Below are 54,463 nucleotides of genomic sequence, written 5' to 3' on the forward strand. Positions count from 1 at the left end.
AGGCGCAGGGCGCCCGCGTGGATGCGGGACAGCTCGAACAGGTCGTCCACCATCTCGGTGAGCCGTTCCACCTCGACGCGGATGCGGCCGTGGTAGCGGCGGGTCGTCTCCTCGTCGGCGACGACCTCGTCCTCCAGGGCCTCGGCCATCGCACGGAGCCCGGCCAGCGGGGTGCGCAGGTCGTGGCTCACCCAGGCGACCAGCTCGCGGCGGCTCGCCTCCAGGGCCTTCTCGCGCTCGTGCGCGGCGGCCAGCCGGTCGTAGGCGGCCTCCAGCTCGCGGGACAGCTCCGCCAGTTCGGCCGGAAGGTGCGCCGAGGGGGGACGGAAGCGGTCCGCGCGGACGGCCTCGACCAGGGTCCGGTTCGCGGCCACCAGACGGCGGCCGAGCAGGACCGACACCGCCATCGCGACCAGTCCGGCGGAGGTCACGACGGCGAGCACCACCGAGCGGTCGTGGTCGTTCAGCAGCATCATGAACGAGATCACGAGGATGCCGGAGATGGTCGCCAGCACCGTGGCGGCGCCGACGACGACCAGCTGCGTGGCGACCGAGCGGGCGCGCAGCGCGTGCAGCGCGGCGAGGGCGACCGCCGCGACGGCGAACGCGGCCAGCGCCGCGTAGAAGACCACCCAGAGCAGGTCCTCGAACGGGATCATCGGCCGGTCTCCGCGGGCTCGTAGCGGTAGCCGACGCCCCACACGGTGACGATGCGGCGCGGCGCGGTCGGGTCGTCCTCGATCTTCTCGCGCAGCCGCCGGACGTGGACGGTCACCGTGGAGGAGTCGCCGAACGTCCAGTCCCAGACGCGTTCGAGCAGCTCGTCGCGGGTGAAGGCCTGCCGCGGATGGCGCAGCAGGAACGCCAGCAGGTCGAACTCGCGGGAGGTGAGCGCGAGCCGCTCGCCGCGCAGTTCCGCCTCGTGCGCGCCGACGTCCACGACGAGGCCGCCGTCGCGGAGCGGGCCGGACGGGCCGGTCGGGACGAGCGCGCCCCGCGCCCGCCGCAGCACCGAGCGGACGCGCAGCGCCAGCTCGCGGGGGCTGAACGGCTTCGTGACGTAGTCGTCGGCGCCGATCTCCAGCCCGACGAGCCGGTCGGTCTCCGTGCCGAGCGCCGTCAGCATCACGATCGGGACGGTCGAGGTCTCGCGGAGCCGCCGGCACACCTCCAGGCCGTCCATCCCGGGCAGCATGAGGTCGAGGACGACGAGGTCCGGGGGCTCGTCGAGGGCCCTGCGCAGGGCGGTCCGGCCGTCGGCGACGCACACGACCTCGTGTCCGTCGCGGGCCAGGTAGCGGGCGACGACCTCGGCGACCGTCGGGTCGTCGTCGACCACCAGGACGCGTCCGGCATGGGGGGCGCTGTTCACCCCTCAAAGTTAGGGCCCCCGCCGCGGGACCCGTCCGGCACGTCACCACCCCGTAAGGAGTCGATCATGCTTTCACCTGGGCGGCCTGCGAAATCGGACGAACATCGCTTTAATGGCGCGATGCCGCAGAATCGCTCCGCGACCTCCAACGGCGGGGTCATCGCCCTGATCCTGGTCGGGGGCGCGGTCGCCACCGGCGTCGCCGCGCTGTTCATGACCGTGCGGTCGTACGCGTCGCCGGCCATGCTGGGGTTCCGCACGTCCCCGGCCTACTTCCTGATCGCGTGCCTGTTCGCCGGGGTGGTGGTCGGCGCGGCCGTCCTGCTGACGCGGCCCCGCGGGCCGCTGGCGCCGATCGCGGCAGGGCTGTCGGCGTACGTGGCGATGGAGGTCGGCGGACGGATGGGCGTGTTCCTCGGCGTCGTGCTGTCCGATCAGGGGCTGCCGAGCGGCCACTTCGTCACGGCGCTGCTGAAGCCCGCCTTCGGGCGGTACCAGGCGTACGAGCTCCTGGCGCTGGTGGTGGCGGCGGGGCTCGCGGGGCTGCGCGTGCTGACGGCCAAGACCGGCGGCGCGTCCCAGCCCTGGAACGCGGGCGCCCCCGGCGGGCCGCCGATGCCGGGCGGGGCGCCGTTCCCCGGCCAACCCATGCAGCCGCCGTCCTACCAGCAGCCTTTCCCCGGCCCGGGTCAGGGTCCGGTCCCCGGGGGTCCTCAGGGTCCTCCTCCGCCGCACGGCGGTGCCTAGGTCGTTCCCGAGGCTGATGACCCCCGGGGAGCGAGCGCATACGGTGGAGCCATGGGTAAGACGATCCTGACCGTCCTCGGTGTGGTCCTCGCGGTGTGGCTGGTGGTCACCGTCATCGGCGCGATCTTCTCGATGCTGAAGTTCTTCTTCTTCATCGGACTCGTCGCCGTCGCGGTGGTACTCGCCGTGACCGCGGTCTCCAAGTTGTCGAAAAGCCGCTAGGCGAGCGGCCCGATCCCCTTGCCGCGATGTCGCCGGTGACCGCATGATGCCGGAATAACCAGGCGGTCATCGGCGAAGGAGACCCTCGTGCCAGGTCTTGACGGAGTGCTGCGCGAACGAGCGCTCGCCTATCCCGACCGTGTCGCGTACATCGCGGGCGACACCGAGATCTCCTACGGCGACTTCGACCGGCGCGTCGACCGGGTGGCCGCGGCGCTCGCCGCCGCCGGGCTCGGCCCCGGCGACCGGGTCGCGGTCCTCGACAAGAACTCCCTCGAATACGCCGAGCTGCTCTTCGGCGCGACCCGGATCGGCGCCGCGCAGGTCCCGGTGAACTACCGGCTGGCGCCCGACGAGGTCGCCTACATCGTCAACAACGCCCAGGCGAAGGTCTTCGTCGTCGGCCCCGAGTTCCTCCCCGTCCTGGACGCGATCGCCGGCAAGCTCGAGCACACCGACCTGACGGTCGTCGTCTCCGGCGCCGGCCACGCCCACCAGGACTACGCCGCCTGGATCGACGCGGCCCCCGCCGAGCCCCCGGCGTACGAGCCCGACAGCGGGGACGTGTTCGTCCAGCTCTACTCGTCCGGCACGACGGGCCTGCCCAAGGGCGTCATGCTGACGCACGACAACTTCCTGTCGGCGCTCGCGGTGACCAACGACGTGTGGGACATCGACGCGTCGTCCGTGCTGATGATCGCGATGCCGATGTACCACGTGGCCGGCAACGTGCTCACCGTCTCCGCCGTCTACAACGGCCTCACCGGGGTCGTCACGCGCGAGCCCGACCCGACGGCGATCGCGCGGGGCATCGAGCGGCACCGCGTCACGCACATCTTCCTCGTCCCGGTGCTGCTCCAGTTCATGCCGCTGATCCCCGAGGTCACGGCCGCCGACATGTCCAGCCTGCGGCTCATGCTGTACGGCGCGTCCCCGATCAGCGAGGACGTCCTGCGCACCGCCATGGCGATGCTGCCGACCACCGACTTCCGGCAGGTGTACGGCCTGACGGAGGTCACCGGCGCGATCACCTCCCTGCCGCCCGAGGACCACGACCCGGACGGCCCGAACGCGCACCGGCTGCGCAGCGCCGGCCTCCCGAACGACAACACCGAGCTCCGGATCGTGGACCCGGCCACCGGGGACGAGCTGCCGACCGGGCAGGTGGGCGAGATCATCTGCCGGACGCCGCAGAACATGAAGGGCTACTGGGGCATGCCGGACGCGACGGCGAGCGCGCTGTCGGAGGACAACTGGTTCCGGACGGGCGACGCCGGCTACCTCGACGAGGACGGCTACCTCTACATCCACGACCGCGTCAAGGACATGATCATTTCCGGCGGGGAGAACATCTACCCCGCCGAGGTGGAGAACGTCCTGATGGGCCACCCCGCCGTCAGCGACTGCGCGGTCATCGGCGTCCCCGACGAGCGCTGGGGCGAGACGCCGAAGGCGATCGTGGTGGCGGCCGAGGACGTCTCCGGCCAGGAGATCATCGACTACTGCCGCGAGCGCCTGGCCCACTTCAAGTGCCCCACCTCGGTCGAGCGCCGCGAGGCGATCCCCCGCAACCCCACCGGCAAGATCCTCAAGCGCGACCTCCGCGCCCCCTACTGGCAGAACGCCGACCGCGGAGTGCACTGAATTTATTGCTTCTATCTCCTCCTTCGGGCCTGGCGGCCCTCCATCGTCGATAAAAGCGGGCGATCGCTGGCATCGCTCCGTCTCGCCTTGGCGGCTCGCTGCGCGATCAGGTTCTCGCTTCGCTCGAACCTGCCTTCGGACGCGATCGCGGTTCCTCAGCTTGTTACGTGGTTGCTGCGCAAGCTGAGGTTGTCGCTGTGATCGTGCGGGGCTACTGGTATCGCACGACTGCGGAGAGAGGGCGGTGGTCCGAGGCCTTGACGGGGGCCGCCGGGACGCTGCAGGAGACGGCGGCCGACTTGCCGATGAACAGGTAGTCGGTCTTGTCCAGCGCGGTGCCCTGCCAGTTCTGCCGCGTGTTCGCCCCCGCCCTGGATGCCCCGGTCTGGTCGCACTCGTCGTAGGCGGCGTAGAGGGGGTCGAGGGCCGTGCTCTCCGGGACGTCGGCGAGGTCGCCGCCGACGAGAACGCGGTCCGTGCCCGCGAGGGTGGCGAGGGCGCCGGCCTCCTTGCGGCGCCACTGGCCGCTCTCAGCGGCGCTGAACTGGGTGACGCAGACGCGGGTCGTCCAGGACGGGACCTCGCCGCACAGGGCGATGCGGCTGACTCCGTCGGACGCGGGCAGCTTGACCTGCCGCTGCGCGGTGAGCGGGGCGTCGGTGCCGATGGCGACGCCGGCGCGGCCCTGCCCGGCCGCGCACGTCCCGTCGCCGGGCGCGAACGCCCAGCTCCACCTGGGCAGGGACGTCTTGAACGAGCGGACCTGACCCTCGCAGACCTCCTGGAGCAGGGCGGCGTTGGGGCGCACCGTGCGCCCGCCGACCTCGGTCTCCCGCATCCGCTGGACGATCTCCTTGGTGAGCTTGGCGGGCGCGGTGCCGGTGGGGCAGTCGGAGCCGCCGCAGACGTTCCAGCTCACCGCGTTGATCGTCACGGCGGCGGGGCGGGGTGCGGCCCCGTCGGCGTGGGCGGGACCACCCCCGCCCGGCAGGCCCTCGATGCTGGCTCCGGTGGCGGCGGCGGTCACGACCGCGGCGGCCGCACAGACCGAGAGCAGGGGAATCAGGGCGCGGGGGGATCGCACACGTGCTCCAGACGGGGGGATCTGCGGGGGTGATGTCGGAATCTCACCACATCAAGATCGCATCCGCCAGCCGTTCGCGACCACTCGGTGGCGGGAGGCCGGGGGCTGCCCGATCAAGGTTAGGGGCCCCGGCGAGTGCCGGGGCCCCTCTGCCGCTAGTCGAGCAGCGCGGTGACGGTGCCCGCGCCGACCGTCCGGCCGCCCTCGCGGACGGCGAAGCCGAGCCCCTCGGTCATCGCGACCGGCTTGCCCAGCTCGACGGCCATCTCGACCGAGTCGCCGGGCAGCGCCATGCCGCCCTCGCCGAGGTCCACGGCGCCGACCACGTCCGTGGTGCGGAAGTGGAAGTGCGGCCGGTAGCCGTGGAGGAACGGCCTGCTCCGCCCGCCCTCGTCGGCGGCGAGCACCCGGACCAGGGCCCGGAACCGCAGGTGCGGGCGGATCGCGCCCGGCGCGCTGACCACCTGGCCGCGCCGCACCTGGTCCCGCTTGACGCCGCGCAGCAGCATGGCGGTGTTGTCGCCCGCCTCGGCGTACTCCATCGTCCGCCCGAACGTCTCCAGCCCCGTCGCGACGGAGCCGAACGTGTCGCCGAGCCCGACGACCTCGACCGCGTCCCCGCTCCGTATCGCGCCCTGCGCCACGACGCCGGTCACGACGGTGCCGCGGCCGGTGATCGTGAACACGCTCTCGACCGGCATCAGGAACGGCTCGTCGAGCGCCCTGCGCGGCACGGGCACGTACGCATCGATCGCGTCGAGCAGGTCGACGATCCGGGCCGTCCAGTACGGGTCGCCCTCCAGCGCCCGGAGCCCGGACACGCGCACGATCGGGACCTCCTCGCCCGGGAAGCCGTACTCGGTGAGCAACTCCCTGACCTCCAGCTCGACGAGGTCGAGGAGTTCGGTGTCCTCGACCATGTCGGCCTTGTTCAGCGCCACCACGATGTGCCCGACGCCGACCTGCCGCGCCAGCACGACGTGCTCGCGCGTCTGCGGCATGGCGCCGTCCTGGACGGACACGACCAGCACGGCCCCGTCCACCTGGGCGGCACCGGAGATCATGTTCTTCACGTAGTCGGCGTGGCCGGGCATGTCGACGTGGGCGTAGTGCCGGGTCGCGGTCGCGTACTCGACGTGCGCGACGTTGATGGTGATGCCCCGGTCGCGCTCCTCGGGCGCGCGGTCGATGCGGTCGAACGGCACCGGGGACGCCAGCCCGCGGTCGGCGAGCACCTTGGTGATCGCCGCGGTCAGCGTGGTCTTGCCGTGGTCGACGTGCCCCATCGTGCCGATGTTCAGGTGCGGCTTGTCGCGCTCGTAGAGCTGCTTGGCCATCGTCTCGTCCTCACTGGTGGATCCGGTGAGAACCGACCGCGCGCACTCGGGCGCCGGTCCGGTGACGACCCCCCTCCGCTGGTTCTCCGGAGGGTGGGACGGAGAGGGGTCAGCTTCGCAGGCCGTCGAAGACGACCGCGTCGGCTGCCGCCGAGAAGGCAGCCGGCACCGCGCTCAGCAGGGCGATGCCTGCGAGCGTCCGGGTGCCGGCTGCGAGGAACATGCCCCGGACATTACGGCCGCCTCCGGCGGAAGTCGACAGGTTTTCCGATGCTTCACGGCAGCCGGCCCCGCCGTCGGGGCAGGGCCGGTCACCGGGTGCCGGGGTTCAGCAGCCGGACGGGGTCGCGTCAGGGCCGGGGAGCGGGGCACGGTCGACGATCGCGGTGTCCAGAAGGGCGCTGGACTGGGTCGTGGTGCCCGGCACACCGAACGGGCCGCCCTTGCCCGCGACGACGTCGCGGGTGCCCAGGAAGCGGTGGCTCGCCCGGTCGAAGACGAGCTCGTCGCGGACGCCGTCCCGGGTGCGGGTGACCGCGACCCCGTGGCGTCCCGCGGCGTCGACACCGTCGTCCCTCAGCCGGACCCCGGGGATCTCGGCGATCGCGCGGTACAGCGCCGCGCGCACCCGGGGCGGCGCGGGCCGGTCGATCAGGTCGGACGCGGCCGCCCACTGCCGGTCGCCCCGGTCGCCCTCGCCCTGGTCCGCCAGGAGGTCGAGCAGGGCGCCGGTGTCGGTGGGCAGGGCTCCGAGGTAGGGGCGCTCGATCGGCGGCGACGCCGGGCAGGGGCCGACCACGCTCTCGCCGTCCGGCGGGAGCTCCTCGCCCGGACGCGGCCGGACCGAGTTCTTCTCGATGACGAGGCCGCTCCCCGCGCCGCCGGCGGGCAGCCAGGTCCGGGTGCGGACCTCGTACCAGCGGCCCGTGCCGCCGACCCGCCGCCGCGTCACGGTCTCCTGGTAGACGATCTGGTCGGCGCGGGGCGCCGGGGCGGCCGCCGCCCGGTCGGCGGCCCGGTCGAGGACGGCGGCGACCTCGGCCGTCCGCCCGGGTTCCCGGTGACCGGCGAGGAACGTGGCCACCACACCCGCACAGGCCGCGGCGGCGACGCCGGACAGCAGCAGCGGGCGCCGCCGCCGGACGGGCCCGCCGTACGCCCGCCGCCGCCAGCGGTTCTCGGCCCCGGTCACGTCGATGTCCGCGGGGACCTCGGAGCGCAGCCGCTCCACCAGCTTGAGCTCATCCATCGTGGTCCTCCTCGGCGAGGGCTTCGCGCAGCTTGCGGCGGATCCTGTTCATGCGGGACCGGACCGTCCCGGCGGGCACGGCGAGGGCTTCGGCGACCTCGTCGTAGGTCAGCCCCGCCCACGTCACCAGCAGCAGCACTTCGCGCTGCGCCGCGGGCAGACCGGCGATGGCCGCGGCGACCGCCCGCGACCGGGCGCCCGCCTGGACGCGGTCCTCGACCGCGTCCGTGAAGGGCTCGGTGACCGGGTCGAGTCCGTTGCGCGCGAGGGCGCGCAGGGCCCGCACCTCGGCGCGGCGGTGGCGGCGGATCAGGTTGGTCGCGATCCCGTAGAGCCACGGCCGCGCGTCGGGACGCGCCGCGTCGTAGCGGCGGCGGCGGTCGAAGGCGACGAGGAAGGTCTCGGCGACGACGTCCTCGGCGGCGTCCCGGCCCAGGCGCCGCGCCGCGTACCGCATGATCTCCGGGGCGTGCCGGCGGAACAGGCCCGCGAACCTCTCGGGCTCGGTCCGGGACGCGGCGATCAGGGACGCGTCGGTGGGGTCGTCATCGGCGGCGGGCTCGGGCCGCGGGGGCGAGGAGCGGCTCGTGGTCGGCATGCGCGGGCCTCTCGGTCGTGGACGTTTCACCCCCTCTTGCCCGTGCGGCCGCGTACGGGTCCCTCCGGTTCAGGAGCCGTCCTCGACGACGCCGGCGCGGGTCTCGCGTTCCGGCGCGCGGAGCAGGAGGTAGCCGAGCAGGGCGCCGGCGATCTGGAACCCGGCGATCGCGAGGACCAGGCCGACCGGGCCGATCGCGTCGGCGGACGCGGCGGTCAGCGCGGCGCCGACCGCGGACGCGCCGATCTTGAGGCTGCCGGCCGTGGTGTTGACCTGCCCGAGCCGGTCGGGGGGCGACTCGCGCTGGCGCAGCATGAGCGTGGCCGCGAACACCGGCCCCTCCGCGACGCCCGCGGCGACGAACGCCGCCGTCGCCCACGGCAGGGAGGGCGTGACGGCGAGCGCGGCGAGCGACGCGCCGAACGCGACGAGTCCGGCGATCATGACGGGTTCGGCGTGCCGGGGCGTCAGCCACCGGCTGGACGCCAGGGAGCCGATCAGCGAGCCGACCGCCATCGCCACGAGGAGCCGCCCGCCCGCGCTGGGCGGCGCGCCGATGTGCTCGGCGAGCAGGACCGCCGTGACGGCGACGCCGCCGAAGCCCATCCACGCGAGGGTCGTCGCGACGGTCAGGCCCCGCAGCACCCGGCCCTGAGCCAGCACCACCAGCCCGCCTGTGATCACTGAGCCGACCCCGGCCGGCGGCGGCCGGGTCCGCGCGCCCGTCTCGGTCTCGACGGCCGCGGCCCGCCCGCCGACCGCGCCGGTGTCGGCCGCGGCCTCCACCGCCGCGCTGCCCGGCGTGGCCGCGTCGGCGCTCGCGGACGGGCCGGGGAAGGGCAGGAACGGGAGGGTCAGGAGGCCGAGGACGCCGACCGCAACGACGGCGGTTCCGGCGTACTGGCCGCCGGCCAGGGCGGCCAGGCCGGCGGCGAGGCCGGGGCCGGCGATCCCGGCGAGGTTGTAGCTGGAGGCCTCCAGCCCGTAGGCGCGCGAGAGCCGGCCGGCCGGGACGAACCGGGGCAGCAGGCTGGTCAGCGCGACGACGATGGGCTCGGTGCAGCCGATCACGGCGGCGACGACCAGCGCCAGGGCGAGCGGCGAGCGTCCCGCGAGGACCAGCAGCAGCCCGGTCGCGGCGACGTAGCAGGCGGCGAGGGCGACGGCGCCGCGGCGGGGGCGCGCCACCCGGTCCAGCGCGTTCCCGATCACGGGGCCGCTCAGCACGTACGGCAGCGTCATCGCGGTCTGCAGGTACCCGGCGGTGGCGGCGTGGCCGGTCCGCGCCTGGACGGTCAGGACCAGCGCGGTCGCGACGCCCTCGGCGGAGACGCGCAGCATCGTCGCCGAGGTGAGGTGGAGGGGCAGCCCCGCGTTCCTGCCGATCACCCTCGAATGGTGGCATATCGTCCGCCGCCTAGACTGCGGAGGGTGACGGCAGCGAAGACAGCGCACGAGCACCGGGTCACCAGCGAGGTCGGACGGCTGAGGACGGTGCTGCTGCACCGCCCCGGCGCGGAGCTCAAGCGGCTGACCCCGCGCAACAGCGACAAGCTCCTGTTCGACGCGATCCCGTGGGCGGGCCGGGCGCAGGAGGAGCACGACGCGTTCGCCGAGGCGCTGCGGTCGCGCGGCGTCGAGGTCCTGTACGTGACCGAGCTGCTGCAGGACGCCCTGGAGTACGAGGCCGCGCGCGAGCAGGCGATCGCCGACGCCATCGTCGACCTGCGCCTCGGAGACCAGCTTCGCCGCGTCGTCGAGGACCACCTGCGCGGGCTCGACCCCGAGAACCTCGCGCACACGCTGATCGCCGGGCTCGCGCACGAGGAGCTGAAGGCCGGGCACGGCCTGGTCTACCGGCTGATGGACGAGCGGGACTTCATCGTCGACCCGCTGCCGGGCCTGCTGTTCACGCGCGACAACAGCACGTGGATCGGCGACCGCGTGGCGGTGACGAGCCTCGCGATGGAGGCGCGGCGGCGCGAGTCGGCCCTCACCGGCCTGATCTACGCGCACCATCCGCGGTTCGCCGGGGTGGAGCCGGTCTACAGCCCGTCCCTGGAGCACCTGGAGGGCGGCGACGTCCTGCTGCTGCGCCCGGGTGTGATCGCCGTGGGCACCGGCGAGCGGACGACGCCGGCGGGCGTCGAGCGCCTGGCCCGCCAGGTGATCGGGGCCGGGCTGGCCCGCACGGTGCTGGCCGTGCCGATCGCGCAGGAGCGCGCCACCATGCACCTCGACACCGTCTGCACGATGGTCGACGTCGACACCGTCGTGATGTACCCGCCGGTGGCGCACTCGCTCACCGCCTACACGGTGACGCTGGACGACGGCCACCTGCGCGTCGCCGAGCCGCGCCCGTTCCTCCAGGCCGCCGCCGACGCGATGGGCCTGGACCGCCTCAAGGTGATCGACACCGGTCTCGACCCGGTCACCGCCGAGCGCGAGCAGTGGGACGACGGGAACAACACCCTCGCCGTGGCGCCGCGCCTGTGCGTCGCCTACGAGCGCAACATCGAGACCAACGCGCAGCTGGAGGCGTCCGGGATCGAGGTCATCCGGATCAGCGGGAGCGAGCTCGGGACGGGGCGGGGCGGTCCCCGCTGCATGTCGTGCCCGATCCTGCGCGAGGAGATCTGAGCCGCGCCCGGGGCGGCCGGGGAGAAGAGGGTTCTGCGTTCTTCCCGGCGCCGGGGGCTCAGAGGCGCGCGGCGCCGGGAAGAACCATCAACGCTCGCGATGTCGACGGGGGCACGACATCGCCCGAGCGTTGGAGAGGACCATACAAGGTCGGGCGGGGTTCCTTCCAGGCAGGGTCGCTCTATGCCGGATATGCCCGACTTGGAGCTACTTCACTCCTGGTTCCGTTGCAGAGGTCTTCATCCGGCTCGTCGAGCAGGTCCGGAAAGGCGGAGAGATCCGGAACGACGGCGTGCGCGCCGGCGGGAGCGGCCATCCGCTCGTCGCCGGACGACCTGGGCGTCCGCAGGATGGCCCAGACGGTCGTGGTGCCGTCCTCGTGGCGCACCCCCCAGCCCTCGGACAGCGCCTCGACGATGCCGAGCCCGCGCCCGCCGAGCGAGGAGAGCGTGCCCGGTCCCCGGCGCGGCTCGGTCATGGCGCCGCCGTCGCTGACCTCCAGTTCGAGGAGGTCGCCGCGGCAGAGCCAGCAGACCTTCACCTGGCCGGACGGCAGCGGCCGCGCGTGCCGCAGTGCGTTGCTGAGCAGCTCGCTGACGATGACACTGGCGTCGTCCACGACGGAGTCGTAGACGCCCGAATCGGCCAGCTCCGAGCTGAGGCGCCTGCGGGCGACCGCGACGCTGGACGGTGCGTGTGGTAGCAGTACGACGCTCGACGCCCTCACCTCCCCGATGCTCCGCTCACTCGGACGAGTCCCGTCATCACCCTTCCGGTACGTCCGAAATGCCCTGATGGCCATGACGGGAAACCAGGACGAACCAGTTCACCACCTGCACAACGAGTCATCAGCCGTCCGGTCACGGTGATCACCCCCGGGATCGGAATCTCGTCACCAACGGCGACCAACCAAGGATCTATCCAGCCAACGGCGGATTTACTCCTCGCGCACGCGTTTCGTCCGTCACACGCCGCCGTCACCGCACTTCTCCGCACCGTTCCCAGCCTGCCACCCCGCGAGACCGCCGAAAGCGCTGGTCACGCCCGTCTCACCGGACCGCCCGGGACGGACTGTCCGCACGGTAAGTAACCGTCCGCTCAGCGCGCCGAACGCAACACCAGGCGCATGCACGTCCCCTCGCCCGCCCGCGCGCCACCTGCGGGTCCCCGCCCGTTCGTGACGGAGAGTAGTCGACCCGCCTGTTCTTCGTGGGTGTTTTCAGAGGGATTTGACTGGTTATTCAGAGTTTGGGGGGTTTCGATGTGAGATGTCTCACGCTCGGCCGGGTGCGCGGAGATCGTGCCGCCCTGCGCCTCCGTCAGCCGTCTGACGATGTAGAGGCCGAGCCCGATGCCGCCGAACCGGCGGCGATCGCCCGCGTCGCCCTGGACGAACCGCTCGAAGATCCGCTCATGGTCGCCGACCGGGATGCCGATGCCCTCGTCGGAGACCGTGACGACGATGCCGGAACCCTCGCGGCGGGCCCGCACCCGCACGGTCCCGCCGTCCGGGGAGTACTTGAACGCGTTCTCCAGCAGCTGCCCGAGGACGATGTCGGTGGCCATCGCGTCCCCGCTGCACGGCGGCAGGTCGGGGGCGATCTCCAGCTCCACCCGGTGCAGCGGCGACAGCGAGCGGAACCCGGCGACCACGCCCTCCAGGACGCGGCCGAGATCGAACGGCTCGATCGTCACGGCCAGCTCGTCGGCCCCGGCGCGCGACCCGAGCAGCAGGTGCTCCACGAGCCGCCCGAGCGACTGGGCCCGCTCGGCGATGGTGGCGACCGCGGCGCGGCGGTCGGCGTCGGTCAGCTCGTCCCACCGGTTGACCAGCGTGGACGCGAACCCCTGCACGACCGTGATCGGGGTGCGCAGCTCGTGGCTGGTCGTGGCGAGGAACAGGTCCTTGGCCTCCTCCAGCGCCTTGGCCTCGGAGACGTCGCGGAAGTCGACGACCAGCTCGCCGGTCTCCTCGATCTCGGCGGCCAGCACGTTCAGCCACGTGCCCGACTCCAGGCGGAACGTGAGCATCTCGCCGAGATCGGGCATGTCGAAGGGCAGCGGGCGACCGATCGCGTCCTCCGGCGGGATGCCGGTCAGGGTGTGCGCGGAGTTGTTCCAGTGCCGGACGACGAGGTCGTGGTCCAGCACCGCGATGCCGTCGGCGCTGGAGTCGATGACGGCGCGCTCGTGGGCCCGCTGCCGGACGACCTCCGCGTAGGCGACGGCGTTGCCGACCGCGACCCCGGCGTGCCCGGCGAGCAGCTCCAGCAGTTCGAGCTCGGTGTGCCCGACCTTGCGTCCGGAGAACAGCGCGTACAGCGCGCCGTACGGCCGGTTCTGCAGGTACGACAGGCCGAGCGCGATCGTGTGCAGGCCGGGCAGCTCCGACCAGATCAGGTCGCCGAGGCGCCGCTCGCCCGTCGCGAGCTTGACGGTCTTGCCCGACCGCAGCAGCTCCCCGACCAGGCTCGGCCGCAGCTCGGCGCACCGGCCGCGCATCCGCTCCGGCAGCCCCGACATGCTGACCAGCCGCAGCCGCTCGCCCTCGATCTTGACGAACCCGCCCGCGTCGGCCCCGGTCAGCTCGATGAGCGCGGCGGTGATCCGGTCGAGCACGACGGCCAGGTCGAGCTCGGCTCCGAGATCGGCGACGATGTCGTTCAGCCGCCGGACCAGCCGGGCCCGCTCGGTCATCCGGTTCTGGACGATCTCGTCGTCCTCGACCGGGTGGTACACCCCGACCCAGCCGAGCAGCGTGCCCCTCGGATCCTTCAGCAGGCTCGTGTCGATGCGCACGTCGATGAGCCGGCCCTCGCGGTGGAAGCGGCGGGTGGCGATCGAGATCTGCCCGCCGTCGGTCTCGCCCTCGCCGCCGCGCCGGGTGAGGAGCCGCTCCTGGACGGCGTTGTGCTCGGCCTTCAGCTCGTCGGGGACGATCGGCGGGACCCGGCCGAGCATCTCCTCGGCGCTCCAGCCGAACATGCGCTCGGCCGCCGGGTTCCACACGGTGACCCGGTGCCGCTGGTCCACGGCTACGATCGCGTCGGCGGCGCTCTCGATGACGGCCCGCGCGATCGGATCGTGCACGTGCTGATACACGTCTGTCATCGTGCCACCGCACTCCGGCATGGCGCCGGGCAACTTGCGCCGAAACTTGCTTTCGACCCAAACCTTACCGTCTGGTAAGCCTACCGATGAGCAGGGCCGCGACCCCCGCCACCAGGAACGACAGCAGCGAGGCGCTCATCCACGCCTGCGGCGTGAAGTGCAGCGCGTCCCGCACGTCCGACCAGAAAGCGGTCCACCGCGCGACCGTGCCCGGGTTGACGAGCTGGTAGACGACGAACCCGATCGCCCATGCCGCGATCATGCCCCAGCGGGATGGCGCGGTCCGCGAGACGTCCCAGCCGCCGGCCCGGCGGCGGCCGAGGAAGAAGTCGGCGGCGAGGACGCCCAGCATCGGCACGAACACCGATCCGATCAGCGACAGGAAGCCCGCGTAGTCGCCGATGTCGAGGACCAGCGCGAGCACGGTGATGCCGACGCCGAGCGCGACGCTCAGCACCCGGCGGTCGGCCCGGGGGAACAGGTTCTGGATCGACACCGCCGTGGAGTAGGTGTCGGCGAACGACTGGTCGGCCTCCCGCAGCACGAACACGGCGAAGAACACCACGCCCAGCGAGACGCCCAGGAACGGGTCGAAGATCCTGCTCGAGTCGCCCGCCACCAGCGCCAGCGCGAGCAGCCCGAGGACGTAGGCGACGATCTGCGTGACGGAGTAGCCGACGGCCGCGGCGCCGAAGGCCCCGCGCTCGGTGCGCGCGTGCCGGGTGTAGTCGGCGGCGACCGGGACCCAGGAGATCGACACGGCCAGCGCGGCGTCCGCGCCGAGCCAGAACCCGCCCCAGGAGCCCTGCGTCAGGTCGGGCAGCGGCTCCCGGACGAGCTGGACGTAGAAGTACACGAGCGCGATCGCCACGGCGACGGTCACGTAGCGGCGCAGCAGCCGCACCGAGCCGAGCGGCCAGACCGTCAGCACGGTGGTGATCGCGCCCGCGGCGACCACGTAGCCCCAGCGCGGGACGCCGTCCCACAGCTCGCGGGCGGCGTCGGCGATGACGATCAGCTCGAACGTCCCCCACCCGACGAGCTGGGCGATGTTGAGGACGGTCGGCGCGTACGACAGCTTCGCGCCGAACAGGCCGCGCAGCAGCACCATCGCGGGCTGCCCGGTCCGCGCGCCGGGCACGGCGGCCAGGCCGAGCATCAGCCCGCCGAGGGCCGTCCCGACGGCCATCGCGACGATGCCCGCCATGATCGAGATCGTGGGGCGGCCGCCGGCGTCCGGCGCGAGGACGGTGTAGGCGCCGGAGAAGGCCAGGAGGCTGACCCCGAGGTTCCCCCAGAAGGCGCTCTGGTCCCAGAAGCCGAGGACCTTGGGGGCCGGCTCGTCGAGGGTGAAGGGGACCTCGTCGGGGGCGCGCTCGCCCTGAGGGCGCTTTTCGACGTCGGACGTCACGGGACACACACTCCCTACGCCGGCATTACCCGGACAGGTTCATGCGGTCGGCGACGCCTTGGAGGCCGCCCTCTCAGCCCGGCTGTGGCCCGAGCTCCCGCGGTCATCGGTCAGGCCCGATCGTACAACCGCCCGTCACGCCCCAGAAGAGGGCAACCGGGTCAGATCACGCGAAAGTTTTCAGATCCCCCAGAGTCATCGAGCTCACGCAGCGACATCGACGCTCACGCGACGTCATCGACGCTCACGCGACGTACGGCGGACCGTCCCCCGCGCCCTCCATCGGCCGGCCCGCCTCGGCCCACCCGTGCATGCCGTCGCCGACGTTCCTCGCCAGCCACCCCGCCTGGTTCAGCGCGGACGTGACCTGGGCGGACCGCGCCCCGGACCGGCAGATCACGTAGATCTCCCGGTCGCGGGGGATCTCGCCGGCGCGGTCGCCGAGATGGCGCATGGGGATGTGGACCGCCGCGGGCGCGTGGCCCGCGTCCCACTCGTCCTGCTCCCGGACGTCCAGCAGGTAGCCGTCCTGCGGAACATCCGCGGCGACCACGGCCGGCACGTCTTCCCCGAAATTCATCACACCCCCCATGGAACCGTGCGAAGCCCCCCTGCGTCGAATCACGCATGCGGTATCGGACGCTCGTTTTCGCAGCGCCCGGGCTGGCCTTGCTCCTGTCCACGGCCGCCTGCGGCGACGAACAGGCAAACGGAAACTCCGCCGGAGCGCCTTCGGGCACGACGTCCGTGCAGCCGTCCGGCTCACCGGCGGACACGCTCACCGTGCGGGTGAAGGCCTCCAAGGAGGCGCCCGCCAAGACCTGGAGGCTGACCTGCGCCCCGCCGGGCGGGGACCATCCCGAGGCGGCCGGCGCCTGCGCGGCGCTCACCAAGGTCAAGGATCCCTTCGCGCCCGTCCCCAAGGACCAGATGTGCACCAAGATCTACGGCGGTCCGGAGATCGCCACGGTCGAGGGCACCTGGCAGGGCAAGCGGATCGACACCACGTTCACCCGCGACGACGGCTGCCAGCTGCACCGCTGGAGCCAGATCGGCCCGGTCTTCGGGAACGTCCCGAAGGTCCGCTGATCCCGTCCCCGATCCTTCGTCCCGTCCGGACGAGCCATCCCCGTTCCGGCTCCGTCCCCGACTCCCGTCGCCAGGCCCCGGCACCCGCCGGGGCCTGGCCCGTCTCACGGCGCCCGGGGCCCGCTACTTGAGGAGGCGGGACATGCGGCGGTCGGCGAGCGGCTTGCCGCCCGTCTGGCAGGTGGGGCAGTACTGGAGCGCCGAGTCGGCGAACGACACCTCGCGCACCGTGTCCCCGCACACCGGGCATTTCTCGCCCGCGCGCCCGTGCACCCGCAGGCCGGTCTTCTTCTCGCCCTTGAGGTCCTGGGCTTCGAGGCCGCGCGAGCGCTCCACCGCGTCCCGCAGCGTGGTGACGATCGCCTCGTGCAGGACGGCGACGTCCTCCTCGGTCAGCGAGGACGCGATCTTGAAGGGGGACATCCTGGCGACGTGCAGCACCTCGTCGGAGTAGGCGTTGCCGATACCGGCGATCACCTTCTGGTCGCGCAGCAGCCCCTTGATCTGGCTGCGCTTGCCGTTGACGATCCCCGCCAGGGCGGCGGTGGTGAACGACTCGTCCAGGGGGTCGGGGCCGAGTGAAGCCACGCCGGGCACGTCGTCGGGGTCGCGGACGACGTAGACGGCGAGGCCCTTCTTGGTGCCCGCCTCGGTGAGGTCGAAGCCCGAGCCGTCGTCCAGGTGCACGCGCAGGGCGAGCGGGTTCTTGCCTCCGGGCCGGACGGGCCTGGCCGGGATCTCGTCGCGCCAGCGCAGCCAGCCGGCGCGAGCGAGGTGGACGACGAGGTGCAGCCCGTCGACGTCGAGGTCGAGGAACTTGCCGTGCCGGGTCGCGCCGGTGACGGTCAGCCCGCCGAGCGCGGTCACCGGCGGGTCGTAGGTCTTCAGCGCGGAGATGGCGAGAACATCGACGCGGGCGACGGCATGGCCGACCGCGCGCTCCCGCAGGAACCCCGCCAGCGCCTCCACCTCAGGTAGCTCAGGCATGGGTTCAGTATCCGCGACGAGGCACGCTGCCGGAACGTCCGTCCACAGCCCTGTGGACGCCTGTGGAAAACCCTGGGGGCGGTGTGACCCGGATCTCGGAATCACCCATACCCCCCAGGGGTTGTCACGGGTGTCCGGTTATGGCAGCATGAGGCCCACGAGATACCCCCCAGGGGTAAAACACCGAGGGAGAAGACGATGAGCACCGCCACCTACACCGTCAGCGGAATGACCTGCGGCCACTGCGTGAGCTCGGTGACCGAGGAGGTCGAGCAGATCGCCGGTGTGACCGGCGTGGACGTCGACCTCCAGACCGGCAGGGTCACCGTCACGAGCGAGACCCCCCTCGACGACGCCCGGGTCAAGGACGCCGTCGAGGAGGCCGGATACCAGCTGACCTCCTGAGCGGACCGCGCCTCGCCCCCGCGGCGGGGTGCGTCCCTCGCAACACCGAGCGGAGTGAAACGGCAATGAACAGCGCGACCAGGCTGGGGGCCTACGCGGTGGGCCTGGCGGTCGTCTTCGGCGGCGCCGCGAGCGTCGGCAAGATCGTCGGCCCCGTCGGAGGAACGGCGAAGATGGCGTCCCACGAGAACGGCGAAGGCGGGCACGGCAGCGGAGGGCACGGCGGCGGAGGGCACGAGACCGCGGCGTCTCACGCGCCGGGCGGCCTCCAGGTGTCGGAGGACGGCTTCACGCTGGCCCCGCAGCGGACCGTCCTCACCGCCGGGGAGAAGACGGACTTCCGGTTCACGATCAACGGGCCGGACGGCAGGCCCGTCACCGGGTTCAAGCCGCTGCACGGCAAGCGCCTGCACCTGATCGTGGCGCGGCGCGACCTGTCCGGCTTCCAGCACGTGCACCCGACCGAGGCCGGGGGCGGCGTCTGGACCGTCCCGATCACGCTGGTCAAGCCCGGCGTGTACCGGTTCTTCACCGACATCCAGCCGGACGGCGCGAAGCGGCAGCTCACGCTCGGCACGGACGTGTTCGTCCCCGGCGACCTGAAGCCCGCGCCGCTGCCCGGGCCCGAGCAGGTCGCGAAGGTGGACGGCTACGAGGTGCGGCTCACCGGGGGCCTCACTCCCGGGAAGTCGACCGAGCTGACCCTGAGCGTGAGCAAGGACGGCAGGCCGGTCACCGACCTGGAGCCGTACCTTGAGGCGTACGGGCACCTCGTCGCGCTGCGGCAGGGCGACCTGGCCTACCTCCATGTCCACCCGGACGGGGAGCCCGGCGACGGCGAGACCGAGCCCGGCCCCGGGATCACGTTCTTCGCCGAGGCGCCCAGCTCCGGCGCGTACCGCCTGTACCTGGACTTCAAGCACGACGGCAAGGTCCGCACGGCCGAGTTCACGGTGCACGCCGGGAACGTCCCCGCCCAGGAACAGGGCGAGGAGCCCGAACCGGGCCACGACGACCGGCCCCACACCCACTGACGTTCCGATCGAGGCAGAGGAGGACGCGATGAGCACGGACGCTGTGTCCGGGCGTGTCGAGCTGGCGATCGGCGGTATGACGTGCGCGTCGTGCGCCAACCGCATCGAGCGGAAGCTCAACAAGATGGACGGCGTGACCGCCACGGTCAACTACGCCACCGAGAAGGCCAGGGTCGAGTTCGCGCCGGAGGTCTCGCCCGACGAGCTGATCGCCACGGTGGAGAAGGCGGGCTACTCCGCCGCCCTCCCCGCCCCGCCGAAGGCCGCCGGCGAGGCGGCCCCGGAGCCGGCCGACGAGCTGCGCCCGCTGCGGCAGCGGCTGGTCACCGCGGTGGTGCTGTCGATCCCGGTGATCGCGATGGCGATGGTCCCGGCGCTCCAGTTCGAGGCGTGGCAGTGGCTGTCGCTGACGCTCGCCGCCCCCGTCGTGGTGTACGCGGGCTGGCCGTTCCACCGGGCCGCGGCGGTCAACCTGCGGCACGGCACGGCGACCATGGACACGCTGATCTCGCTCGGCACGCTGGCCGCGTTCGCGTGGTCGCTGTGGGCGCTGTTCTTCGGCACCGCGGGAGAGCTGGGCATCAAGCACGGGTTCGAGTTCTCGATGACCCGCTCGGACGGGTCGATGAACATCTACCTGGAGGCCGCCTCCGGCGTGATCATGTTCATCCTCGCCGGGCGGTACTTCGAGACGCGCTCCAAGCGCCGTGCGGGCGCCGCGCTGCGCGCCCTGCTGGAACTCGGCGCCAAGGAGGTCTCGGTCGTCCGGGACGGCCGCGAGGAGCGGATCCCGGTCGACCGGCTGGCCGAGGGGGACCTGTTCGTCGTCCGCCCCGGCGAGAAGATCGCCACGGACGGCGCGGTCGAGGAGGGCTCGTCCGCCGTGGACGCGTCCATGCTGACCGGCGAGTCGGTCCCGGTGGAGGTCGGACCCGGCGACACCGTGGTCGGCGCGACCGTGAACGCGGGCGGCCGGCTGCTGGTGCGCGCCACCCGGGTCGGTTCCGGCACCCAGCTCGCGCAGATGGCGCGGCTGGTGGAGGACGCGCAGACCGGCAAGGCGCAGGTGCAGCGGCTCGCCGACCGGATCTCGGGCGTCTTCGTCCCGGTCGTGATCGCGCTGGCGCTCGGCACGCTCGGCTTCTGGATCGGCACCGGCGAACCCCTCGCCGGCGCCTTCACCGCCGCGGTCGCCGTGCTGATCATCGCCTGCCCGTGCGCCCTCGGCCTGGCCACCCCGACCGCGCTGATGGTCGGGACCGGGCGCGGCGCGCAGCTCGGCATCCTGATCAAGGGCCCGGAGGTGCTGGAGTCCACCCGCGCGATCGACACCGTCGTGCTGGACAAGACCGGCACCGTCACCACCGGCAAGATGGCCCTGGTCGACGTCATCACCGCCGACGGCGTCGCGGAGGAGGACGTGCTGCGGCTGGCGGGCGCGCTGGAGAACGCGTCCGAGCACCCCATCGCCCAGGCCATCGCCAGGGGCGCCGCCGAGCGGGTCGGAGACCTCGGCACGGTCGAGGACTTCGCGAACGTCGAGGGCCTCGGCGTCCAGGGGATGGTGGACGGCCACGGCGTCCTGGCGGGCCGCCCGCGGCTGCTCGCCGAGTGGTCGCAGCACCTCACGCCCGACCTCGAACGCGCCATGGAGAAGGCCCAGGCCCTCGGCCACACCGCCGTCGCGGTCGGCTGGGACGGCGAGGCCCGCGCGGTGGTCACCGTCGCGGACCAGGTCAAGCCCACCTCCCGGGAGGCGATCGAGCGGCTGCGCGGGCTCGGGCTGCGTCCGGTCCTGCTGACCGGCGACAACGAGACGGTGGCCCGCGCGGTCGCCGACGAGGTGGGGATCGAGGAGGTCATCGCCGATGTCCTGCCGCAGGACAAGGTGGACGTCGTCAAGCGCCTCCAGTCGGAGGGGCGGACGGTCGCCATGGTCGGCGACGGGGTCAACGACGCCGCCGCTCTGGCCCAGGCCGACCTCGGCCTGGCGATGGGCACCGGCACGGACGTGGCGATCGAGGCGTCCGACCTGACCCTGGTGCGCGGCGACCTGCGGGCCGCGGCCGACGCCATCCGGCTGTCGCGCCGCACGCTGGCCACGATCAAGGGCAACCTGTTCTGGGCCTTCGCCTACAACGTGGCCGCCCTGCCCCTCGCGGCGTCGGGCCTGCTCACCCCGATGATCGCCGGAGGCGCCATGGCGTTCTCCTCGGTCTTCGTCGTCACCAACAGCCTGCGCCTGCGGCGCTTCGTCTAATGCGATGCCGTGGGGTTCCGGGCCTTGGAGGCCCGGAACCCCACGGCATCGCGTGCGATTGCTGCATCGCTCCGACTCGCCCAAAGGCTCGCTGCGCGATCAGTTTCTCGCAGGCTCGAAACTGGCTTCGCACGCAATCGCGACACCTCAGGTCGCCGCGTGGCCGGTGCACCGGTTAGTGCCAGTGCCTCAGGAGAGCAGCTCAGCTCCGTGCGTTCTCAGGGGCGCAGGCGAGTGAGGAACGGGGCGAGGGCCGGGTCGGCGGCGGCCTCGTCCAGGGACTCGGTGAGGGTCTCGGCGTAGGTGGGGGCGGCCTTGTCCTGGACGGCGCGGCCCTCGTCGGTGATGACGGTGTAGACGCCGCGGCGGTCCTTGGGGCACATCGCGCGGCGGGTGAGGCCGGCGGACTCCAGGCGCGCGACCAGGCGGCTGACCGAGCTCTGGTTGAGGCCGATCAGGTCGGCGAGCTCCTGCATGCGCAGCTCCCCGTCCTCGGCGCGGGCGAGGTGGCACAGCGCGCGGTACTCCGACAGGCCGATCCCGTGGCGGCGCTGGAGTGCCTTGGCGAGCCGGTGCTCGACCCGTCCGTGAAGCACGACGATGCCGTCCCACAGCGTGCCGTCCGCCATGGCCTCGGTGCCAGCGCTCATCGCGCACCCCACTTTCTCTTGACGCCAGTTTACCCGCGATGCCAACATGTGCATGTACATACAACTCATGCAGATGCATAAAAGTGCCCGGCGCCCGACCGGAGGGACAGGACGATGACCAGCCCCCTGCTCGCCCCGTACGAAGGCCCCCACCTCAGGCTGCGCAACCGGATCGCGATGGCGCCGATGACGCGGGGCCGCGCCGACGACGCGACCGGCGTCCCCCACCCGCTGACCGCGGAGTACTACGCCCAGCGCGCGACCGCGGGGCTGATCGTCACCGAGGGGATCTGGCCGCACCCGCTCGGCAAGGCCGGGCCCGGCATCCCCGGCCTGGTGACGGAGGAGCAGGTCGCCGGGTGGCGCCAGGTGACGGACGCCGTGCACCGGGAGGGCGGGACGATCTTCGCCCAGCTCTGGCACGTGGGCCGGATGTCCCATCCGCTCATCCTTCCGGGCGGCGCGGCCCCCGTGGCGCCCTCGGCGGTGCGCATCCGGTCCGCGGGCATCCACACCAGGGAGGGGAACGTCCCCCACGTCACGCCGCGCGCCCTGACGACCGCCGAGGTCGAGGAGACGATCGCCGCGTTCGCGGCCGAAGCGCGCAACGCCGTCCGGGCCGGGTTCGACGGCGTCGAGGTGCACGGCGCGAACGGCTACCTCGTCCAGCAGTTCCTGGCCGAGAACACCAACCGGCGCACCGACCGGTTCGGCGGCTCCCGCGAGGGCCGGCTGCGTTTCGCGCTCGACGTCGTGCGGGCCGTCGCGGACGCGGTCGGGCCGGAGCGGGTCGGGCTGCGCGTCTCCCCCGGCAACCCGGAGAACGAGATCGCCGAGGAGGACCCCCGGGGCACCTACCGCGCCCTCGTGGACGCCCTCGACCCGCTCGGCCTGGCCTACCTGCACGTCATCGAGCGCGGCGCGTACGGGGCACTGGCCGACCTGCGGCCCCGCTGGTCGGGCACGCTGATCGGGAACTTCAACGGCCCCGAGCCGACGTCCCGGAGCGCCGGCGAGGAGGTCGTCGCGGCGGGCCTGGCCGACGTCTTCTCCTACGGCCGCCTCTTCATCTCCAACCCCGACCTCCCCGCGCGGTTCGCGGCGTCGGCTCCGCTCGCCGGCGCCGTGGAGGAGCTCGTCTACGGAGGCCACGCCGAGGGCTACGTCGACTATCCCCCGCTCGCCCGGGTGTGACGGCTCAGGACTCCACGGACCAGAAGGCCACTTCGTGCCGCATGCCCTCCGTGAAGAGGCGTTCCGCGGTCGCGGGGTCGGGGTCCGCCTCGTCGATCATCTGGGCGATGCGGGCGGCGAGGTCCGCGAAGCCGGGGTCGGCGTAGGTGTCGACCCAGCGGCGGTAGCGGGGCTCGGCCGGCGGGTTCTCGGCGAGGATCCGCCCGAGCGTGGAGTAGCCCCACATGCAGGGGTACAGGGCCGCGAGGCCGTCGCCGTACACGGCGGCGCTCTCCAGCAGGAAGGACGTGTAGGCGGCGCACGCGGGCCCCTTCCGGGCGCCGTCGAGGTCGGCGGCGAAGCTCGCGGAGAGGGAGCGGTGCAGGTCGAGCTCATCGTGGAAGGTGGCGTGGGCCAGGTCGACCAGGTCGCCTAGGTGGGCGTCGGGGGCCTGCCACGCGAGGCGCGAGAACACCCGCACGTAGTCGTGCAGGAAGAGGTAGTCCTGCTCCAGCCATGAGCGGAACACGGCCTCGTCGAGGTTGCCTTGGGCGATGCCCTTCACGGTGGGGTGCTGGAGCTGCTCGTCCACCAGCGGGCGGCCGAGTTCCTCCAGGTGCGCGGCGAGACTCATGGCGCCAGTCTGCCGCAGACACGACCAGGGCCCCGCCGGGTCGTGCGACCCGGCGGGGCCCTGGTCTTGCACCGGTGTGCGGGTCGCCTCTCGGCGAAAGGCACAACACGGCTCCAGCCGAACGGTATTCCGTGAAGGCGAAAGGTGAGGCCCGGGGACACCAGGCACACCGGCTGTCATGTGTAACCGACGGGCCCCGGGGATTGTTCCCGGCTTCCGAGATCCGCAAAGGTCCCGGTCCGGCGGATGGTGTGCCAGCGCAGGCGGGCCCCCAGCAGCGCGGTCACCACGGACTGCACCACGACCAGGTACATGAGCTGCCGGTAGACGAACTGCTGGAGCGGCAGCGCCCACAGCGGGCGGACGGACTCGCCGTCCAGCCACAGGGCGTAGGCGCCGGCGGCGGCCTGCGCGGCGACGAAGAGCGTCCAGGAGACGACCGGGACCAGCGGGTCGAGGAAGATCAGCCCGAACACCGCGAACAGGTCGATGGCCGGGGCGAACAGGGGCAGCAGCACCTGGAACACCGTCAGGTAGGGCAGGCAGCGGCGGCCGAACCGCCCCGAGCCGCCGCGGTCGACGACGGAGCGCCGGTGCTTCCACATCGCCTGCATCGTCCCGTAGCACCAGCGGTACCGCTGCCTCCACAGCTGCCGCAGCGACGCCGGCGCCTCCGTCCAGGCCAGGGCCTTCTCCTCGTAGACCACGCGCCGCCCCGTGCGGCAGATCGCCATGGTCAGGTCGGTGTCCTCGGCGAGCGTGTCGCCCGGGACCCCGCCCACCTCGGCGAGGACGGAGCGCCGGAACCCCCCGATCGCGCCCGGCACGGTCGGCATGCACTGCAGGAGGTCGAACATCCGCCGGTCGAGGTTGAAGCCGATGACGTACTCGATGTGCTGCCAGCGGCCGAGGAGGCCGCCCCGGTTGGCGACCTTGGTGTTGCCGCTGACCGCGCCCACCTCCGGGTCCGCGAAGGGCGCGATCAGGTGCCGGAGGGTGTCGCGCTGGAAGACGGTGTCGCCGTCCACCAGCACGAGGATCTCCGACCGCGCCGCGGCGACGCCCGCGTTGAGCGCGCTCGGCTTGCCCCCGTTCGGCTTGCGGAGGAGCCGCACCCCGGGCAGGCGCAGGGACTCGACGATCGCGGCCGTGCCGTCGGTCGACCCGTCGTCCACCACGATCACCTCGACGATGCCCGGATAGTCGGTGTTCAGCAGCGTGGTCACCGTCGCCGCGATGCCGGCCTCCTCGTTGTAGGCCGGGACGACCACGGAGACGGGCGGGAACGGGTCCGGCGGCAGCCCGCCGGGCGGCGGGGGCGGCCCGGTCGGCCTGCGCCGCCGGCCCGCGGGCCGCCGCACCCGGCGCATGTGGACGTGCGCGAACACCAGCAGCGCCACGAGGCGCAGCACGCAGAGCAGGCCCGCGACCCCGAAGACCGCGCTCATGCCGCCGGTCAGCCCGGACGCGGCGCGCTGGGCGGTCACCAGCGTCCAGCCGACGGCCCGCTCGCGCGCGGGCACCGCGACCTCGGCGCGCGGCATGTCCAGTGCCTGCGCGAGCGTGGTGAAGCGGTAGCCCTGCGGCTGGAGCCGGTCGAGGATCCGCCCGACCGCCGCGACCGTCTCGGACCGGTCGCCGCCCGAGTCGTGCAGCATCACGACGGCGCCCTCGCCGCGCGCCCCCGCCGCCAGCGCCCGCTGGACGATCGTCTCGGTTCCGGGACGCGACCAGTCCTCGGTGTCGCGGTCGGTGAGGACGACGATGTAGCCGTCCCCTCCCGCCCGTTCGGCCGCGCGCCACTCGGGCGCGGTCAGGCCGTCCGGGCGGGAGGAGTACGGCATCCGCATCAGCCTGGTGTGGACGCCCGCCGCGCCCGCCAGCGCGCGTTGGGTGAGGTCCATCTCCAGGCGCGCCCGCCAGCGCGGCGCGGCGGCGAGGTCGGCGTGCGTGTAGGTGTGCGAGCCGATCTCGTGGCCCTCGCGGAGGATGCGGCGGGTCAGCGCCGGCTCGCGGGCCACGTGCGAGCCGACGGTGAAGAACGTGGCGTGCGCGTCGTGGCGGCGCAGGACGTCCAGGATCCGCGGCGTCCACTCGGGGTCGGGCCCGTCGTCGAACGTCAGCGCGATCGTCTTCGGGGGCATGCGGCGGCTCTTCGGGACGCCGCCGGAGAGGTTGACGACGGGACCGCCCTCGGTCACCCGTGACGGAACCGCCCCGGAATGCCCCGGATCGGCCCGCGGGGCCTCGCCGACGGTGCCGCCCGCGAAGCCGTCCATCAGCAGGAGGACGGCCAGCACCAGGCCGCCGAGCGAGAGCAGGATCCAGTGCCCCCGTGGTTTCCCGCGCCCCATGTCAGCCGTTCTTCTTCTTGTGGCCCCACGCGGGGGGCGTCGCCTGCGACCTGCCCGGCGCGCTCGTGGTGGTGCTCGTCGCCGTCGCCGCCGGCGGAGCCGCGGGAGCCGACGGCGCTGCGGGCGCCCCGGACGGCGTTGGAGCCGCCGACGCCCCGGGCCCGGCGGGCACCACCGGCGTGCGCGGGGACCGGGCGCCCGGTCCGGTGGGCAGCGGACGCGCGGCAGGAGCCCGCTCACCCGCCTTCCCCGCCGGGACGCTCGGGCGGTTCACCTTCGCCCGCGGCTGGGCGGACGGCTCGCTCCACGGCGTCAGCGGAACGTCGGCGCCCGTGGTCAGGCCGAGGCCGAGCGCGCCCAGGAACACCAGCAGCACCGCGCCGACGAGCAGGCCCAGCCGACGTCCGAGCCGCGCCCGCCACCCGGTCGCGTCGACGAAGACGGGCATCGCCTCGGCCTCTTCCAGCGGAACGGGCTCCGCGAGAGGCCGGGGCGGCGGAGCGACCGGCGCTATGCCGGTGACAAGCAGTTCGTCCCGGTCGTGCGAGGCATTGCCGATCATCTTCGTCCGTCATCTCGTGCGAGGGGGCCGGGGCGGCCGGGCGGGAGGGGTTTTCACTCCATCAGCGCGAACCCGCGCGTACGTGTCACACCACAACGGGAATGCCTGCACAATGGCGCGGTGGACGAGGACGAGCTCGGCCGGGCTCTGCGGGCGGCGCAGGACGGCGACGAGGAGTCCTTCCGCATGCTCTACCGCGACGTGCAGCCCCGCCTGATCCGGTTCGCCGGGGCCATCGTCGGCGCGGACGCGGAGGACGTGACGTCGGAGGCGTGGCTGCAGATCGCCCGCGACCTCCCGGCGTTCCGCGGCGACCTCGACGGCTTCCGTGGCTGGACCGCGACGATCACCCGGCACCGGGCGCTGGACCACCTGCGCCGCAAGTCCCGCCGCCCCGGCTCCGACCTCCCGGTCGAGGAGCTGGTCGCGATGGCCGCCGATGCCGACACCGAGCTGGACGCCATGGACGGCCTCGCCACCGAGCGGGCGCTCCGGCTGATCGCCGACCTGCCCCGGGACCAGGCCGAGGCGGTGCTGCTACGCGTCGTCGTGGGCCTGGACGCCAAGACGGCGGGCAAGGTGCTCGGCAAGCGCGCGGGCGCCGTGCGGACCGCGGCCTACCGGGGCCTGCGGCGGCTCGCCGAGCGGCTGCCGGCGTCCCGCGCGGACGCCGCCGACGGCGCGCCGGGCTCCCGCCCCCTCGTCCAGGGTGACAGAAGCGGCGGCAGCGGCGCTGAAGGGGTGATATGAGCGACGACACCGAGCCCGGACGGCTGGACCCGCGCGCCGCCGAGCGGCTGCTCGACGGCGCCGGCGGCCACGCCGAGCTGCGCGAACTGCTCGCGGCGGCCTCCGCGCCGGCCCGCCCCGGCGAGCTCGCGGGAGAGGACGCCGCCGTCGCCGCCTTCCTGGCCGCCCCCCGGCCGGCCCGACGCTCCCGGGCCGCGGCCCTGCGCCGGTTCCTGACCGTCAAGGTCATCGCGGTGGTGGGCGGCTCGATCCTGCTGTCCGGCGGCGTGGCCTTCGCGACCGGGAACTTCCCCGGTCAGGAGGCGACGCCCGGGCCCTCGTCGACGCCTCACGAGCGCAAGACCCGCGAGCCGGGCGGCGGCCCCGGGTCCCGCCCCTCGCAACGTCCCGGCATCGAGCCGTCGCCCAGGCCCTCCCGGGAGCAGGGCAGGGCCGAGGGCGAGGGCGAGACCGGCAAGACGTCCGCGCCCGGCCTGCAGAAGAAGACCACGGGCACGAAGACGAAGCCGACGCCTCCCCGCGGTCCGGGGAGCAACAACGGCACGACCCGCCCGACCGCCCCGATCAGGACGAGCAACCCGAACAAGAAGAACGGCACCCTGGGCAACGAGGGCGGCGGCGACGCCCCGCAGGGCGGAAACCACGGTGGCTCCCGGACCGACGCCCCCCTCGGCGGCGGCGACGGCGGCCGGTGAGCGGCGGTCAGAGGCAGCCCTCGAACTGGGGCACCCGCACGTCCGACAGGTCCAGGCCCGACGAGCCGAACCACCTGTGCATGATCGCCGCCATCGTCCCGTCCTGGTACATCCGGGTGATGGCCCTGTTGAGCGCCTCGCAGCCGTCGGGGTCGCCCCGCCGGACGGCGATGCCCGTCCGCCGCTCGCCGAACCGGGCGTTCAGCAGCCGGAACCCAGCGCCCCACCGCGCCCTCAGCCCGGCCAGGATGGTGTCGTTCGTGGTGATGGCGTCGATGCGGCCCCCCGCCAGCATGCGCATGCACTCGTCGTAGGAGCGCGCGGCCACCGGCACGGCCGGCACCTGCCGCTCGACCGTCACCGCCTCGGCCGCGCCCGAGCCGGTGACGGCGCAGATCCGGCGCCCTTTCAGGTCGCGGACGCCGTGCACGCCGCGCTCGCCGGCGCGGACCAGGATGTCCTGGTACGACAGGAGGTACGGGCCCGCGAAGGCGAGCCGCTGCTTCCATTCCGGTTCGATCCAGAATGTCAGGACCATGTCGACGTCCCCGTCGCGAAGCAGCCGTTCCCGGTCCCTCGCCAGCGCGGGGACGAAGCGGATCTTCTTCCCCATCCGCGCGGCGAGGTAGCGGGACACGTCCACGTCCAGGCCTTCGAACGCGCCGTCCGGGCGCCGGAACCCGATGCCCGGCAGGTCCGGGCGCACGCCCGCGGTCAGCGTCTCCCCGTCGAGGATGGACGCCGAATCGCGTCCGGCGCACCCGCCGGTCAGCAGGAGGGCCGCCAGCGCCGCCGCGATCGGTCGCCGCATCCCTCGCCCTCCGCCCACGGCCCCGGCCGGTCGGGCAGGGCGCAACCGTCATCACGGTGGCAGGCGGCCGGACGTCCCTCCACCCGGTGACCGCATCCGGTCCTCCCGCCGCCGCCCGCCGCCACGGCCTTCCGAGGCGCCGTAAAGATCCCGTAAACGGTGTCCGCGAAGCTGCGAGCACAGGAAACGACGACGGTGAAACCGGACCCGAGGGGGAGATCATGCGTAAGTTCAAGCTTCAGGTGCAGGTCAGCGCGGACGGCTACATGGCCGGTCCGAACGGCGAGATGGACTGGATGCGGTTCCCCTGGACCGACGACATCAGCCGGTACATCGACGCGCTGATACGGCCGGTCGACTGCATCGTGCTGGGCCGCAAGCTCGCCGAGGGGTTCATCCCGGCCTGGGAGTCGGGGCCGGAGGGCGAGACGCAGGAGGCCATCGACCAGATGAACGACACGCCCAAGGTCGTCATCTCCGACAGCCTCACCGCCTCGCCCTGGAAGAACGCCGAGATCGCGGGCGGCGACCTCACCGAGATCGTCAACGGGCTGAAGGCCCGCCCCGGCGGCGACCTGATCGCCTACGGGGGCGGCACGCTGGTCCGGGACCTGATCGCCCGGGGCCTGCTCGACGACCTCTACCTGTTCGTCAACCCGACCGCGATCGGCACGGGCATGCCGGTGTTCCCGGAGGGCGGCTACCAGCGGCTCGACCTCGTGGAGTCGCGCCTGTTCGACTGCGGCATCGCCGTCATGCACTACACGCCGAAGCGCGCCTGACCGGCGGCGCGGGCCGTCCGGCCCCCGGCGATCGCCCGGGGCCGGTCGCCCGGCCGTCCCGTCACTGCAGGAGGTGGCGCAGCTCCCCGCCGTCGCCGACGGAGCGGTAGTAGCAGGTGGGCCGGGCCTCCCCGGACGGAAGGTTCGTGTGGCAGGCGCCGCCGGTGGTGCGGTTGACGAGGTAGAGCAGGGAGTTCTGCTCGCAGTTCACGCGGACGTCGACCAGCTGGAGGACGTCGCCCGAGGTCGCGCCCTTGCGCCACAGCTCGTTGCGGGACGTCGACCACAGGACCGCGATCCGCTCCTCCAGCGTGGCCTTGAGGGCCTGGTCGTTCGCGTATCCGATGAACAGGACGTCGCCGCTGCCCGCGTCCTGGAGGACCACCGGGACGACCCGCGCCCCGGTCGCCGCGACGCCCGCCAGCTTGTCGAAGTCCAGGGTGAGCCGGGTGCCTTCTTCGAGTTCGTTCACCCCGCCATCCTGCCCGCCCGCGGCGCCGGCCGTCGCGCTGACACGTCACCCCCGCCGGCGGAGGAGGGCCGCCGTGGCCTCGTCGGCGGGCAGGAACGCTTCGAGACGAAGCTCGGAGAGCGTGACGTCCACGGCGGTCGCGAACGAGGTCAGCGTGGTGATCAGGCGCAGCTCCCCGCCGGGGACCCGCAACCGGAGCGGGACGGCGAACCCCAGGTGCTCGCCCGGCGACTCCACCGGGGGCAGGTAGCCGTCCAGCTCGTCGATGAGATCCGACAGGCCCGGATCGGGAGCCTGCCGCGCCTGGTCGCGGAGGCTGCCGGTGATGTGCCGCCCCCATTCGGCGAGGTTCTCGACGCGGCGGGCCATCCCGTCCGGGTGCAGGGCGAGGCGGAGCACGTTGACCGGCGGTTCCAGCAGCGCGGGCGCGGCGCCCTCGACGAGGACGCCGAGCGCCGGGTTGGCGGCGACGAGTTCGCCGTGCGGCCGGACGACGACCGCCGGGTAGGGCATGTGACCGGCGAGGATGCGGTCGAGGGCCTCGCGCACCGGGCCCAGCTCGGGGGCGTCCAGGCGCGACTCGGTGTAGACCGGCGCGTATCCGGCGGCGAGGAGGAGCCCGTTGCGCTCCCGCAGCGGCAGCTCCAGGGACTCGGCGAGCCGCACCACCATGGCGCGGCCCGGCCGGGAGCGCCCCTGTTCGAGAAAGCTCAGATGACGCTGCGTCGTGTCGGCCCTGATGGCCAGTTCGAGCTGGCTGAGGCGGCGCCGCGCCCGCCAGCCGCGCAGGTCGCGGGCGAACTGCCCGGGCTCCGCCACCTTTGTCATGCCCCCATTCAAACCGGACGTTCGCGGCGTCGCCATTCCCTGGAGGGAATCGCGGAGTCGCACCCGCGGCTCGCAGACTGCCGGACATGCCGATCGATGTGAAGCAGGTTGCCGACCGTTACCTCGCCCAGTGGAACGAGCCCGACCCCGCGGCGCGGAGCGCGCTGATCCGCGAGCTGTGGGCGCCTGACGCGCTCCACGTGCTGGTCAACCCGCCGGAGGAGGTCCGGGACGCCGCCGCGGCGCTCGCCGTGCCCGCGCCGCCCCTGGAGGTCCACGGGCACCACGCCCTGGACGCCCGGGTCGCCAGGGCCTACGAGATGTTCGTCGCGCCGGGCGAGCACGTCTTCGAGATCGCCGAGGAGCCCTCCGTTCTGCTGCCGCACGTGGTCGCGGTCCGCTGGTCGATGGTGACCGTTGACGGCGGCGAGGCCGTCGGCGGCGGGCTGGACGTCCTCTACCTGGACGAGGACGGCCGCGTCCGCACCGACCACCAGTTCGTCGGAACGCGGTGACGCGCCGCGCGGGGAGGGGCGGCCGTCAGGACGGTCGCCCTCCCCGCGCAGGGCGAGGGCGCCGAGCGGTCATCCGGCCAGGATCGACCGCACCGTCGCGGCCACGACACGGCCCGTCTCCTCCGCGTCCAGGCGCTCGGCGCGGGTCTCCTCGGCGGCGCCGTGCAGGACGTACTGCACGACGTTGACCAGCCAGGTGATCGGCAGGTCGGTGCGGAACACCCCTTCCTCCTGGCCCCGGCGGACGATGGCCTCGACGCGCTCCGCGGGATCGGCGTGCAGTTCGCGGACGCGTCCCGCCGGGAGGGCCTCCTGCGCCGCCGCCAGCAGCGCCCTCGACTCGGCCACGAGGGACCAGCTCGACTCCACCAGCCGCGCGAGCGCCTCCCGCGGGTCGCCGGACAGGTCGACGTCCGACAGCACCGCGTCCCCCGCGCGCAGGGCGTCGACCAGGGCGGCCTCCACCAGTTCGGCCCGGTTGCGGAAGTGGCCGTAGAGCGTCATCCGCCCGACCCCGGCCGCCTTGGCGATGTCGTCGGTGCTCGCGCCCGGGTCCGTGCTCAGGCACTCGCGCGCCGCGGACACGATGCGGGCGATGTTGCGCTCGGCGTCGGCGCGCCGGCGCCGGCCGGTGGTGGCGGAGGGCATGCCGCATCTTAACTCGTATGTCGCCGTACGCGTTATTCTGCTATATCTCGTATGAAGCTGTACGAGTTAAGGAGTCGTCATGGCAGAAGACGTCCACCCCCCGGCCGCGCCGCCCCATCCGCTGCGCTGGCGCGTCCTGGGATTCCTCGGCGTGGCCCAGCTGATGCTGATCCTCGACGTGACGGTCGTCGCGATCGCGCTGCCGCACATGGAGGCCGACCTGGACCTCGGCCGCCAGGCCGTGACCTGGACGGTCAGCGCCTACACCCTGGCGTTCGGCGGCCTCATGCTGCTCGGAGGGCGGGCCGCCGACCTGTTCGGGGCCCGGCGCGTCGTCCTGGCCGGACTGCTGGTCTTCACGGCCGCGTCGCTGGTCACCGGCCTGGCCGGGTCGTCCGCCCTGCTGCTGGGCGGGCGCGTGGCCCAGGGCGTGGGGGCGGCGCTGCTGTCGCCGTCGGCCCTCTCCCTCGTCGTCACCCTGTTCCAGGACGACGAGCGGAACAAGGCGCTCGGCGTCTGGTCGGCGCTGGGCGGCGGCGGGGCCGCCCTCGGCGTCCTGCTGGGAGGAGCGCTGACCGCCGGTCCCGGCTGGCCCTGGGTGTTCTTCGTCAACGTCCCCATCGGACTGGTGATCTTCGCCGCGCTCGCCCGGATGCTGCCGCGCCACCGGCCGGCCGCGCCCCGCCCCCGCCTCGACGTCCTCGGCGCGCTGCTCGTCACCGCCGCGTCCGGCGCGCTGATCTACGCGTTCATCCGCGCCGGGGACGACGGCTGGCTCAGCCCCGGCACCGGGTGGCCGGCGCTGCTCGCCGTGCTCGGCTACCTCGCGTTCGCCGCCCGGCAGAAGACCGCCCGCTCGCCCATGATGGACGTCGCGCTGCTGGTGCGCCGGCCGGTCGCCACCGGCACGTTCCTGATCGTGATGGCGACCGCCCTGATGATCGCGATGTTCTTCCTCGGCACGTTCTACTTCCAGCACGCCCGGGACTACGGCGCGCTGCGCACCGGCCTGCTGTTCCTGCCCATCGCGGTCGCGACGATGACCGGCGCCAACCTCACCGGCCGGTTGATCGCCGCGGCGGGTCCGCGGCGGCTCGCCGTGGCCGGGCTCGTCATAACCGCGGCGGGCATGGCCCTCCCCGCCTTCTCCCTCCACCCCGTGACCGTCGTGATCGGCACCGCGGTCGCGGGTGCGGGGACCGGGGCGATGTTCGTCGTCGCCTCCGCGACGGCCCTCGGCCAGGTCGCGCCGCACGAGGCCGGCATCGCGTCCGGGATCGTCAGCACGTTCCACGAGTTCGGGGCCTCGGTCGGGGCCGCCGTCATCTCCAGCGTCGCGGCCGCGAGCCTCACCGGCGACACCCTCGACGGCTTCACGGACGGCTTCGTCCTCGCCGCCGTCACCGCCGCCGTCGCGACCCTCGCGGCCGGCGTCCTGACACCGCCCCGTCCGCGCCGTCCGGCCGAACCGGGACCGGTGGACGCTTGACCCTGACGCGCGGGTCAAGGGTTAGCTTCTTGGCCCGCGTCCGGGCCTGATCCCGGACTCCAGTCCCTGAGGAGTGTCCCGATGCCGTCTTCGCCCCGCACCTCGCGCGTGGTCCAGCTCGCCGCCGTTCCCGACGGGCTGCCCGGGCCGGAGCATTTCAGCGTCGTGGACGTCCCCGTGCCGGCGCCGGCCGACGGGGAGGTGCTGGTCCGCAACCGCTGCTTCCAGGTCTTCCCGGCGCTGCGGACCCTGATCGGCGGCGGCGTGAAGGGCACCCCCTTCCCGCCGCTGCACCCGGGTGACCCCCTGTTCGGGGCGGCGATCGGCGAGGTCGTCTCGGCGCCCGGCGGCACCGGGCTCCGTCCCGGCGACCTGGTCCGGCACTGGCTGGGCTGGCGCGAGTACGCCGTCGTGCCCGCCGGCCAGTGCACGCCGCTCGACGGCACGCTGCCCGACCCGGCCGCGCACCTCGGCCAGGCGGACGTCGCGTACACGGCGCTGACCCGGGACGCCCGCGTCCGTCCCGGCGACACCGTGTTCGTCTCCGGCGCCGCGGGCGGGGTCGGCTCGCTGGCCGGCCAGATCGCCCGGCTGCTCGGCGCGGCCCGGGTGATCGGCAGCACGGGTTCGCCGGGCAAGGCCGCCCGCCTGGTGTCCGAGCTGGGCTACGACGCCGCCGTGATCCGGGGCGGGCGGCCCATCGCCGAGCAGCTGGCTGAGGCCGCACCCGGCGGAATCGACGTCCTCGTGGACAACGTCGGCGGCGAGCAGCTCCGGGCCGCGATCACCGTCGCCAGGCCCGGTGCGCGGTTCGTCCTCGTCGGGACGCTGGCCGGGCAGCTCGCGCCGGACCGCGCCGGCACCACGGCCCCGGTCGAGGTCGACACGTTCCAGCTCATCGCCAAGCGCATCGAGATGCGCGGTTTCGGCGGGCTGGACGACACCGGGGAGCGTCCGGAGTGGGCCGAGCGCTTCGGCGCCTGGCTGCGGTCCGGCGACATCGCCTTCCCGCACGTGCGCGTCGCGGGCATCGAGCACGCCCCGCGGGCGTTGCACGAACTGATCAGCGGACGGCATCTGGGAGCCGTCATCGTCGAGCTGTGACGTTCCGGGAGGAGACCACATGCGGATCGGCGACGCCGCCGCGGCGGCGGGGACCACCCCGCGGGCCCTGCGGTTCTACGAGCAGCGCGGCCTCCTGCCGCCGCCGTCCCGCACCTCCGGCGGGCAGCGCCGGTACGGGCCCCGCGAGGTGGCCCGGGTGCTGACCATCCGCCGCCTGCTGTCCCTCGGGCTGACCGTCGAGGACATCCGCGGCTGCGCCGACCGGCTCGACCTCCTGGACGGCGACGCGCTCCCGCCCTACGGCGGCCCCGGCTGCACGACGAGCACCGGGGTCGCCCGGCGCCGCCTCGCCGCCCTCGACGCCGAGATCGCCCGGCTGACGGAGCTGCGCGACGCACTCGCCGCCCGGATCGGCGAACCCGCGGACAGGTAGGGCCCCCAGTCATCTGACGGATGAGCCCCCGGCGGCGGTCTCCGTAGCTTCGATCGCGTCACCAAGCCGCGACTTCGAGGGAGAGACCGTATGACCGAGGAACCGCTGCGCGTCGCGATCATCATCGGGAGCACGCGCGAGGGACGGTTCGGGCCGACCGTGGGCACCTGGTTCGCCGAGCGGGCCGGGGAGCGCGACGACCTCACCGTCGACGTGGTCGACGTCGCGGACGAGCCGCCGCCCGCCGCGCTGGGGGCGCCGCCGTCCGAGGGGTTCGCCCGCGTGACCCGGACGCTGCACGAGGCCGACGCCTACGTCGTGGTGACCTGCGAGTACAACCACAGCTTCCCCGGCACGCTGAAGAACCTGATCGACACCCACTTCCACGAGTGGCGGGCCAAGCCCGTCGCGTTCGTCTCGTACGGCGGGCTGGCCGGCGGGCTGCGGTCCGTCGAGCACCTGCGGGGCGTCTTCGCCGAACTGCACGCCGTGACGGTCCGCGACACCGTCAGCTTCCACCACCCGTGGAACTGGTTCGGGAACGACGGCCTGCCGAACGACCCCGAGGGGGCGTCCGGCGCGGTCAAGGGGATGCTCGACCAGCTCGCCTGGTGGGGGCACGCGCTGCGCGACGCCCGGGCCGCCCGCCCGTACGGAGGCTGAGGTGACCGCGACGGCCGAGGCCCCGCCGCGGGGCCGGACGGCGCCGGACCCGATGGCGGTCGTGCTGGTCCTCGTCCTCGGCACCATCATGATCACGCTGGACACCACGGTCGTGAACGTCGCCGTCGACCGGCTGTCGCAGGAGTTCCGCGCGCCCCTCGGCACGATCCAGTGGGTGGCGACCGGGTACTCGCTGGCACTCGGCGCGGTGATCCCGTCCAGCGCCTGGGCGGTCGGGCGGTTCGGCGCCCGCCGGCTGTACCTGGGCGCGATCGCGGCGTTCGGGGCCGGGTCGCTGCTCGCCGGGCTGGCGTGGAACATCGAGTCGCTGATCGCGTTCCGGGTCGTGCAGGGGTTCAGCGGCGGGCTGGTGATGCCGGTCGGCATGACGATCCTGCTGCGCGCCGCCGGGCCCGAGCGGCTCGGCCGGCTGATGAGCACCCTCGGCCTCTCGATCCTCGTCGGCCCGCTCGCCGGGCCCGTCCTCGGCGGCTGGCTGATCGACGAGGTGTCGTGGCGGTGGATGTTCTTCGTGAACCTGCCCGTCGCGGCGGCCGTGGTGGCGCTGGCGGCGCGGCTCTTCCCGCGCGACGCCCCGGCGGAGGCGAAGCCGCTGGACATCCCCGGCCTGCTGACGCTCTCGCCCGGCATCGCCGCCGTGCTGTACGGCGTGACGACGGGCGGCGACCGCGGCGCGTTCGGCTCGCCCGGCGTCGTGGCGCCGATGGCCGCGGGCGGGGTGCTGATCGCCGCGTTCGTCGTCCGGGCGCTGACGGCCCGGCATCCGCTGATCGACCTGCGCGCCTTCCGGGACCGGACGTTCGCCGCCGCGACCGGCACGCTGACCCTGTTCGCGTTCGGCTACTTCGGCTCGATGCTGCTGCTCCCGCTGTACCTGCAGGTCGTGCGGGGCGAGAGCGCGACGATGGCGGGGGTGCTCGGCATCCCGTTCGCGCTCGGTTCCGGGACGGCGATGCAGGTCGCCGGCCGGATCGCCGACCGGGTGCCGCCCGGGCGGCTCGTCCCGGTGTCGGTCGCGACGGCCCTCACCGGGTTCGCGCTGTTCGCCGTCCAGCTCGACGCGGACGCGCCCTACTGGGGGCTGTGCGCCACGATGCTGCTGATGGGCGCGGGCGGCGGCGCGACGATGATGCCCGCGATGACGGCGGCGACCCGCGGCATGGCCCGCGACCGGGCCCCGGCGGCGAGCGCGACGGTCAACCTGATCAACACGATGTCGGCCGCGATCGGGACGGCGACGGCGACGGTCCTGCTGTCGTCGCTGATGCGCGGCCTGGTGCCGGACGAGCGGGACGGCGCGCTCCAGGCCGTCCACCGGCTGGGCCCGGACGGGCGCCGGGCGGTGGCCGGGCCGCTGGCGGAGGCGTTCCAGCACACCTACCTGCTCGCGGCGGGCATGCTGGCCCTCGCCCTGGTCCCGGCCCTGCTGCTGCCGCGCCGCCCCGCCGGCTGACGCGCCGGCCCCCGGCCCTCCGGCCGGGGGCGGCGCTCCTCCGGCCGGGCTCAGACCTCCTTGAGGAAGCCGGAGTCGACGGCGAAGTCGGCCCCGGTCGTGCTCGCCGAGCGCGGCGAGGCCAGCAGCACGACCACGTCCGCGACCTCCTGCGGCGCGGCCAGACGGCCGGTCGTGAGGCTCATCATCTGGGCCGCGCCACCGTCCAGCACCGCGTCGCGGTCGGAGCCCATGGCCCCGGCGATGATGTCGGCGGCGCCGCCCTCGTCCGTCCACCACGGCGTCCGGACCGGGCCCGGCGACACCGAGTTCACCCGGACGCCCTGCGGCGCGAACTCCTCCGACAGCCCCTTCGTCAGGTTGTTCAGCGCCGCCTTCGCCGCGTTGTAGTCGTAGTTCATCGGCCCGGGACGCCGCCCGTTCCCCGACGAGACGTTCACGATCGACGCCGCGTCGCTCTCCAGCAGGTGCGGCATCGCCGCCCGCACCGCGCGGACCACCGCGAACAGGTTGAACTCGAACATCTCGCGCCAGTCGTCGTCCGACGGGGTCAGGAAACCGAACCGGGGCAGCGTCGCGCCGGGCGGCGGACCGCCCGCGTTGTTGACCAGGATGTCGAGCCGGCCGAACTCCTCGACCGCCCGCGCCACGACCTGCGCCGGAGCGTCGGCGTCCATCAGGTCGGCGGGCACGTGCAGCAGGTTCGGCCCGGCGAGCGCGTCCAGCTCCCCGCCCGGCTTGCGGGACACGGCGACCACGCGGGCGCCCTCGTCCAGCAGGGTGCGCGTGACGGCCGCCCCGATCCCCTTCGACGCCCCGGTGACGATCGCGACGCGCCCGTCGAGCCTCAGGTCCATGGGTTCCCCTCTCATAAGGCGGGCGCGCCCATCCCGGACGCGCCTCGCCCTCTGAACCCCACCCCGTCCCCGGCGGTTGCACCGGAGAGCGCGTGCTCGCCGCCCGGGGACTAGGCGTTCCGGGTCTTCGCCTCGGCCGCGCGGCGCGCGCGCAGGGCGCGCACCCGGCCGCGGCTCGCGCAGGCAGGGGACGGGCACCAGCGGCGGCGGCCGGCCGTGTCGACGAAGACACCGCGGCAGTCGTCCTCGGGGCAGACCTTGAGATCGCTCCGTCCGGGGCCGGTCAGGTGGTCGACGGCCTGCCGCGCGATGCGCCCCAGCGCCGCCCCCGCGGTCGGGGGCGCGGACCTGGTGATCCGCCCGTCGACCGAGAGGGCGACCGGGTCCTCCTCCGCGAGGTAGCCGGCGAGGCTCCGCACGTCGTCCTCGTCCGGCGGGCGCCCGTCCACGGTCGCGAGGGCGATGGGACGGAGCAGCTCGCGCAGGAGGAGCGCCCGGTCCAGATCGTCCCGGTCGGGCGGCCGGACCGGGGCGAGTTCGCACAGGTCCAGCCACTCGGCGAACCGGCCGGGATCGGGAAGGCGCTCGACCGACCGTGCGCCGAAGGCGCGGCCGCGCGTGGCGAGCAGGTTCAGCCAGGTGGCACCGCAGTCGAGCCGGAACGCCGACGGATCACCCTTCATGCGTCAAGAGTAACGCTCGACCCGTTACGGTGCTACTGTAACGACCCAAGCGTTACAGAGGAGATCCCATGTCGCTCGCCGAGCACCTCACCCCCAGCCGCCCCGACCGCGACGCGGCCTACCGGCTGCTGGACGTCCTCCAGGACGAGGCCACCCAGAACGCCGCCCTCCCCGGCCTCGACGACCTCGACGACCTCGCGCCGGGCTTCCCCGACTGGATCGTCACGAGCCTGTTCGGCGGCACCTACCAGCGCGACGGCCTGTCGCTGCGCGACCGGCAGCTGCTCAACCTCGCCGCCCTCACCGCGATGGGCGGCGTGGATCCGCAGCTCGCCGGGCATGTGCGGACCTGCCTGCGGCTCGGCATGGCCCGCGAGGAGATCGTCGAGGCGCTCGTCCACCTCGCGCCCTACATCGGCGTCCCGAAGACCCTGGCCGGCCTGCGCGTGGCGGCGGCGGAACTGTGAGGATCAGAACGGTCCTCGCCGACATTGCCCCCGCCGACCTCGGCGTGTGCGACGCCCACGACCACCTCTTCATCCGCTCCCCCCGGCCGCCGGGCGAGGAACCCGACAACCCCGCCCCAGCCGCCGCCCAACCCCGCCCCTTCGCCCAGTCCCGCCCCTTCGCCCAGCTCCGCGCTTTCGCCCAGCTCCGCGCTTTCGCCCAGCTCCGTGCCTTCGCCCAGCTCCGTGCCTTCGCCCAGCTCCGTGCCTTCGCCCAGGTAGGCGGCGGGCGGTCGCCCAGTGGCCCCCCACGGGATGGGGCGCCGCATCGACGACCTCGCGGACGTCTCACGCGCCACGGGCGTCCACGTCATCGCCGCCACCGGCCTGCACCAGGCCACCCACTACGACGCCGACCGCTGTTCCCGGCGCTGCCGGTGCTGCGCGACGAGGGAGCGGTGGCGGCGGTGCGGGGCGCCCCGAAGCCGCCCCCCGCTGGAGAGCGTCCGGCTGGCAGCCTCACGCGAAGCCGACAATGTGGTCAGGTGCCGCGTTGATCACGAAACCGCCGCTGTGGTCCCAGCGCCGAGCCAATTGCCGTCGACACGTGCCCGTCGATGCCGCTGGCGCGCCTATTGGCCGTGATCCGGATACCGTGCCGCGGTCGCAGCACTTAGTCCAGATTGCGGATTGGCGCGCTCGCTGCCGTGACCTTCACCGGCCCGCCCGGCGACGCCGCCACCATGTCGCGTGCCAGCTGCGGCTCGCCCATCCCGGGACGGCTTCGAGGACGGCGTCTGCGGTGGGGGCGTGGGCTGGCGGCGGCTGCTCTTCTTCTGGGGCGCTTTTGGGAGGGTGCCGCTGAGGCTGCGTCCTGGTGGTGGGCTGGAGTCAGGCTGCTGTGGGGAGGGGGTGGGGTGTGGGGGGTTCTTGGGTGTCGTGGAGGCCCATTGGGAGGGTGTCGCCCCAGAGCCAGTCGTTGACCGTGCCTTCGAAGTGGGCGGGAGGGCCTACGGCGAGGAGGCGGGAGGTCAACGGTGAGAGCTGGACCTGGAAGGGGGACGGCGGAGTTAAGGGGACGCGGCGGGTTGTGCCCCAGAAGTCGTTGAAGTCGCTCTGGGCCAGGTCGAGGACGTCGGGGATCGTTCGGTCGCGGACGGCCGGGCCGGTGGCCAGCCAGGACCAGTGGTCGGTCAGGAGGCGGCGGGCCGTGGTGCGCAGGACGTTGAGGGCGGTGAGGTCGTGCGGGCAGGCGACGTCGGTGATCTGGAGCTCGGGGAGGCCGAAGCGGCGCAGGCCGCGGGTGCGCAGGCGGAGGCAGGCGCAGCCGTTGACGCCTTCCGGATCGACGCCGGGGTCGGCGGCTGTGCAGCGGCCGTTGGCGCGGAACGGCGGTAGGACGTCGCCCAGCCACCGGTCGGCCAGAACGAAGCGCGTCCTCTCGTGGGCGGACGGCGTGAGGACGTGGCCCGTGACCAGGTCGGCGACTATTCCTCCGGTGGCTTCGGCGATGGCGTACGCGGCGGCGCGGGCCACTTGGACCGCTCTGGGCTGGTCGGTGATCGGGGCGAAGGCGGTGACGACGGCGAACTGCTCGGCGTCGTTGAAGGCGCGGGCGAGTTGCCGGTCCTCTGGTCGTGCCGCCTTGATCTGCCCCGGGTCCCAGCGGAGGTGGGCGAGGTCTTCACGGGTGACCTGGAGCTGGCGTGTGCCCAGGCGTCCGGCGATGTGGGAGAGGTAGGGGCCATCCGCGGTTCTGAGAAGGTCGGCGGGGCCGTCCGGGACGGTGGTGGCGGCCACGGCGAACCGCGACGTGGTGGTGGACGGGACCGGGAACGTGATCGTGGCCATGGGACTCCTCCTCGCCTTTCGGGACGTGCCCAGCTTGCGCGGCCGTCCGGGCGAGCGACAGGAGAACCGGGTTCTGTGGATAACCCGGCCGGCTGGGGCGGCTGTGAGGGCCGTGAGCGGGCGGGGTGGCGTGCGCGGTGGAGCGGGCCGGGCTCGTGGGGGAGGCGGGGTTCCGGTCTTGGGGCTGCCGGAGCGGGTGATCCGGCGGATCGGCCGGGAGGCACCGGTGACAGACACGTCTGTCTAGCTGCGACACGCCGTTCGCCATGGAAAAGACCAGCTTCGGCCGAATTCGCGGTGATTCGCGCGGCATCGACGGCGCAATCGGGGGGAATGTGTACGTTGGGGAGATCAACACTGCTGTGAGCTGCGGGGACGGGCCCCGCCGCCCAGCCTCGGAAACAGGAGGTCCCCGTGGCTCGAACACTGTCGAGGGGCACCCGTGTCACCGGTGCCGAACGCACCAGGCTCGCCGCCGAGCTCGCCCCGCGGTACGCGGCGGGCGAGAGCATCCGCGATCTGGCCGCCGAGACCGGCCGGTCGTACGGGTTCATCTACAACGTCCTGAAGGAGGCGGGAGTGCCGCTGCGCGGTCGGGGCGGCAACACCCGGCGCAAGAAGGACTGACCCGCTCCCAAGCCCAGCGAGACAAGGAAGAAGCGAGCACATGGCCGGACGTCCCCCTCGCCCCCCGGGGGGACCCCGCGCGCTACGGACCGCGGAACGCGCCGGTGACCTCGGAGCGCCCGTTCAGGCTGGTGAGGTCGGCGGCCGCCCGCCCGGCCACCCAGCCCTCATAGTTGGAGACCGAACCCGCCCGCCCCTTGGCGAGGTCGGGGAACATCGTGTCGACGGCCTGGTCGACGGCCTGGTCGCGCGCCGCCATCACGGGAAGCAGATCCTTCCCGCCGGCGCCCGCGGCCGCCCTGTCCGCCGCTCCCCGCAGCCGCTCCCCGATGCGGACGGCGTAGGCGTTGAGGAACGCGTGGCGGAACGAACGCGTCCGTGACCGTCCCCGCGCGTCGCGTCTGGGACCCGCGTGCACCATGGCGGACGTCGCCTGGACCAGCAGGGACGTGAACAAGACCTCCACCGCGGCCAGATCGGCCGGGAAGCCGAGGACGGTGGAGAACCCCAGCTCCCGATGCCAGATCGCGCGGCAGTGGTTGGCCTCGGCCACCACCGTCAGCAAGACCGCCTTGGGCGCGTCGTACGGACTGTCCACCGCGATGCGGCGTCCGTCCGGGCCGCTCATGTCGCCTGACTCCGCGGCGATCAGCGCATGGTCGATGCTGTGCCGGGTCATCAACTCCTGGGCACGTGTGCTGAGCGCCTCGGCTTCCTCGGGGAACTCGGTCGATTCGGCCTTGGCGAGGAGCGCGCGGACCCGTCCCAGAATCCGCTGATCAAGCTCAGCGCGCCTGTCGCCGCCGATCCCGGACTCCCCGGGAGGCCCGCTACGGGCCCTCCTTGAACCGGATGTATCCCCTCCAGGTCGGGATGTCCCCGTGGGGCCCCGGGCGTTCCCTGCGTCAGAACGGCTCCCACTTGAGGCACCGTAGCCGGGCTTGCCGGGGGGCGGGGTGATCGGAGGAAGCCTTGGGAGGGTTTCCAGGAGGTGGATGAGTTCGATGGCGCAGGCGACGTAGGTCGCGCGTTCGGCGCCTTCGCGGCGGCACCAGTGGGACGGGTGGGAGCCGTCGTCCGGCCACCACACGTCGGCCTGGATGGCGGCCAGTTGCTCGGTCCAGCGATCGTCGACCGCGCCGGGGGAGTAGGTGCGCGCCTCGTGGGCGATCGCGTCGGTGGCCAGGCGTGCGTGGCGGGCCGTATGGCGGCGGGTCGTGAAGCGCACCAGGTCGGCCGGTTGCCAGCCGCGCTGCCAGGCGGAGGCGATTCCGTGCCGCAGCCGGTCGGTGAGGCAGCGGTCGGTGACGGCCGCCCAGTCCGGGGTGCCGGGACGGTCGGCCAGTTCGCCCACGAGCCGCCGGAACGCGGCGCGGTCGCCGCGCGCGAGTGATCGCACCGCCTCGTCGGCGGCGAGGGCGGCCGAGGCCTCGAACGTCCGGCCGTACCGCCCGGTCTTCCGCACCGCCACTCCCGCCGTCCGACGTCGCCGGGGACGATTCTCCCATCCGGCGGCGACGAGGCTCGCCGCTGCCCGGCCGGAACGAGCAAAGCCTGCGTCGGGTAGCTCCTGCCGCAGGACGGGCGAACTCGTCCGAATCCTGTTCGGTCTCCGGGGCGGCGGACCGCGCCGAACCGGACTTGGACAAGGGGCGGATGGACCGCCGCCACATGCGGACATGACACTATGAGCGTGGACAACTTCGAATAGTGATCAATCCGATATCTTGATTGATTGAAAGATCCACCAGAGTGGCGCAAGCTGTCCCAGACGTCTGGAATGCCCCGCCCGTTCCTTCCGACCGACCGCCGACAGGACACGACTGATGTTCGAGATCTGGGAGACGAGTGAGCCCGCGCGGCTCATCAGTGACGCGGGGAGCCTGAAGGTCGCACTGGAGAAGGTCGACACCATGTGCCGGCTCAGGCACGACCAGGCCGCGGCGCACGTGGGCGAGACCGGCGAGGGCTACCACTTCGAGATCAGGGACCACGACGGCAAGGCGCTGGCGCGGCTGAGCTACGTCCCGGACACCTCCCGCGCGTACCAGAGCGTCGTGGTCGAGGAGATGCGCGGTCAGGACGGCGCCGGCTAGCAGCAGCCTCTCCGACAGCCCCCGGCCGTCGTCCGGGGGCTGTCGCATGTGCGGCCGGAGGCGGGCTCGTCACTCCTCGACGGTGACGACCGCTTCCTTGGCGTCCGGCTCCATGAAGCGCAGCATCGCTTCGCCTTCGGCCTTCAGCTCCTTGACGGCCGTCCGGGGGAGAGCCTCGAACGGGCGCATCCGGAGCGTGGCGACCTTGCGCTTGTACTCCGTCTCCCAGATGCCGCGCGCGAACCCGTCCCAGAGGAAGACGGCGCGGACGCGCAGGTTCTTGGTCGTCAGCATGGGGCGGTGGTCGTCGGCTATGACCCGTCTGCGGTCGGAGTGTGCGAGGACGAGGCTGTCGAACTCGGGCAGGAACCGTGCGGGGGCGGGAACGTCCTCATCCGGGCGCGGCGCCTCCGGCAGGTCGAACAGAACCCGGCCTTTGTCGTCGGTGAAGGTGCGCAGCCTCGGGCGAAGGCGTTCCAGGGCCTCACCGGTCGAAGGCAGGGCGGACCACGTCTGCGCGTCTGCGGCGGACGCCGGTCCGTAAGCGGCGAGGTAGCGCAGCATCAGTTCGTCGACGGCGTTCTCGGCGTCCGGCCCCGAATCCAGCCACGAGTCGGCGAGCGTGAAGCGCGACGTGCGCGGGAAGCCCCACCTGTCTTCGGTCGGCACCATGACCAGAGGGACGCACAACCGGACGGCATAGCCGAGAGCACGGTCGTTGACGTCGGGGAACTCTTGCTGGAGCAGCGCACGTATCTCATTGAACGTCAGTGGCTCTCTCTGCAAGAGAGAACGTGCGGCGGGGACCACCTTCTCCAGGTCGAGTCCCTTGGCGCGGTCGCCCAGCACACGCAGGCCACCGTCCAACATCGGCTGCATCGCGGTACGGAATGCCGTGTAGTCCGCGCTCGTCACCAGGTGCAGGGTGGCGCGCATCATGGTGGCGCGAACCAGCTCCCGGTCGTGCAAGGCAGAGTGCAGATCGGATGCCTGGAACCCTTCGATGCGCGTCCACAACCCCAGGAACGGCGGTTTGGGCTCCTGGGCCTGCATCCCGCACAGCCGCCCTACCGCCTCGGAAACGGGGATCGGCTCCCGTGCGAGCAGCATCTGCCGTGCCAGGGTGGCCCGGTTGAGGGCGCGGACGCTCAGGGTCTCTGTCATCCGTCCAGGATGCCGTGTTGACCGGTCTCCGTCGTATCGTGCCGGCCGAGCGTGAGCGTCAACCGCGACAAGGCAAGAGGACGGGGCCGCTGGCCCGCCCCCGAGCCTCCCTGCTTCATGGCCGGCGCGGACGCAGTGCCGATCATGATTGCCCGCTCCCCCTTCCGCGTCACGCGGCGACGCGATGGCCCTTGCGTGGTCGAGGCGTTCGCCGCCGCCCCTGGGGTCGATCGATGCGCGGTGTGACGGAGATCTCCGCTGCTGAATCTTCCCCAGAATCCGAGGTGCCGCCTGCGTGGCCAGGGAAGTACGCACCGTGCAGGACGCCCTCTGTCGTCCCGGTGGGCGAGGGAGGCGACCGCGGGGATCCGCGCTGGTCAAAGCGTTGCGAAGGCCCGGTGTGCGCGTCTTGGCGTGATCGATAACGAGCGACCGACGCCAGGGTTACGGCGGGATTTTTCTTGAAATGCACGTGCATCAGCCCTTGCACCTGCACGCCATTCCTAGCAGGATTGCCCCGGACCCCCGCACGTGAACTCCCCGGAGATCGCGATGACCGCACACTTGAACGACAGTGACCGACAGGCGCTGCGGCTGGCCCAGGATCTCCGCGAGGAGATGCGGGCGGCTCTGCCGCAGTCGCCGGCCCCGCCCTCGGTGTCCCCGTTCGTCGATCAGACCGGGATGCCGAGCGTCCTGCTGAGGATGGACGCCGAGACGGCCCGCGCTCTCATGGCCGTGCTGGCCGAGCGTCGCGGCGTGGCGGCGGAGCAGCGCCGGGCCGACGGCTCGCATGTCCCGCCACCCGTCCCGCCGCCCGCGGCCCAGGCCGTTCCGGCGGCGCAGGGCCCCGTCGTGGCGGCTCTGCCCTACGGTGAGCCCGCCTACGGCCAGCCTCCGTATGCGGAGGCGCCCTATGCGGAGGCCCCGTACATGGAGTCGCCCTACGCGGGAGCTCCCTATGCGGAGGCGCCCTACGTTCCGCCGCAGCCGAGCCCCGCCGTGTTCACCGGCGGCACCGGCCCGACCCCGCTCGTGCCCTCGGTCTACCCGACGCACTGACGGCTGACGACGTCCCGCGCGGCTCGCGGCCGTGCGGGTCTGCGGATGCGCCGTGCGGGTGTACGGCGCCACGCGGCCCCGATCATGCGGCCCCGATCATGCGGGCCGCTTCCCTTTTGCGGTCATACGTACGCTGTGACGGCTCCAGCGTGCACGTCTGCGGCCACGCGACTTCAGCGCCCATGAGGCCCGGGCTGTTCCCGCGTCCGGTGGCGGAGCGGTCCCGCCGGGCCGGAGCGCGGGTGGTCCAACCGAAGTAAAGATCTTTCTTGGTGTGGAACCGGCGCCCGGCGACTGGCCCTCAGCCCCGACGGGAAAGGCGTTCCGCCCCAGTTCGGGGTTAAAAGATCTACCTTCTCAAAGGTAAAGAAATCCCCCGTTTGGCGAAAGCACGGTAATGCCGTATATAGTCATCCCCAGGTCAGGGTCAAAGAAGCCTTGACCTGGCCAATCGCATAACCGCCGCTTCCCGCCCGCCAGGCGGGATCACTTTCGCCGAACGCAGCCGTACCATGCAGCGGCCGCGCACCGTGCTGGGCCCGTGAGCCCCCGGTCGGCATCCTTCCCGCTTCACCCGAACCCGTGTCATCACGCACGTCCGAGCCCGGTCGTGCGCGGCTGAGCGCGGGTGCGGTCCACCATGCCCGTGGATCGTTCCAAGGCGGGTCTCTTTCGCGGCGGCATCTCCCGAGTCTCGAGTCTCGGAGCCGTTCACCCCTGCCCGGAAACAGGCGCGTGACCTGCGTGTCCTTCCCGTGCCGAGCGGCAGCCCTGTACCCCGAACGAAGGATCCCCATGCAGCAGCGAGCGATCAACGTCATCCTGACCGGCGTCACCGGCACCGCCCTCGCGGGCATGATGGTGGCCGGTGTCGCCGCCGCGAGCGATGACTCCGCTCCCAAGAAGCAGTTCCTGCCGCAGCAGGCCGTGGCCGCGCAGGAGCACCAGACCCCCGAGCGGCCCGCCGACAAGGGCGCGCTGGGCGGGTTCACCGTGCCGAGGGCCCCCGTGAAGGCCGAGGCCGACACCAAGGCCGGCGCGAAGGCCGAGCCGAAGAAGGCCGCCAAGCCCGTGAAGAAGGGCCCGAAGGCCCTGCTCAGCGGCAAGACGACCGCGTCCTACTTCTGGGACGACGGGTCCGGAGTGAACGGCGACACCGGCGCCCCCGCCGGCGGCAAGCCGATGCAGAAGGGCCTGTTCGCCAGCCCCAGCTGGCCCATGCACACCAAGGTCAAGGTGACCTACAAGGGCCGCAGCATCACCGGCTTCGTCGGTGACCGCGGGCCCGGCGAGCCGTCCCACCGGGGCGTGATGCTCGACCTCGACACCTACACCTTCCGGTACCTGCTGGACGGCAAGAAGCCGGCGAGCAAGTACGACGCCGGCTCCGGCGAGGGCCACCTGAAGGGCGTCAAGTGGGAGGTCCTTTCCTGGGGCTCCGGCGCCGGGAAGAAGGGCAATCCCCGGCCTTTCGGCTCATGACATGAGGCCGGCGGACCATTCGTGAAACGGCTCACAGTGCGAATGTGAGCCCGGCCACGACCGGTTCGCAGGGCCTCTCCAAGACCCGGCGCAGGGCTGCCGGTGCATGGAAAACGGGGATTCCCCGGTATCGAAAGATCACCGGGGAATCCCCATTTTCAGCGTGCCCGCGTTCTCGCGCGCCAGCTCCCGCGACAGCTGTGCCACCGCGTCGTGGTCCTCCAGGACGGGCGCCGTCGACGCCCTGGAGGGAGATCGGCTCACCGAGCCGGAGCTGAGCCTTGCCATGAACGCCGGTTTCGCCGACCCCCTCTAGGCGGCCAGGAGGGAGATGACGGGAGCGAACGCCTCCATGGCCGCGTCCGGGACCTGGTAATAGGTGAACCCGAAGCGGTCGCGGCGGGCCAGCATCTGCTCGGCTATGTGCTCAGGCGGGCCCACGAACTGGGACGGCATGCCGAGGACGAGTTCGGTCGACGAGGCGCCCCAGCCGCGCGTCACCGCGACCTTCGCGGCGGCGCGGCGGGGGTCGGGGCCGAAGGCGGGCGTCACCATCATGCTCAGCTCGACGTCCCGGTCCCCGGCGGCCTCGCGGACCCAGTCGACCTTCCGGGCGATGGTGTCGGGAAGGCGCTCGGAGAGCTCGTCCGAGATCGTCCCCTCGGGCAGGGCGCGGGGAAGGATCCCGACGGTGTCGGCGTAGCGGCCGGCGATGCCGAGCATGCGCCGGCTGCCCGCGCCGACGACGAGGGGCGGGCGCTGCTCCGGACGGGGGAAGACCGTGAGGCCGTCGATCGTGTAGTGCTCGCCGGTGAACGAGCTCTTCTCGCCGCTCAGCAGGCCGCGCAGGATCCGCAGCGACTCCGCCAGCCGCCCGACCCGCGTCCCGGGCGGGTCGAAGGGCATCCCGGCGGCCGCGTACTCCTCGCGCAGCCAGCCCGCGCCGAGGCCCAGCTCGAACCTCCCGCCCGACAGGTGGTCGAGCGTCGCGGCCTCCTTGGCGAGCATGACCGGGTGCCGGAAGTCGTTGGACAGCACCATCGTGCCCAGCCGCAGTGTGCTCGTCGCCGCCGCGGCGGACGCCAGCGCCACCATGGGCGCGAGCTGTTCGCCGAACGGCTCGGCGACGAAGTGGTCCCGCAAGGTCAGGACGTCGTATCCCAGCTCTTCGGCGCGGCGGGCCGTGCCGGCCAGTTCCGCGCCCGAGCGGATCGACTCGCCCACCACGCCGAAGCGGAAGTTCCTGTGCATGTTCCGAGCGTGCCCCGTGGCAGGGCAGTCTGGCTGGCAGGAATGCGACATGAGGGTCGGACCGGCGGAACGAGGCGAGCGGCTCGGTCGCCGTCCGTGCGGCGTAAGGGCGTCACCGACTGCCCCGTTCGCGCCGGTCGTTTCCAGGCTGCGACGTGCCGCGCGGTTTTTCAAGCAGCGGGCGGCCTACCCGCCGACACGCTGGGACAGGACCCGTCCCGGCCAGTCGCCCACGGTGAAGGCGGCGTCCGTCTCGAAGCCGTTGCCCCGGTAGTACTCCACCAGCCGCCCGTCGCCGCCGCCGTAGCAGTCGACGCGCAGCAGGCCCACGCCCTTCGCCCTGGCCTCGTCCCTCGCCTTGGCGATCAGCGCGCCGCCCACCCCGTGCCCGGCGAACGCCCGGTCGGTGACCAGGAGGGTGATGTAGAGCTCCGGCTCGTCGACCGGGTCGACATAGTGCGGGGGGCCGGGCGCGACCGCCATGACGCCGGCGGGCCGCCCGTCGACCCGCGCCACCCAGATCTCGTCGTCGCGGGCGATCGCGGAGATCCGCTCGACGCGGCGCGGATCCTCCGACCAGGGCTCGCCGCCCCACTGGCCCGTGCGGCCGTTGGCGGCGAGCCACGCCACCGCCCCGTCCAGCATCGCCAGCATCATCGGCGCGTCGCCGGGCCCGCCCTTGTGGATCTCCATCGCACCTCCTCGTGAGGGAGATCCTGGCAGTTCACGATCGCCGGGGCGAGGGGCTCAGGAGCCGATGAAGCCGTGCGCGCGGGTGAAGAGGCCGAGCGTGATCGAGTGGAGGAGGTCGCCGGTCTCCCTGGGGGCCTTGCCCGCGAACGCGCGGGCGTGCGTGCCCTCCAGGACGATGCCGAGCTTGAAGCAGGCCAGCACCGCGTACCAGGTGATGGACGACAGGTCGCGCCCGGCGACGGCGTCCGCGCGCTCGGCGTAGACCTCGACCAGCTCCTCGGCGGTGGGCAGGCCGCCCGCGGCGCCGAGCGGCCCGGCGAGGGCGGCGCTCTGGTCGGCGCGGTCGGGCCAGGTGGCCAGCAGCCAGCCGAGGTCGAGCAGCGGGTCGCCGATGGTGCTCATCTCCCAGTCGACGATCGCGGCGACCTCCGGGCCGTCGAAGGAGTACATCAGGTTGGCCAGGTGGTAGTCGCCGTGCATGATCCCCGGGCGCCACGCCTTGGGACGGCGCTCCTCCAGCCACCGCGCGACGTCGTCAAGCCCGGGGATGTCAGGCCCGGGATAGCCGTCCAGCGCGCTGTAGGAGTCGAGTTCGGACATCCAGCGGCCCACCTGCCGTTCCAGGAAGCCCTCGGGCTTGCCGAAGTCGCCGAGGCCGACCGCCTCGTGGTCCACGGCGCCCAGCGCGGCGAGCGCTCTCGCCGCGTTCAGTCCCATCTCGCGCCGGACGCCCGCGTCGCGCGCGTGCAGATCGGGCAGCGTGACCGACGCGTTGAAGCCGTCGACCGGGGTCATCAGGTAGAAGACCGCGCCGCCCATGACGGTCTCGTCCGGGCAGGCCGCGATGAGGCGCGGCGCGGGGACGTCGGTTCCGTCGAGGGCCCCCAGCACGCGGGCCTCGCGCCGCAGGACCTCGTTCGTCCTCGCGCGCAGGTGGCCCGGGCCGCGCCTGAGCACGTAGTCGCGTCCGCCCCGCCGGAACCGGACCAGCGTGTTCTGGGTGCCGCCCGCCAGCCGCTGGACGTCCTCGAACGGGCCGCCCGGCAGGCCCCGGCCCTCCATCCACCCGGCCAGGACGTCGAAGTCCACCAGGGCGCGGTCGATCTGCTCAGGCTGCACGGCGGTCCCTTTCCGTCGCTCGATGTACCGGAGAGTAACAGTCATGCACTTGCATTACTTACTGAGGTACACCGATTATCGGGGAAGACGACCGAGGAGGCTCGCCATGGCTTGGGACTTCGAGACCGACCCCGCCTACCAGGAACTTCTCGACTGGGCGGACGCCTTCGTCCGGGACGAGGTCGAACCCCTGGACCTGGTGCTCGGCGACCCCTACGACAAGTCCGACCCCCGCTACAAGCGGCTCGTGCGCCCCCTCCAGGACCGAGTGCGCGAGAAGGGCCTGTGGGCGTGCCACCTGGGTCCCGAACTGGGCGGCCAGGGGTACGGGCAGGTGAGGCTCGCGCTGCTGAACGAGATCCTGGGCCGCTCGCGCTGGGCGCCGTCCGTGTTCGGCTGCCAGGCGCCCGACTCCGGCAACGCCGAGATCATCGCCCATTTCGGCACGCCCGAGCAGAAGGAGCGCTACCTGCGCCCCCTGCTGGACGGCGAGATCTCCTCCTCGTACTCGATGACCGAGCCGCACGGGGGAGCCGACCCGACCCTGTTCACCACGCGCGCCGTCCGCGACGGCGACGGCTGGGTCGTCAACGGCGAGAAGTGGTTCTCCTCCAACGCCCGCCACGCGACCTTCCTGATCGTGATGGCCGTGACGAACCCGGACGTGTCCGCCTACGAGGGCATGTCGATGTTCATCGTCCCGGCCGACGCGCCCGGGCTGGTCACCGTCCGGAACGTGGGCGTCGGCGGCGAGCGCGAGGGCTCCCACGGCTACCTGCGCTACGAGGACGTCCGGGTGCCGGCGGAGAACCTCCTCGGCGACGAGGGCGGCGCGTTCGCGATCGCCCAGACCCGCCTCGGCGGCGGCCGCATCCACCACGCCATGAGGACAATCGCGCAGGTCCGCAAGGCGTTCGACATGATGTGCGAGCGCGCGGTCTCCCGGCGCACGCGCTTCGGCCCGCTCGCCAGGATGCAGATGACCCAGGAGAAGATCGCCGACAGCTGGATCGAGATCGAGCAGTTCCGGCTGCTCGTCCTGCGCACCGCCTGGCTCATCGACAAGCACCGGGACTACAAGGCCGTCCGCAAGGACATCGCGGCGGTGAAGGCCGCGATGCCGAAGGTCTACCACGACGTCGTCCAGCGCGCGATGCACCTGCACGGCGCGCTCGGCGTGTCGAACGAGATGCCGTTCGCCGCCATGATGATGGGGGCCGAGGCGATGGGCATCGCCGACGGCCCCACCGAGGTCCACAAGATCACCGTGGCCCGGCAGCTGCTGCGCGACGTCGAGCCCGTCGAGGGGCTGTGGCCGTCCGGCCACCTGCCCACCCGCCGGGAGGCCGCCCGCGAGCGGTACGCCGAGGCCCTGGAGCATGCGATCGGCAATGAGTGACACACGGGAACGACTGCTGGACGCCGCCGAGACCCTCTACGCCGCCCGCGGCGTGGACGCCGTCAGCCTCCGCGAGATCCTCCAGGAGGCCGGCGCCCGCAACGCCACGGCCGTCCAGTACCACTTCGGCGACCGCGCCGGGATCCTGCGCGCGATCTTCGCCCGGCACGCCCCCGAGGTCGAGGCCCGCCGGCACGCCCTGCTCGACGCCTACGAGGACGGCGAGCAGGGCGTCCGCCCCCTGGCCGCCGCCCTCGTCCGGCCCATGGCGACCCGCCTGGCCGACGCGTCGGGGCGCTCGTACCTGCAGATCTGGGCGGACGTGCTGAACCGCCCGGAGCCCCTCGTCCCCATGGCGGTCCTGGACGACCCGCGCGACAGCCTCTGCCGGTGGCGGACCCTGGTGGAACCCCTCCTGGAGGAGGACGCGGCCCGGCTGCACCGCCGCTTCACCGCCATCCTGTACGCCGCGATCGAGCTGGCCCGCCGCGCCCGCTCCGGCCCCCGCACCGACGACCGCCTGTTCACCAGCTACCTGATCGACGTCGTCGCGGCGATCCTCGGCGCCCCCGTCTCCCCGGAGACCCGCCGCCTCGCCTCCGAACGCGACGCCGCCCGCCGCTGATCGCCGGAAGAGCAGGTCACATTCGTCCAAGACGGGGGACTCCGCTTCCCGCAGACTGGGCATCCCAGACCCAGGGAGGGACGACATGACCAGCGAGATCCGCCGCACCTTCTACCCGCTGATCCGGGCGGCCGACCCGGCCAGGACGCTCGACTGGCTGGAGAAGGCGTTCGGCTTCGAGCCCGTGGACGTGCACAAGGACGACGAGGGCGCCATCGTGCACGCCGAGATGCGCTACGACACCGGCCTCATCATGTTCGGGCCCGCCTCGACCGCCACGGCCGCCGTCTACGTCGCCGTCGACGACCCCGACGCCCACCACGCCCGCGCGAAGGCCGCCGGGGCCGAGATCTTTCGCGAGCCGGCCGACCAGGACTACGGCTCCCGCGACTACGCGGCCCGCGACCCCGACGGCAACGAGTGGTACTTCGGCACCTACCGCCCCTGACTCCGCAAGGGGGCCGATCGCCCTCAACCCTCATGATTAATGAGGGGATTCGCGAGAAATGCGGTGCTACGGTGCGGGGGCCGGCCGCGGGACTTCGGTGCGACTTCCGGAACTTGCCTATTAAGCGATGCTTCGCTGCTCGCGCCCCCATTCCCCGGCCGGCGCCTTCGACCGACCGGGGGAGTGATGAGCGAGACGTTCGCCGACCTCGTCGCGTGCGAGGACGTGCTGATGTTCGTGAACGCGGCGATCACGTCCACCGGGCAGCGGGAGTTCCACCACGGTTCGGGGGAGCAGCGGCTCAGCCTGGAGTTCCTGCACGAGTACATGCTGGAGAACTACCGCGACATGTACGCGGCGGTGCTCGCGCTGGACGTCAACGACCACAACGCGGCGATCATCATCCGCAATCTCCTGGTGCGCGCGGGCGACGTGGGGGTCGAGCGGCGGCGCGGCGAGGGGCGGCTGATCGCCCGGCGGCTGGAGACGCTGCCGCCGCAGCGGGTGTACCGGCTGTTCCGCGACCTGCGGCGGCTCGGCGTGAACAACCGGCGGACGCGCGCCGTCATCCGCGACTGGATGGCCGGGCGCCGCGACCCGGCCTTCGACTCCGTCAAGTACCGGACGGCGGTGAAGGACGCGGCGCGGCACGCGCATCTGCGGCTCCGGGGTGAGCAGGCGGCGTTCCTGTTCGCGCCGTCCGGCGTCAAGGCGTTCCAGACGCCCCTCTACGAGCAGTGGCGGCGGGCGCACTACGAGCAGGCCGCGATCTACGAGCTCCCGTACACGGTCGCGGAGGGCTTCGCGGCCAAGCACAAGATCCCCCGCGAGGTCTTCCTGGAGCGGATCCAGCACCGGATGACGCGGCTGGAGCGGTTGCGCCTGCAGGAGAGCGCGCGGGAGGCGAAGGTCGAGGCCGTGCGGGCCGACCTGGGCGAGATGCCGCTGACGAGGCTCGCCTCGTACGTGCTGGCGTTGCCGCTGGACGACCGGGCCCGGCGGCGAGCCGAGCTGACCCTGGCGCTGCGCACCGCCGCCCGGCGCGTGGCCGGGGCCGCGCGCGGCTCGTGGGGACGGGTCACGGCCGTTCTGGACGACAGCTACTCCTCGCTGGGCTCGGGGGAGAAGCGCAGGCGCCCGCTGGCGGTCGCGCTCGCCGCGCACTACCTGCTGGAGGCGCTCGCGAAGGAGTACACGCCGCTGTGGACGTCGGGACGCACCGACGCGCTGCTGACGTACCCGTCCGGTCCGACGCCGCTCGGCCATCGGATCATCGACGCGCTGGAGACGGCGCCCGAGCGGCTCCTCATCGTCTCCGACGGGTGGGACAACGCGCCGCCGGGACTGGCCGCGGACGTCCTGCGGGTCTGGCGGACGCGCCTGGACCCCGGGCACCGCCGCGCCCCGGGGCAGCGGGTCATGATCGTGCACCTGAACCCGGTGTACGACGCGGACGGATTCGACGTGCGGCG

The 54,463-nt window shown here is 72.9% G+C and carries 57 protein-coding genes and 1 riboswitch (2 of these 58 only partly in view); of the genes, 29 read left to right on the forward strand and 28 right to left on the reverse strand.

The window, feature by feature from the left end:
• Nucleotides 1–659 carry the 5' portion of a sensor histidine kinase gene (locus tag ABD944_RS01965; protein ID WP_345171652.1) on the reverse strand. Its footprint begins 451 nt before the window's first position, so 659 of the gene's 1,110 nt are visible here — the first part of the coding sequence; its start codon is at nt 657–659; its stop codon lies off the left edge, out of view.
• The gene (locus ABD944_RS01970; protein ID WP_345171654.1) at nt 656–1,372 is read right to left on the reverse strand and encodes a response regulator; all 717 of its coding nucleotides are present in this window, start codon (nt 1,370–1,372) and stop codon (nt 656–658) included. The genes ABD944_RS01965 and ABD944_RS01970 overlap by 4 nt, the downstream gene beginning before the upstream one ends.
• A 120-nt stretch (nt 1,373–1,492) precedes the next feature.
• Here ABD944_RS01970 and ABD944_RS01975 point away from each other — a divergent pair, with 120 nt between their 5' ends.
• From ABD944_RS01975 to ABD944_RS01985, 3 genes are all read left to right on the forward strand, one after another.
• Nucleotides 1,493–2,119, forward strand: coding sequence for a hypothetical protein (locus ABD944_RS01975; RefSeq protein ID WP_345171656.1), 627 nt, complete (start codon nt 1,493–1,495; stop codon nt 2,117–2,119).
• Nucleotides 2,120–2,170: 51 nt separating this feature from the next.
• Nucleotides 2,171–2,341: a hypothetical protein gene (locus tag ABD944_RS01980; protein WP_345171658.1), complete on the forward strand. Its 171-nt coding sequence runs from the start codon at nt 2,171–2,173 to the stop codon at nt 2,339–2,341.
• A gap of 87 nt (nt 2,342–2,428) precedes the next feature.
• Nucleotides 2,429–3,985, forward strand: a complete 1,557-nt coding sequence (locus ABD944_RS01985) for a long-chain-fatty-acid--CoA ligase (RefSeq protein WP_345171660.1) — start codon at nt 2,429–2,431, stop codon at nt 3,983–3,985.
• 211 nt (nt 3,986–4,196) lie between these two features.
• On the opposite strand, the gene ABD944_RS01990 is transcribed toward ABD944_RS01985, so the two are convergent.
• From ABD944_RS01990 to ABD944_RS02010, 5 genes are all read right to left on the reverse strand, one after another.
• Nucleotides 4,197–5,069 carry an endonuclease/exonuclease/phosphatase family protein gene (locus ABD944_RS01990; RefSeq protein ID WP_345171661.1) on the reverse strand — a complete coding sequence of 291 codons (873 nt, stop codon included), beginning with the start codon at nt 5,067–5,069 and terminating at the stop codon, nt 4,197–4,199.
• 155 nt (nt 5,070–5,224) lie between these two features.
• Nucleotides 5,225–6,406 (reverse strand): elongation factor Tu, encoded by a 1,182-nt coding sequence (gene tuf, locus ABD944_RS01995; protein WP_345171663.1) that lies wholly within the window; start codon nt 6,404–6,406, stop codon nt 5,225–5,227.
• A 328-nt stretch (nt 6,407–6,734) separates the two neighbouring features.
• On the reverse strand, nt 6,735–7,655 hold the full coding sequence (locus ABD944_RS02000; protein ID WP_345171665.1) for a CU044_5270 family protein: 921 nt from the start codon (nt 7,653–7,655) through the stop codon (nt 6,735–6,737).
• Entirely contained in the window at nt 7,648–8,253 is a 606-nt protein-coding gene (locus tag ABD944_RS02005; protein ID WP_345171667.1) for an RNA polymerase sigma factor, read from the reverse strand. Before ABD944_RS02005 ends, ABD944_RS02000 begins: the two co-directional genes overlap by 8 nt.
• Nucleotides 8,254–8,322: 69 nt before the next feature.
• Nucleotides 8,323–9,642, reverse strand: coding sequence for an MFS transporter (locus ABD944_RS02010; protein WP_345171669.1), 1,320 nt, complete (start codon nt 9,640–9,642; stop codon nt 8,323–8,325).
• Nucleotides 9,643–9,684: 42 nt separating this feature from the next.
• Here ABD944_RS02010 and ABD944_RS02015 point away from each other — a divergent pair, with 42 nt between their 5' ends.
• A complete protein-coding gene (locus ABD944_RS02015) occupies nt 9,685–10,893 on the forward strand; it encodes an arginine deiminase (RefSeq protein WP_345171671.1) in 1,209 nt (402 codons plus the stop codon).
• 181 nt (nt 10,894–11,074) lie between these two features.
• On the opposite strand, the gene ABD944_RS02020 is transcribed toward ABD944_RS02015, so the two are convergent.
• From ABD944_RS02020 to ABD944_RS02035, 4 genes are all read right to left on the reverse strand, one after another.
• Nucleotides 11,075–11,620: an ATP-binding protein gene (locus ABD944_RS02020; protein ID WP_345171673.1), complete on the reverse strand. Its 546-nt coding sequence runs from the start codon at nt 11,618–11,620 to the stop codon at nt 11,075–11,077.
• Between the two features lie 371 nt (nt 11,621–11,991).
• Nucleotides 11,992–14,004 carry a sensor histidine kinase gene (locus ABD944_RS02025; protein ID WP_345171675.1) on the reverse strand — a complete coding sequence of 671 codons (2,013 nt, stop codon included), beginning with the start codon at nt 14,002–14,004 and terminating at the stop codon, nt 11,992–11,994.
• Nucleotides 14,005–14,068: 64 nt separating this feature from the next.
• A complete protein-coding gene (locus ABD944_RS02030) occupies nt 14,069–15,415 on the reverse strand; it encodes a purine-cytosine permease family protein (RefSeq protein ID WP_345171677.1) in 1,347 nt (448 codons plus the stop codon).
• Nucleotides 15,409–15,526, reverse strand: a riboswitch (TPP riboswitch). (Overlaps the previous gene by 7 nt.)
• Before the next feature lie 133 nt (nt 15,527–15,659).
• Nucleotides 15,660–15,995: a rhodanese-like domain-containing protein gene (locus tag ABD944_RS02035; protein WP_345171679.1), complete on the reverse strand. Its 336-nt coding sequence runs from the start codon at nt 15,993–15,995 to the stop codon at nt 15,660–15,662.
• 209 nt (nt 15,996–16,204) lie between these two features.
• Here ABD944_RS02035 and ABD944_RS02040 point away from each other — a divergent pair, with 209 nt between their 5' ends.
• Nucleotides 16,205–16,504, forward strand: a complete 300-nt coding sequence (locus ABD944_RS02040; RefSeq protein ID WP_345171681.1) for an SSI family serine proteinase inhibitor — start codon at nt 16,205–16,207, stop codon at nt 16,502–16,504.
• A gap of 123 nt (nt 16,505–16,627) precedes the next feature.
• Here ABD944_RS02040 and ABD944_RS02045 read toward each other — a convergent pair whose 3' ends face one another.
• Complete coding sequence (locus tag ABD944_RS02045; protein WP_345171683.1) at nt 16,628–17,491, reverse strand: Fpg/Nei family DNA glycosylase; 864 nt, start codon at nt 17,489–17,491, stop codon at nt 16,628–16,630.
• 198 nt (nt 17,492–17,689) lie between these two features.
• Here ABD944_RS02045 and ABD944_RS02050 point away from each other — a divergent pair, with 198 nt between their 5' ends.
• The 3 genes from ABD944_RS02050 to ABD944_RS02060 all read left to right on the forward strand — a co-directional run bounded on the left by ABD944_RS02050 (nt 17,690) and on the right by ABD944_RS02060 (nt 21,190).
• Nucleotides 17,690–17,896 (forward strand): heavy-metal-associated domain-containing protein, encoded by a 207-nt coding sequence (locus ABD944_RS02050; protein ID WP_141579550.1) that lies wholly within the window; start codon nt 17,690–17,692, stop codon nt 17,894–17,896.
• A gap of 65 nt (nt 17,897–17,961) precedes the next feature.
• A complete protein-coding gene (locus ABD944_RS02055) occupies nt 17,962–18,930 on the forward strand; it encodes a hypothetical protein (protein ID WP_345171686.1) in 969 nt (322 codons plus the stop codon).
• A gap of 28 nt (nt 18,931–18,958) precedes the next feature.
• The gene (locus ABD944_RS02060) at nt 18,959–21,190 is read left to right on the forward strand and encodes a heavy metal translocating P-type ATPase (RefSeq protein ID WP_345171688.1); all 2,232 of its coding nucleotides are present in this window, start codon (nt 18,959–18,961) and stop codon (nt 21,188–21,190) included.
• A gap of 218 nt (nt 21,191–21,408) precedes the next feature.
• Here ABD944_RS02060 and ABD944_RS02065 read toward each other — a convergent pair whose 3' ends face one another.
• Nucleotides 21,409–21,840: a MarR family winged helix-turn-helix transcriptional regulator gene (locus tag ABD944_RS02065; RefSeq protein WP_345171690.1), complete on the reverse strand. Its 432-nt coding sequence runs from the start codon at nt 21,838–21,840 to the stop codon at nt 21,409–21,411.
• Between the two features lie 114 nt (nt 21,841–21,954).
• Here ABD944_RS02065 and ABD944_RS02070 point away from each other — a divergent pair, with 114 nt between their 5' ends.
• Nucleotides 21,955–23,034 (forward strand): alkene reductase, encoded by a 1,080-nt coding sequence (locus tag ABD944_RS02070; RefSeq protein ID WP_345171692.1) that lies wholly within the window; start codon nt 21,955–21,957, stop codon nt 23,032–23,034.
• A gap of 4 nt (nt 23,035–23,038) precedes the next feature.
• Here the strand turns inward: ABD944_RS02070 and ABD944_RS02075 are convergent, their stop codons facing one another.
• The 3 genes from ABD944_RS02075 to ABD944_RS02085 form a co-directional block, all read right to left on the reverse strand.
• Complete coding sequence (locus ABD944_RS02075; protein WP_345171694.1) at nt 23,039–23,647, reverse strand: TenA family protein; 609 nt, start codon at nt 23,645–23,647, stop codon at nt 23,039–23,041.
• A 176-nt stretch (nt 23,648–23,823) separates the two neighbouring features.
• Complete coding sequence (locus ABD944_RS02080) at nt 23,824–26,001, reverse strand: bifunctional polysaccharide deacetylase/glycosyltransferase family 2 protein (protein WP_345171696.1); 2,178 nt, start codon at nt 25,999–26,001, stop codon at nt 23,824–23,826.
• Between the two features lies 1 nt (nt 26,002).
• A complete protein-coding gene (locus ABD944_RS02085; protein WP_345171698.1) occupies nt 26,003–26,563 on the reverse strand; it encodes a hypothetical protein in 561 nt (186 codons plus the stop codon).
• A gap of 120 nt (nt 26,564–26,683) precedes the next feature.
• On the opposite strand from ABD944_RS02085, the gene ABD944_RS02090 reads away from it, so the two are divergent.
• Together ABD944_RS02090 and ABD944_RS02095 are read left to right on the forward strand one after the other, a co-directional pair.
• Nucleotides 26,684–27,313: an RNA polymerase sigma factor gene (locus tag ABD944_RS02090; protein ID WP_345171700.1), complete on the forward strand. Its 630-nt coding sequence runs from the start codon at nt 26,684–26,686 to the stop codon at nt 27,311–27,313.
• Nucleotides 27,310–28,008, forward strand: a complete 699-nt coding sequence (locus ABD944_RS02095) for a hypothetical protein (RefSeq protein ID WP_345171702.1) — start codon at nt 27,310–27,312, stop codon at nt 28,006–28,008. Before ABD944_RS02090 ends, ABD944_RS02095 begins: the two co-directional genes overlap by 4 nt.
• A 7-nt stretch (nt 28,009–28,015) precedes the next feature.
• Here the strand turns inward: ABD944_RS02095 and ABD944_RS02100 are convergent, their stop codons facing one another.
• Nucleotides 28,016–28,819: a transporter substrate-binding domain-containing protein gene (locus tag ABD944_RS02100; RefSeq protein ID WP_345171704.1), complete on the reverse strand. Its 804-nt coding sequence runs from the start codon at nt 28,817–28,819 to the stop codon at nt 28,016–28,018.
• A gap of 221 nt (nt 28,820–29,040) precedes the next feature.
• On the opposite strand from ABD944_RS02100, the gene ABD944_RS02105 reads away from it, so the two are divergent.
• On the forward strand, nt 29,041–29,601 hold the full coding sequence (locus ABD944_RS02105) for a dihydrofolate reductase family protein (RefSeq protein WP_345171706.1): 561 nt from the start codon (nt 29,041–29,043) through the stop codon (nt 29,599–29,601).
• Between the two features lie 61 nt (nt 29,602–29,662).
• Here the strand turns inward: ABD944_RS02105 and ABD944_RS02110 are convergent, their stop codons facing one another.
• Nucleotides 29,663–30,073, reverse strand: a complete 411-nt coding sequence (locus tag ABD944_RS02110; RefSeq protein ID WP_345171708.1) for a phosphoribosyl-AMP cyclohydrolase — start codon at nt 30,071–30,073, stop codon at nt 29,663–29,665.
• 45 nt (nt 30,074–30,118) lie between these two features.
• Nucleotides 30,119–30,901 carry a helix-turn-helix domain-containing protein gene (locus ABD944_RS02115; RefSeq protein WP_345171710.1) on the reverse strand — a complete coding sequence of 261 codons (783 nt, stop codon included), beginning with the start codon at nt 30,899–30,901 and terminating at the stop codon, nt 30,119–30,121.
• Between the two features lie 86 nt (nt 30,902–30,987).
• Between ABD944_RS02115 and ABD944_RS02120 the strand changes: the two genes are divergently transcribed.
• Nucleotides 30,988–31,416, forward strand: coding sequence for a hypothetical protein (locus ABD944_RS02120; protein WP_345171712.1), 429 nt, complete (start codon nt 30,988–30,990; stop codon nt 31,414–31,416).
• Between the two features lie 69 nt (nt 31,417–31,485).
• Here ABD944_RS02120 and ABD944_RS02125 read toward each other — a convergent pair whose 3' ends face one another.
• On the reverse strand, nt 31,486–32,064 hold the full coding sequence (locus ABD944_RS02125) for a TetR/AcrR family transcriptional regulator (protein ID WP_345171714.1): 579 nt from the start codon (nt 32,062–32,064) through the stop codon (nt 31,486–31,488).
• A gap of 79 nt (nt 32,065–32,143) precedes the next feature.
• Between ABD944_RS02125 and ABD944_RS02130 the strand changes: the two genes are divergently transcribed.
• The 5 genes from ABD944_RS02130 to ABD944_RS02150 all read left to right on the forward strand — a co-directional run bounded on the left by ABD944_RS02130 (nt 32,144) and on the right by ABD944_RS02150 (nt 37,188).
• A complete protein-coding gene (locus ABD944_RS02130; protein ID WP_345171716.1) occupies nt 32,144–33,553 on the forward strand; it encodes an MFS transporter in 1,410 nt (469 codons plus the stop codon).
• An 81-nt stretch (nt 33,554–33,634) separates the two neighbouring features.
• Nucleotides 33,635–34,657 (forward strand): MDR family NADP-dependent oxidoreductase, encoded by a 1,023-nt coding sequence (locus ABD944_RS02135; RefSeq protein WP_345171718.1) that lies wholly within the window; start codon nt 33,635–33,637, stop codon nt 34,655–34,657.
• A gap of 19 nt (nt 34,658–34,676) precedes the next feature.
• Nucleotides 34,677–35,051: a MerR family transcriptional regulator gene (locus tag ABD944_RS02140; RefSeq protein WP_345171720.1), complete on the forward strand. Its 375-nt coding sequence runs from the start codon at nt 34,677–34,679 to the stop codon at nt 35,049–35,051.
• Nucleotides 35,052–35,141: 90 nt separating this feature from the next.
• On the forward strand, nt 35,142–35,714 hold the full coding sequence (locus ABD944_RS02145; RefSeq protein WP_345171722.1) for an NADPH-dependent FMN reductase: 573 nt from the start codon (nt 35,142–35,144) through the stop codon (nt 35,712–35,714).
• A gap of 1 nt (nt 35,715) precedes the next feature.
• The gene (locus ABD944_RS02150; RefSeq protein ID WP_345171724.1) at nt 35,716–37,188 is read left to right on the forward strand and encodes a DHA2 family efflux MFS transporter permease subunit; all 1,473 of its coding nucleotides are present in this window, start codon (nt 35,716–35,718) and stop codon (nt 37,186–37,188) included.
• Between the two features lie 50 nt (nt 37,189–37,238).
• On the opposite strand, the gene ABD944_RS02155 is transcribed toward ABD944_RS02150, so the two are convergent.
• On the reverse strand, nt 37,239–38,045 hold the full coding sequence (locus ABD944_RS02155; protein ID WP_345171726.1) for an SDR family NAD(P)-dependent oxidoreductase: 807 nt from the start codon (nt 38,043–38,045) through the stop codon (nt 37,239–37,241).
• Between the two features lie 110 nt (nt 38,046–38,155).
• A complete protein-coding gene (locus ABD944_RS02160; protein WP_345171728.1) occupies nt 38,156–38,728 on the reverse strand; it encodes a CGNR zinc finger domain-containing protein in 573 nt (190 codons plus the stop codon).
• 68 nt (nt 38,729–38,796) lie between these two features.
• Between ABD944_RS02160 and ABD944_RS02165 the strand changes: the two genes are divergently transcribed.
• Both ABD944_RS02165 and ABD944_RS42355 read left to right on the forward strand, forming a co-directional pair.
• Complete coding sequence (locus ABD944_RS02165; RefSeq protein ID WP_345171730.1) at nt 38,797–39,195, forward strand: carboxymuconolactone decarboxylase family protein; 399 nt, start codon at nt 38,797–38,799, stop codon at nt 39,193–39,195.
• Between the two features lie 294 nt (nt 39,196–39,489).
• Nucleotides 39,490–39,819 (forward strand): hypothetical protein, encoded by a 330-nt coding sequence (locus tag ABD944_RS42355; RefSeq protein WP_378191176.1) that lies wholly within the window; start codon nt 39,490–39,492, stop codon nt 39,817–39,819.
• Between the two features lie 246 nt (nt 39,820–40,065).
• Here ABD944_RS42355 and ABD944_RS02170 read toward each other — a convergent pair whose 3' ends face one another.
• Entirely contained in the window at nt 40,066–41,025 is a 960-nt protein-coding gene (locus ABD944_RS02170) for a hypothetical protein (RefSeq protein WP_345171732.1), read from the reverse strand.
• A gap of 414 nt (nt 41,026–41,439) precedes the next feature.
• On the opposite strand from ABD944_RS02170, the gene ABD944_RS02175 reads away from it, so the two are divergent.
• Nucleotides 41,440–41,652, forward strand: coding sequence for a helix-turn-helix domain-containing protein (locus ABD944_RS02175; RefSeq protein ID WP_021594883.1), 213 nt, complete (start codon nt 41,440–41,442; stop codon nt 41,650–41,652).
• Nucleotides 41,653–41,734: 82 nt separating this feature from the next.
• Here the strand turns inward: ABD944_RS02175 and ABD944_RS02180 are convergent, their stop codons facing one another.
• Nucleotides 41,735–43,117: a DUF2786 domain-containing protein gene (locus ABD944_RS02180; protein ID WP_345171734.1), complete on the reverse strand. Its 1,383-nt coding sequence runs from the start codon at nt 43,115–43,117 to the stop codon at nt 41,735–41,737.
• 361 nt (nt 43,118–43,478) lie between these two features.
• On the opposite strand from ABD944_RS02180, the gene ABD944_RS02185 reads away from it, so the two are divergent.
• Nucleotides 43,479–43,748 carry a hypothetical protein gene (locus ABD944_RS02185; protein WP_179834387.1) on the forward strand — a complete coding sequence of 90 codons (270 nt, stop codon included), beginning with the start codon at nt 43,479–43,481 and terminating at the stop codon, nt 43,746–43,748.
• A 69-nt stretch (nt 43,749–43,817) separates the two neighbouring features.
• Here ABD944_RS02185 and ABD944_RS02190 read toward each other — a convergent pair whose 3' ends face one another.
• Entirely contained in the window at nt 43,818–44,912 is a 1,095-nt protein-coding gene (locus ABD944_RS02190; protein WP_345171738.1) for a winged helix DNA-binding domain-containing protein, read from the reverse strand.
• Nucleotides 44,913–45,464: 552 nt separating this feature from the next.
• On the opposite strand from ABD944_RS02190, the gene ABD944_RS02195 reads away from it, so the two are divergent.
• From ABD944_RS02195 to ABD944_RS02205, 3 genes are all read left to right on the forward strand, one after another.
• Nucleotides 45,465–45,974 carry a hypothetical protein gene (locus ABD944_RS02195; protein ID WP_345171740.1) on the forward strand — a complete coding sequence of 170 codons (510 nt, stop codon included), beginning with the start codon at nt 45,465–45,467 and terminating at the stop codon, nt 45,972–45,974.
• 795 nt (nt 45,975–46,769) lie between these two features.
• Nucleotides 46,770–47,456, forward strand: coding sequence for an RlpA-like double-psi beta-barrel domain-containing protein (locus ABD944_RS02200; protein ID WP_345171742.1), 687 nt, complete (start codon nt 46,770–46,772; stop codon nt 47,454–47,456).
• 163 nt (nt 47,457–47,619) lie between these two features.
• Entirely contained in the window at nt 47,620–47,772 is a 153-nt protein-coding gene (locus tag ABD944_RS02205) for a hypothetical protein (RefSeq protein ID WP_345171744.1), read from the forward strand.
• On the opposite strand, the gene ABD944_RS02210 is transcribed toward ABD944_RS02205, so the two are convergent.
• The 3 genes from ABD944_RS02210 to ABD944_RS02220 all read right to left on the reverse strand — a co-directional run bounded on the left by ABD944_RS02210 (nt 47,769) and on the right by ABD944_RS02220 (nt 50,519).
• Complete coding sequence (locus tag ABD944_RS02210) at nt 47,769–48,707, reverse strand: TIGR03621 family F420-dependent LLM class oxidoreductase (protein WP_345171746.1); 939 nt, start codon at nt 48,705–48,707, stop codon at nt 47,769–47,771. The genes ABD944_RS02205 and ABD944_RS02210 overlap by 4 nt on opposite strands.
• A gap of 186 nt (nt 48,708–48,893) precedes the next feature.
• Entirely contained in the window at nt 48,894–49,400 is a 507-nt protein-coding gene (locus ABD944_RS02215) for a GNAT family N-acetyltransferase (protein ID WP_345171748.1), read from the reverse strand.
• Nucleotides 49,401–49,454: 54 nt separating this feature from the next.
• Entirely contained in the window at nt 49,455–50,519 is a 1,065-nt protein-coding gene (locus tag ABD944_RS02220; protein ID WP_345171750.1) for a phosphotransferase family protein, read from the reverse strand.
• Nucleotides 50,520–50,625: 106 nt separating this feature from the next.
• On the opposite strand from ABD944_RS02220, the gene ABD944_RS02225 reads away from it, so the two are divergent.
• From ABD944_RS02225 to ABD944_RS02240, 4 genes are all read left to right on the forward strand, one after another.
• Nucleotides 50,626–51,918 (forward strand): acyl-CoA dehydrogenase family protein, encoded by a 1,293-nt coding sequence (locus ABD944_RS02225; RefSeq protein WP_345171752.1) that lies wholly within the window; start codon nt 50,626–50,628, stop codon nt 51,916–51,918.
• Nucleotides 51,911–52,543: a TetR/AcrR family transcriptional regulator gene (locus ABD944_RS02230; protein ID WP_345171754.1), complete on the forward strand. Its 633-nt coding sequence runs from the start codon at nt 51,911–51,913 to the stop codon at nt 52,541–52,543. Before ABD944_RS02225 ends, ABD944_RS02230 begins: the two co-directional genes overlap by 8 nt.
• Nucleotides 52,544–52,628: 85 nt before the next feature.
• On the forward strand, nt 52,629–52,991 hold the full coding sequence (locus ABD944_RS02235; RefSeq protein ID WP_345171757.1) for a VOC family protein: 363 nt from the start codon (nt 52,629–52,631) through the stop codon (nt 52,989–52,991).
• Nucleotides 52,992–53,177: 186 nt separating this feature from the next.
• A protein-coding gene (locus tag ABD944_RS02240) for a hypothetical protein (protein ID WP_345171760.1) crosses the window boundary here: on the forward strand, nt 53,178–54,463 show its 5' portion. It continues 157 nt past the right edge of the window; the window shows 1,286 of its 1,443 coding nt (coding positions 1–1,286); the start codon lies at nt 53,178–53,180; its stop codon lies off the right edge, out of view.

The organism is Actinomadura verrucosospora, from assembly GCF_039540335.1.
Taxonomy (GTDB): Bacteria; Actinomycetota; Actinomycetes; order Streptosporangiales; family Streptosporangiaceae; genus Spirillospora; species Spirillospora verrucosospora.

Coding starts and splice junctions, on each gene's coding strand:
- ABD944_RS02095 (WP_345171702.1), top strand. CDS start 27,310: ATGAGCGACGACACCGAGCCCGGACGGCTGGACCCGCGCGCCGCCGAG.
- ABD944_RS02055 (WP_345171686.1), top strand. CDS start 17,962: ATGAACAGCGCGACCAGGCTGGGGGCCTACGCGGTGGGCCTGGCGGTC.
- ABD944_RS02225 (WP_345171752.1), top strand. CDS start 50,626: ATGGCTTGGGACTTCGAGACCGACCCCGCCTACCAGGAACTTCTCGAC.
- ABD944_RS02125 (WP_345171714.1), bottom strand. CDS start 32,064: ATGCCCTCCGCCACCACCGGCCGGCGCCGGCGCGCCGACGCCGAGCGC.
- ABD944_RS02165 (WP_345171730.1), top strand. CDS start 38,797: ATGTCGCTCGCCGAGCACCTCACCCCCAGCCGCCCCGACCGCGACGCG.
- ABD944_RS02075 (WP_345171694.1), bottom strand. CDS start 23,647: ATGAGTCTCGCCGCGCACCTGGAGGAACTCGGCCGCCCGCTGGTGGAC.
- ABD944_RS42355 (WP_378191176.1), top strand. CDS start 39,490: ATGGGGCGCCGCATCGACGACCTCGCGGACGTCTCACGCGCCACGGGC.
- ABD944_RS02045 (WP_345171683.1), bottom strand. CDS start 17,491: ATGCCTGAGCTACCTGAGGTGGAGGCGCTGGCGGGGTTCCTGCGGGAG.
- ABD944_RS02160 (WP_345171728.1), bottom strand. CDS start 38,728: ATGAAGGGTGATCCGTCGGCGTTCCGGCTCGACTGCGGTGCCACCTGG.
- ABD944_RS02235 (WP_345171757.1), top strand. CDS start 52,629: ATGACCAGCGAGATCCGCCGCACCTTCTACCCGCTGATCCGGGCGGCC.
- ABD944_RS02100 (WP_345171704.1), bottom strand. CDS start 28,819: ATGCGGCGACCGATCGCGGCGGCGCTGGCGGCCCTCCTGCTGACCGGC.
- ABD944_RS02025 (WP_345171675.1), bottom strand. CDS start 14,004: ATGACAGACGTGTATCAGCACGTGCACGATCCGATCGCGCGGGCCGTC.
- ABD944_RS02070 (WP_345171692.1), top strand. CDS start 21,955: ATGACCAGCCCCCTGCTCGCCCCGTACGAAGGCCCCCACCTCAGGCTG.
- ABD944_RS02000 (WP_345171665.1), bottom strand. CDS start 7,655: ATGGATGAGCTCAAGCTGGTGGAGCGGCTGCGCTCCGAGGTCCCCGCG.
- ABD944_RS02005 (WP_345171667.1), bottom strand. CDS start 8,253: ATGCCGACCACGAGCCGCTCCTCGCCCCCGCGGCCCGAGCCCGCCGCC.
- ABD944_RS02130 (WP_345171716.1), top strand. CDS start 32,144: ATGGCAGAAGACGTCCACCCCCCGGCCGCGCCGCCCCATCCGCTGCGC.
- ABD944_RS01975 (WP_345171656.1), top strand. CDS start 1,493: ATGCCGCAGAATCGCTCCGCGACCTCCAACGGCGGGGTCATCGCCCTG.
- ABD944_RS02080 (WP_345171696.1), bottom strand. CDS start 26,001: ATGGGGCGCGGGAAACCACGGGGGCACTGGATCCTGCTCTCGCTCGGC.
- ABD944_RS02050 (WP_141579550.1), top strand. CDS start 17,690: ATGAGCACCGCCACCTACACCGTCAGCGGAATGACCTGCGGCCACTGC.
- ABD944_RS02230 (WP_345171754.1), top strand. CDS start 51,911: ATGAGTGACACACGGGAACGACTGCTGGACGCCGCCGAGACCCTCTAC.
- ABD944_RS02135 (WP_345171718.1), top strand. CDS start 33,635: ATGCCGTCTTCGCCCCGCACCTCGCGCGTGGTCCAGCTCGCCGCCGTT.
- ABD944_RS02190 (WP_345171738.1), bottom strand. CDS start 44,912: ATGACAGAGACCCTGAGCGTCCGCGCCCTCAACCGGGCCACCCTGGCA.
- ABD944_RS02065 (WP_345171690.1), bottom strand. CDS start 21,840: ATGAGCGCTGGCACCGAGGCCATGGCGGACGGCACGCTGTGGGACGGC.
- ABD944_RS02210 (WP_345171746.1), bottom strand. CDS start 48,707: ATGCACAGGAACTTCCGCTTCGGCGTGGTGGGCGAGTCGATCCGCTCG.
- ABD944_RS02195 (WP_345171740.1), top strand. CDS start 45,465: ATGACCGCACACTTGAACGACAGTGACCGACAGGCGCTGCGGCTGGCC.
- ABD944_RS02105 (WP_345171706.1), top strand. CDS start 29,041: ATGCGTAAGTTCAAGCTTCAGGTGCAGGTCAGCGCGGACGGCTACATG.
- ABD944_RS02035 (WP_345171679.1), bottom strand. CDS start 15,995: ATGAATTTCGGGGAAGACGTGCCGGCCGTGGTCGCCGCGGATGTTCCG.
- ABD944_RS02120 (WP_345171712.1), top strand. CDS start 30,988: ATGCCGATCGATGTGAAGCAGGTTGCCGACCGTTACCTCGCCCAGTGG.
- ABD944_RS02215 (WP_345171748.1), bottom strand. CDS start 49,400: ATGGAGATCCACAAGGGCGGGCCCGGCGACGCGCCGATGATGCTGGCG.
- ABD944_RS01980 (WP_345171658.1), top strand. CDS start 2,171: ATGGGTAAGACGATCCTGACCGTCCTCGGTGTGGTCCTCGCGGTGTGG.
- ABD944_RS02060 (WP_345171688.1), top strand. CDS start 18,959: ATGAGCACGGACGCTGTGTCCGGGCGTGTCGAGCTGGCGATCGGCGGT.
- ABD944_RS02170 (WP_345171732.1), bottom strand. CDS start 41,025: ATGGCCACGATCACGTTCCCGGTCCCGTCCACCACCACGTCGCGGTTC.
- ABD944_RS02115 (WP_345171710.1), bottom strand. CDS start 30,901: ATGACAAAGGTGGCGGAGCCCGGGCAGTTCGCCCGCGACCTGCGCGGC.
- ABD944_RS02185 (WP_179834387.1), top strand. CDS start 43,479: ATGTTCGAGATCTGGGAGACGAGTGAGCCCGCGCGGCTCATCAGTGAC.
- tuf (WP_345171663.1), bottom strand. CDS start 6,406: ATGGCCAAGCAGCTCTACGAGCGCGACAAGCCGCACCTGAACATCGGC.
- ABD944_RS02085 (WP_345171698.1), bottom strand. CDS start 26,563: ATGATCGGCAATGCCTCGCACGACCGGGACGAACTGCTTGTCACCGGC.
- ABD944_RS02140 (WP_345171720.1), top strand. CDS start 34,677: ATGCGGATCGGCGACGCCGCCGCGGCGGCGGGGACCACCCCGCGGGCC.
- ABD944_RS02155 (WP_345171726.1), bottom strand. CDS start 38,045: ATGGACCTGAGGCTCGACGGGCGCGTCGCGATCGTCACCGGGGCGTCG.
- ABD944_RS02200 (WP_345171742.1), top strand. CDS start 46,770: ATGCAGCAGCGAGCGATCAACGTCATCCTGACCGGCGTCACCGGCACC.
- ABD944_RS02145 (WP_345171722.1), top strand. CDS start 35,142: ATGACCGAGGAACCGCTGCGCGTCGCGATCATCATCGGGAGCACGCGC.